This window comes from Rhizobium cerradonense (genome assembly GCF_030182455.1).
GTDB lineage: Bacteria > Pseudomonadota > Alphaproteobacteria > Rhizobiales > Rhizobiaceae > Rhizobium.
In genome coordinates this window covers 392922-449667 of sequence record NZ_JAQJCK010000007.1, presented here as the reverse complement: position 1 = coordinate 449667, position 56746 = coordinate 392922, and the positions used below count along the sequence as shown (strand labels likewise).

The window sequence follows — 56746 nt, the reverse complement described above, 5'->3', positions numbered from 1 at the left end:
AATGGAAGCCGGTGCCGGTCATGTTCACCTGCCTGCTCTTCGGCTTCCTCGATGCTTTCGCCAACTTCATGCAGGGCAAGGCCGTGCCTGGCATCGGTGAAGTGCCGGTGCAGATTTTCCAGGCGCTGCCCTATATTCTGACCTGCATCCTGCTCGCAGGCTTCATCGGCGTCGCCAAACCGCCAAAGGCGGGCGGCGTGCCCTACACCAAGGAGCGCTGATCCATGTCGCATGATCTGTTTGAGGCCGCTCGCGGAGCGATGGCCTTTGCCCATGCCCCCTATTCGAAATTCCCTGTCGGTGCGGCCATCCGTGCCGAGGACGGCAAGGTCTATACCGGCGCCAATATCGAGAACCTCTCCTTCCCGCAGGGCTGGTGCGCCGAGCCGACCGCGATCAGCCATATGATCATGGCCGGTGCCAAGAAGATCGTCGAAATGGCCGTCATTGCCGAAAAGCTGCCGCTCTGCCCGCCCTGCGGCGGCTGCCGGCAGAAGATCGCCGAGTTCGCCAGCAAGGAAACCCGCATCTATCTCTGCGACGAAACCGGCGTGAAGAAGACCATGACCATGGACGAGATGCTGCCCTTCAGCTTCGAAACCGAGATACTCGGATGAGCGCCGCCGTCGACCTCCTGGCCGTAAAGCTCGGTGATCTCCAGCCGCGCTACGGCATCGTCCTTGGCTCCGGCCTTGGTTCCCTGGTCGATCAGGTGAGGGATGCCGTGCGCATTCCCTATGCCGATCTCCCCGATTTCCCCGTCAGTGCCGTCTCCGGTCATGCCGGCACGTTAGTCGCCGGTTATCTCGGTGACGTGCCGGTTATCATGCTGTCCGGCCGGGTGCATTATTATGAAAAGGGCGACGCCAACGCCATGCGCGTGCCGATCGAGACGCTGAAGGCTCTCGGCGTCGAGACGCTGATCCTCACCAATTCGGCCGGATCGCTGCGCGAGGAAATGCCGCCGGGATCGGTGATGCAGATCACCGACCACATCAATTATTCCGGCATGAACCCGTTGATCGGCGAGGAAAGCGACAAGCGCTTCGTCGGCATGACCAGTGCCTATGATACCGACCTTATCATGCGCATGCGCAAGGCGGCGGAAAAGGCCGAGGTCAAGCTGTCGCACGGCGTCTATATGTGGTTCTCGGGCCCGAGCTTCGAAACCCCGGCGGAAATCCGCATGGCGCGCATTCTGGGTGCCGATGCTGTCGGCATGTCGACGGTGCCGGAAGTTATTCTTGCGCGACTTTTCGGCCTGAGGGTTGCAGCCGCCTCCGTCATTACTAATTATGGGGCTGGCATGACCGGCGCCGAGCTTACGCATGAAGAGACGAAGGACATGGCCCCGGTCGGCGGCGCTCGCCTTGCCGCCATCTTGAAGGAAATGATTGCGGACGGAGGAAACGAACAATGACGAGCCATTCCCTTAGAGAAACGGCGGCCGTTGCGCTTTCCCTTCTCGATCTCACCAACCTGAAGGACGACTGCACGCCGGCGCAGATCGAGACGCTCTGCGCGCGCGCCCAGTCACCCTATGGCCACACCGCCGCCATCTGCATCTGGCCGCGTTTCGTCGCCCAGGCACGCGGCATTCTCGGAACCGACCATGCGGTGCGGATCGCGACCGTGGTGAATTTCCCGGCCGGCGATATGGAAGTGGCTGATGTCGCCGCCGAAGCACGCGAGGCGATCGCCGATGGCGCCGACGAGATCGATCTCGTCATCCCCTATCGCGCGCTGCTGGCCGGCAACGAGCAGGCCGTTACCGACATGGTGGCCGCCGTCAGAGCCGAGTGCAAGGGACCGGTGCTCTTAAAGACCATCCTCGAAACCGGCGAACTCAAGGACGTGGCGCTGATCCGACGCGCCTCCGAACTGGCGATCGAGGCGGGTTCCGATTTCATCAAGACCTCGACCGGCAAGGTCGCCGTCAATGCGACGCTCGAGGCTGCCGACATCATGCTGCGGGCGATCCGCCAGAGTGGCCGCAAGGTTGGTTTCAAGCCGGCTGGCGGCATCGGCTCTGTCGCCGATGCGGCGCTCTATCTGAGCCTTGCCGAGACCATTATGGCGCCGGATTGGGCGATGCCCTCGACTTTCCGTTTCGGCGCGTCGAGCCTGCTCGACGATATCCTCAACGTGCTCGGCGGCGGGCAGTCGAGCGCGGCAGCATCCGGATACTGAGCCATGATCCCGCAGGAAATCATCCGGCGGAAGCGGGATGGCGGCACGCTTCACGTCACCGATATCGACGCCTTCATCGCGGCCCTTGCGCGGGATGAGTTGGCCGAAAGCCAGATCGGCGCCTTCGCCATGGCCGTCTGGTACAGCGGCATGACGCGCGAAGAGACCGTGGCGCTGACCTTGGCCATGGCTCGCTCCGGCGATATGCTCTCTTGGTCCGGCATCGACAGGCCGATCGCCGACAAACATTCGACCGGCGGCATCGGCGACAATGTCTCGTTGATGCTGGCACCGATCGCCGCGGCGTGCGGCCTTGCCGTGCCGATGATTTCCGGCCGCGGTCTCGGGCACACCGGCGGCACCCTGGACAAGCTGGAATCGATCCCCGGCTATGGCATCACCCCGCATGCCGCCCATTTCCGCAAGGTGGTGGATGAGGTGGGTTGCGCCATCATCGGCCAGACTGGAGCCTTGGCGCCCGCCGACGGCAAGCTCTATGCCGTGCGCGATGTCACGTCCACGGTCGATTCCGTGCCGCTGATCACCGCTTCGATCCTGTCGAAGAAGCTGGCCGCCGGCCTCGAGACGCTGGTGCTCGACGTCAAGATCGGCAATGGCGCCTTCATGACCTCTCTGGAAGAGGCCGAGACGCTGGCCCGATCGCTGGTAGAGGTGGCGAATGGCGCCGGGGTCAAAACCTCCGCTTTGATCACCGACATGAACCAGCCGCTCGCCGATGCCGCCGGCAATGTCGTCGAACTCCGCAATTGCCTGGATTTCCTGAAGGGTGGCAAGGCGGGCACGCGGCTCGAAACGGTCGTGCTGACCTTCGCCGCCGAGATGTTGACGCAGGCTGGGATCGCGAAGACATTGGTTGAGGCTGAGGCGAAAGCGCGCGAAGCGCTCTCTTCCGGCAAGGCGGCCGAGCTGTTCGCCCGCATGGTCCACGCTCTCGGCGGCCCTGCCGATCTGCTGGATCATCCGGACAAATACCTAGTTGCGGCGTCCGTGCAGAAGCCTGTTCTTGCATCTTCGGACGGTTGGCTTGCAGCCTGCGACGCCCGCGCCATCGGCATGAGCGTCATCGATCTCGGCGGCGGCCGCCGTCATCCGCAGGACAAGATCGACCATCGCGTCGGCTTCAGCGATATCCTGCCGCTCGGAACAAGGGTCAGCAAAGGCGATCGCATCGCAACCGTTCATGCGGCCGACGAGGCGAGCGCCGAAAGGGCCGCAGGCGATCTGGCTGCGAACTACCGGATCGGCGATGCCGCACCCGTTCTGCCGTCGGTGATCGTTACCCGGATTTGACCGGTAATTATTGCGTCAGCCGCAACGAGCCGTTTTCGGCACTATAGGAATTGAGCTTTTTGAGGAAGCTCATGCCGATCAACGTTGTGCTCAATGCGCCGTCTTTCGCGACCACGGCGTCGACATCGCGGACCTTGATCGTGCCGATTTCAAGACGGTCGAGTTTGACGAGAGCCACCTTGGATGGGCCGTTGGCCGTCTGCGTGGTGTAGCGATAATCGAGATCGTTGCCGCTGATGCCGAGGCGGCGTGCGGTGCTCTCATTGATTGCCACATAGGTCGCGCCCGTATCGATCATGCCATGCACCGGCCGGCCGTTGATCTTGAAATCGCCTTCGTAGTGGCCGCCCGCACCCGCCTGCAACAACACGCTTCCAAATGCCGCCGCCGTCGTCGCGACCGGCTGCTGCGCAACGGCAACCTTAACCGCAGGCGTCGATCTTTCGCTGCTTGCCATTTGCGTGCCCAGCAACGCAGGAACCTGGGTAGCAGCGGCGGCGACGATACCGGCAATGACAAGAACGCGAGCGAGCATCGGCGAGATCCTTCCCATGGGCTTTTCCATATCAAGCCCATTGATCCCTACGTTTAATATAGCTTCGCTGACAGGCCGCTAAACAGATCAATAAAAAGCCCGGCAGTTGGGGGGGCTGCCGGGCAAAAAAGCTAATCTAGCTTCAGGATTTACTTCGTGCCGTACATGCGGTCGCCGGCGTCGCCGAGGCCGGGGACGATATAACCCTTTTCATTGAGATGGCTGTCGATTGCCGCGGTAAAGACCGGTACGTCCGGATGCGCCTTGCGGAAATTGGCAATGCCTTCCGGAGCCGCCAGCAGGCAGAGGAAGCGGATATTATGGGCGCCGCGTTCCTTCAGCTTGTCGATTGCCGCGATCGAGGAATTGCCCGTTGCCAGCATCGGGTCGACGACGATGATCAGGCGCTCGGAAATATCTTCCGGCGCCTTGAAGTAATATTCGACCGGCTGCAGCGTTTCGTGATCGCGGTAGACGCCGATATGCGAGACGCGGGCCGAGGGCACGAGGTCGAGCATGCCTTCCAGCAGGCCATTGCCGGCGCGCAGGATCGAGGCGAAGACCAGTTTCTTGCCTTCGAGGATCGGCGCGTCCATCGGTTGCAGCGGCGTCTCGATCGTCTCGATCGTCAGTTCGAGGTCGCGCGTCACTTCATAGCAAAGCAGCGTCGAAATCTCGCGCAGAAGCCGGCGAAAGCTTCCCGTCGACGTCTCTTTCTTGCGCATGATGGTCAATTTATGCTGCACGAGCGGGTGATCGATGACAGTAACGCCGTCCATGATTTCAGCCTTCCAATAATTCCGCGATATCTGATGTTTCTTTCACGGAAATCGTCTGTGGTGCAAGAAAATAGGCCGCATTTTGGAACGTCATCCCCAGTCGGCGACCTAAAACGATGTGGTCATATCCTCGCTAACAGCGTCGCCCGCGTTGCGTCGTCCACGAACGCGGCTTCGACTGCCGTTCGAGTCATGGCATTGATCTCGTCGTCGCTGAAGCCGAAGGCGGCGGACGCCAGCTCGTATTCGCGCTTCAGGGAGGTGTGGAAGAAGGGCGGGTCGTCGGAATTAATCGTCACGCGCACGCCCGCGTCACGAAGCTTGCGCAGCGGGTGCGACGGGAAGTCGGGAAAGACATTCAGCGCGACGTTCGAGCCGGGGCAGACTTCCAGCACCGTGCCGAGATCGGCGAGGCGCTTGACGAGGTCGGCATCTTCGATGGCGCGCACGCCATGGCCGATGCGCGACGGACGGACCAGCTCGACCGCATCGGCGACGCTGAAGGCGCCGCAGACTTCGCCGGCATGGATCGTGAGGCCGAGGCCGGCTTCGCGGGCAATGTCGAAGGCGCGCGCATAATCGGCAACCCGGCCCATGCGCTCTTCGCCGGCCATGTTGAAACCCGTGATCAACGGGTTATCGCTCTTGGCGGCATATTCGGCGGCCTTGATGACGCGCTCCGGTCCGAAGTGACGTTCGCCGGTGACGAGCAGCCGGGCGACGATGCCGCTCTTTTCCTGCGCTGCACGAATGCCGGCCGAAACGCCGGCCATATAGGCATCGGCCCCGAGGCCGATCCGGTCGCCATGGTCGGGCGAGACGATCAGTTCGCTGTAGATCGTGCCGATGCCCGCAAGCTCTTCGAGATAGGTCTCGGTCAACAGCGCATAGTCTTCCTCGGTGCGGTAGACTTCGGAAACCTTGTCGTAGCAGACGAGGAATTCGGTAAAATCCTTCCAAAGATAGATACCGTCATGCATGAAGGCACTGGTGTCGACATTATATTTCCGTGCCTGTGCCAACGTCAGCGCCGGAGGAGCAGCGCCTTCGAGATGGCAATGCAGCTCGACCTTTTTCAAATGCGATGTCACAGAAAACTCCTTCCATGCGGCCCTGCCGCAATTCCCAAATGGCGTGCAACGGTTTCACCAATATCGGCATAGGTCTGGCGGACGCCGATCGAGCGCGAGCGGATGCCAGGCCCGTAGGCGATAACCGGCACACGCTCGCGCGTATGGTCGGTGCCGCGCCAGGTCGGATCGCAGCCGTGATCGGCTGTCAGGATGACGAGATCGCCAGGCTTCAGCTTCTCGTGCACCTCCGGCAGCCTTGCGTCGAAGGCTTCGAGCGCGGCCGCATAGCCGGCCACGTCGCGGCGATGGCCATAGACCATGTCGAAATCGACGAAATTCGTAAAGACGAGGTCGCCATCGCCGGCCTCGTCCATCGTCCTTAGCGTCGCATCCATCAGCTTCATGTTGCCGTTGGCCTTGATGATGCGGGAGACGCCTTGATGGGCAAAGATATCGCCGATCTTGCCGACCGCATGCACGGTGCGTTCGGCCTTGACCAGTCGGTCGAGCAGGGTCGGCTCCGGCGGCAACACGGAGAAGTCGCGACGGTTGCCGGTACGCTCGAATGTCGCCTGCGTCTCGCCGACGAACGGGCGGGCGATAACGCGGCCGATATTATAAGGATCAAGCAGGGTGCGGACGATCTGGCAGAGGGCGGTCAGCCGTTCGAGGCCGAAATGGCGCTCATGCGCGGCAATCTGGAAGACGGAGTCTGACGAGGTGTAGCAGATCGGCTTGCCGCTACGGATATGCTCTTCGCCATATTTGGCGATGATCTCGGTGCCAGATGCATGGCAGTTGCCGAGAATGCCGGGGAGATCGGCGGCCTCGCAGATGGCATCGACCAGCTCCGGCGGAAATGCGTCGCCCTCGGTGGAAAAATAGCCCCAGTCGAACATGACGGGTGTGCCGGCGATTTCCCAATGGCCGGATGGCGTGTCCTTGCCGCGCGACACTTCGTTGGCGCAGCCGTAGAGACCAAAGAGCTTTTCCGGCTGCGGCATGCCGGCCGGATAGCTGCCTGTTGCCGCCTTGGCGATCTCCAGCAAGCCGAGACCCGACATGTTCGGCAGCGACAAGGGGCCGGAACGCAGGCCGTCGCGGTCGGCGGCACCCGCCGCGCAGAACTCGGCGATATGGCCGAGCGTATCGGCGCCCTCGTCGCCATAGGTGGCCGCATCCGGGCTGCCGCCGACACCGAAGGAATCAAGAACGAAGAGAAAGGCGCGCGCCATGGTCCACCCGATAGGATTGCTCAATGCGCGACGTCCAGCGTCAGGCGCATTGGACGTCACCCATATAACGGCGACGTCAACTTGGCAATTTCCTGTTCAGGTGGGAAATATTGCAGGGATTTACAACAATTCTGCTCAGCAATCGCTGCAGGTGACCGTACTGTCGGTCCGTGGACGATAGAAATACTCGCGGCTGATGGTGATCTGGCTGCTGCCGGCGGGCAGGAAATCCGAGCCGAAACTGATGAGCTGATACGGAATGGCAAGCTCGGTGCGCACCAGAAATGTGCTCGCCTGATTGATGTCGCTGGGGACGGTGGCGGTGCTACCGGTCGCGTAGGGCTTGCTGCCATCCTGCGCCCAGGACCAGGCAACGGTGGCATTACTGCTGGCATCGAGCTGAATACCGGTGATTTTCAGGGTCAGGCCGGTCGAGTCGTAGGGTGCGAAAATAGCGTTTGCAACCGAAGGCATGGTGGCGAGCACCGTCTTACTGACGCTGGATTGCTGCGTCACGATATCGGCAATGGATCCGGCCGACCGGCTGGCGCGCTTTTCGACGCTGAGCGCAATGGTAAGTTCGAAGGCGCCGAGATAGAGCATCAGCAGCACCGGAAAGAGAATGGCAAATTCGATCGCGCCGATGCCCCGCTCGTCGCGGGTAAAGCGCCGCAAAAGGGCGCAAAACCTAACCGTTAGCTCCTTTCGTGCCATCGCCACCCTCCTCACGGATAATTCTCGTTTTGGAAGGCGGCCGTTGCGACGATAAGGTAAGTCGTCGGCATCGAACCGTCTGACGGCCGTATCGTGGTGAGATAAGGCCGCAGCAGATCGGTCATTATCTGCCAGCGATAGTAGGCGCGCACCATATTCATAGACTTGGCGCCGCCGGGAGCGAATTTGAAGCCCGTTGTGTCGAGGTCGGAATAGGGATCGGACGACACGCGTGGGATGGTGGTCGGCATGGCTGCAAAGCTCGTGTAGCTTTCCACGTCGAGATAGAGATTGGTCGGCGTCGTCAGTTCGGTTGCCGAGCATGCGATGATCACGGAAATTTCGTTGCAGAAAGCCTGACGGAACGGTTGTGCACCCGTGGCGGCGGTGATCTGCCCGGTCCTGATCTCGCGCGACACGGTATCGACGGCATTGGAAACGACCTGTTCGGCGATGAAGGCGACGAAGGTTTCCAGAATTGCGAAGATGATCAGGAAATAGGGGATCGCGAGAAGGGCGAATTCGATGGCGGCAGCGCCGTCGCGAGAACGCACGAATGCGCGCAGGCGTCCGCCTGCCCGCTTCTGCGCAAAAGTCTTGCCCCCAAGTATATCGTCCTCTGGCATCATACCGGAATCCGCACGATTTAAGTGGGGTTAAGACTAGAGCCGCTTTCTTGATAATCCGTTTCTCATCTCTCTTCATATTGAAGAAATGTTTGGATTATTTAAGAAAGACAAGTCTTATTTAGTATAATTGAATACAGAGAAGGAATGGAGATCCCGCCATTATTGGGTGGCGGCTGCGGCGGTGCTGTTCTGTTGGGCATGCTGCTCGCAGTTGGGCGTGCAGGAAAGCACCGAGCGGTCGGTCTGGCGGTAGACGCGGACTGTGTTGCCCTCGTCGATCGATACGAGGATACGCTCATCGACGATTGCGTTGCCGTCGGAATCGAGCAGGACGATGTTCGTGGTGCCGAAACTGCGGCCGGTAAGCACGATGGTCTTCGGATCGGCAACGGTCGCGTCCGCCACTTGCGAATTGCCGACGATGACCTTGCTGACGGGACGATCGAGCTTCAATACGCGTGCATGATCCATATAGACGCGCAGCATGCCGTTATCCGCGGCGTGGGAAAACTGCGGCATCAGCCCCACTGTTGCGGCGACGCAGGCAAAGAATGCAATTTTGCCGCGGGTTGGCATGGGTCTGGCCTCGTGAAGCTGATGACGGAAACAATTACCAAATAGAATGAGAAAGAATGGTGAATGAACAATTAAGGGGAAGGCTATTCGTTCAGTTCCGATGCAAGTCGTGCTCTTCTGCTTCCATTTTGGGATTTCCCTACGGGAGTTGCAATATATTGGAACAATTCCCATTGATTGCTAATATATCAGCTCCTAATCATTACGAAGAGGCTGAAGATTTTCTCTAAAAATGCTTGGAAAGACATGAATTGACGTTAACTAGTCTATTTGCGTTTTAGTTTTTCCGATCTGTTAACCCACTTCCTTAAAGCGATGGAAACGGCCAGCCGCTACCGTTCAGCTCATCCGATCAACGGCAAACAGTTGGCGGACGTGCTGTCAACAAACTGAGTGGAGTGAACCTATGACCAAGCTTTTTTCCCGTTTCCTGAAAGACGAATCCGGTGCGACCGCAATTGAATACGGCCTGATCGCAGCGCTGATCTCCGTCGCTATCATCGCTGGTGCCACGACCCTGGGCAACACGCTCAACACGGTCTTCTCAAACATCTCGACGAAGATGAACAACGCATCCACGCTGCACTAAGCGTGCCATTTTCATAGTCGCATGTTTTGTTCGGAAACCGCTCAGTACTATGGGCGGTTTTTGACATTTATATTTCGAGTGGGGATATCAAATGCTTGAAGCTACAACATTGCTGATCTTCCCGCTCTGCCTGGCGGTCGCGGCCTTTTCCGACTTGTTTACCATGACGATCCCGAACCGGGTTTCGCTCGTCCTGCTCGGTTCCTTCATCGTGCTTGCGCCCTTGCTCGGTCTGACATGGCCTGACATCGGCATGCATTTTGCCGGCGCGGCCATCGTGTTCAGCGTCTGCTTCGCGCTTTTTGCCCTCAACGTGATGGGCGGTGGCGACGCCAAGCTGCTGGCGGTGTCCGCACTCTGGTTTGGCTACGATCCGTCGCTTCTCGCCTTCCTCGTCTATGTTGCCCTCATCGGCGGCGCGGTGACGCTTTTTATCCTCGTGATCCGCTCGCATTCGAGCGCCATCATGGCCATGGGCTTGCCACTGCCGAACTCGCTGCTGATTGCCAAGAAGATCCCTTATGGCATTGCCATCGCTATCGGCGGCTTCCTGGCTTTTCCCTCGTCGCCTATGGTCGCGGCGGCGACATATCATATTATCTAAATTAGATCTTTCTAAGAATTAATGATGTATTGCGCAACGCTATATTCTGCGTGCCTTTAATAGTTATGCTTAATTGATTGTAAATGTAATATACCATTAACCATAATTACACCAATTGCGGAGCATTCTGCGGGGCGAAGAGTCGTATTCCCCAAGGAATGATCATGAAACCCGCTCGCTTAATGATACTCGCGGTGGCAGTTGTCGCGGCAGGGCTTGCCGGATTGCTGGCGATGCGTCTGGCCGGCACGCGCAACGTCGTGCCGCAGGTCGAAGCGGTGATAGAGAAGGAGGCGACGGCCAATGTGCTCGTCGCCGACGCCAATCTTCCGGTCGGCTCGCGCCTGAATGAGAAGTCGATCCACTGGATGGCCTGGCCGCAAAGCGGCCTGGTCAAGGGTTTCATTACCGAATCCGAGCGCCCCGATGCCCTGAAAGACCTGAACGGCGCAGTCGTGCGTCTGCCGATCTTTGAAGGCGAACCGATCCGCGAAGAGAAGGTCGCCGATTCCAACAGCCACATTCTCTCCTCGCTGCTGCCCTCCGGCAAACGTGCGGTCGCCACCGAGATTTCCGTCGCCACCGGTGCCGGCGGCTTCATTCTCCCCAATGACCGGGTCGACGTGATCATGGTGCGCAAGGGCGATACCCAGAAATTCGTAACCGAGACGGTGCTCAGCAATGTCCGCGTGCTCGCCGTCGATCAGCAGGTCGAGGAAAAGCAGGATGGCAGCAAGTCCGTGGTTGGCACGACCGCAACGCTTGAGCTGACGCCGGATCAGACCAAGGTGCTTGCGGTCGCCCAGCAGATGGCCGACCGGCTGACGCTGGCGCTGCGCTCCGTCGCCGACGCGCAGCAGCCGGATACGATCGCCGCCGATTACCTGCTGAGCGGAGATAACGGCGGTGCCGTCGTCCAAGTTATCAAATCAGGCTCGATCATCGCCAACGGCACAGCCGCAGCCAAGACGCCATGAGAAGGGGCGGGACCATGTTCAAGACCAGCAAACCGATCCACCTCCTCTCGATTGCGGCTCTCTCCTTTTCGGTCGCTTTCTCCGGCCTGCCTTTCGCCGCAGCGCCGGCCTTTCTGCGCATGTCGACGGCCAAGGCCGACGGTTCCGACAGCATCGTTACCATTGCAGGCCTCGGCACCAAGCGCACGCTGAAGCTCGGCCTCAACAAGGCGCTGGTGGTCGATTTGCCGGCAGACGCCCATGATATTCTCGTTTCCGATCCGAAGATGGCCGATGCCGTGACGCGTACCTCGCGCCGCATCTATCTCTTCGGCAAGACGGTCGGCCAGACCAATATCTTCGTCTTCGGTGCCGACGGGAAGGAGATCGTCAGCCTCGACCTCCAGATCGAGCGCGATATTTCCAGCCTTCAGTCCAATATCAAGCGCTTCATTCCGGACTCCGACATTAATGTCGAGATCGTCTCCGACAACATTGTCATGACCGGTACGGTGCGTACGCCGCAGGATTCGACGCGCGCCGAACAGCTTGCCGAGGCTTTCCTCAAGGGCGGCGAGGCGACGACGCGCAATGAAACCGCAAGCGCTAGCGGCGGCGACAATTCCGTCGCCCTCTTTGCCGAAGCACGCCAGACGTCACAGATCGTCAACCTTCTGCAGATCGAGGGCGAGGATCAGGTGACGCTGAAGGTCACCGTCGCCGAGATCAAGCGCAGCGTGCTGAAGCAAATCGGCTTCGACAATCTCGTCAGCAATTCCTCAGGCCTGACTGTCGCTCAACTCGGCAGTATCACCAGTGACACGACCGCGGCCGCGGGCGGTGGCGGTATCGCCGCCCTATTCAAGAGCGCGATCGGCAAATACAATATCAGCACCTATCTCAGTGCCATGGAGCAGGCCGGCGCGGTACGTACATTGGCGGAACCAACATTGACGGCAATCTCCGGTCAGGCCGCGACCTTCAATTCCGGCGGTCAGCAGCTCTACTCCACGACCGATAGCGACGGCAACGTCACGATTACGCCCTTTACCTACGGCGTAAGCTTGGCCTTCACACCTGTGGTTCTCTCTGCAGGGCGCATCAGCTTGCATATCCAGACTGAGGTGTCCAACCCGGTCGGCACATCGGGAACCGCGACGTATAACCAGCGTGCGGCCGATACCTCGGTCGAATTGCCCTCCGGCGGCTCCATTGCGCTGGCGGGCCTCCTCAGTGACAGCGTCCAGCAGACCACCAACGGCACGCCGGGCGCCTCGAAGATCCCGATCCTCGGCGCACTCTTCCGCCAAAAGAGCTTTGAACGCGACGAAAGCGAACTGGTGATCATCGCGACACCCTATCTGGTGCGGCCGGTGGCGCGGGCTCAACTCGCTCGCCCTGACGACAATTTTTCACCGAGCAACGATGTCTCGGCCTTCTTCATGAACCGTGTGAACAAGATCTACGGGCATAAGGACGGGCCGCCGGTTGCGGATGCCGATTTCCACGGCACGGTCGGCTTTATCTACAAGTGAGGGGAGACGGACAATGACGCACCCCTTTTCAACCGGAACAACGAGAGACCAAAAGATGGCCAGCCTCGATCGCAATGCGCCCCGTATCGCCAGGCCGCGATTTTCAGCCCTGGCTCTGATCATGATGGCTGCGGCTGTCAGCGGATGTGCGGGATCGCCGGATCGCATGACGACCAGCGCCCTTTCCGATGACTATCGTCAGCGTCATCCTATCGTGCTGACCGAAAAGGAACATCACGTCGACATCCCCGTCATTGCCGGCGATCGCCGTATTACGACCGGCGCCCGCGACACGGTTCGCGGTTTCGTGCAGGATTATAAGGCTCACGCTTCCGGCACTGTCGAAATCCTGGCGCCCGGCAGTTCGGCCAACTCGCCTGGGGTTTCCGCGCTTCGCCGGCAGATCCGGCAAGAACTTGTCGCAAGCGGCATTCCGTCAGCGCGTATCGTCGACAATTATTATCAATCCGGCGGCCCCGGTGATGCCGCGCCGATCCGCCTTAGTTTCATGGCAACGACGGCGACCACCAATTCCTGCGGCCAATGGCCGGAAGATCTGTCCGATAACGCCTTCGACAATCAGAACTACTACAATTTCGGCTGCGCGACCCAGAACAACCTCGCAGCGCAAGTGGCAAACCCGACCGACCTCGTCGCGCCGCGCGCCATGTCGCCGATCGATACCGACCAACGCAGCAAGGTGATCGACAATTACCGCAGCGGCAACGTCCCGACGAGCACGGCCACGATCAGCGGCTTCGGCTCGTGAGCATGAGGATAATCGGCCGGCGGAACAGGATAGAATCATGAGCGCTATCAATTACGATATCAGAAAGCCCGAGATGGAGGACGATGATGCGCCCCGCACGGGCGATCTCGAGAACATGCGACCGCTGCCGCGCATCTCGGTACACGCCTTCTGCGAAAGCGAGCAGTTGCAGCAGGTGATGGACCGATGCGCCAATGATCGGCGCATGTCCAAGGTCAGCCTCAGGATCACCAGCGGCAGTACCGCAGCGGCGGCGAACATGTTCGCCTCGACGCCGACGCCCAATCTGATCATCCTGGAAACCCGGGCCAATCCGGGCAATCTGCTGGCGGAGCTTGCGCCGCTGGCTGCCGTCTGCGATCCCAGCACCAAGGTGGTGATCGTCGGTCATCACAATGATATCGGCCTCTATCGCGAACTCATACGCAACGGTATTTCCGAATATATGGTTCAGCCGGTTGCCATGGCCGACGTCATGGCGGCGATGACGGCGATCTTCGTCGATCCCGATGCCGAGCCGCTTGGCCGCAGCGTCGCCTTTATCGGCGCCAAGGGTGGGGTAGGGGCATCCACCATCGCGCATAATTGCGCTTTCGGCATCTCCAACCTGTTCTCGACCGAGACCATTCTCGCCGATCTCGATCTGCCCTACGGCACCGCCAATATCGATTTCGATCAGGACCCGGCCCAGGGCATCGCCGAGGCCGTCTATGCGCCGGAGCGTCTTGACGAGGTTTTCCTCGATCGCCTGCTGACCAAATGTTCGCAGCACCTGTCGCTGCTCGCTGCCCCCTCTATGCTCGATCGCGCCTATGATTTCGACGGCCAGGCCTTTCAGCCCGTGCTCGACGTCCTGCAGCGCAGCGCGCCGGTGAGCGTGCTCGACGTGCCGCATCTATGGACGGAATGGACGCGCTCGGTGCTTTCGGCCGTCGACGAAGTCGTCATTTGCGCGGCGCCCGACCTTGCCAATCTGCGCAACGCCAAGAACATGTTGGATGCGCTGCGCAAGCTGCGCCCCAACGACAAGGCGCCACATCTCATCCTCAATCAGGTCGGTATGCCGAAGCGCCCGGAAATCGGTCCTTCGGAATTCTGCGAGCCGTTGGAGACCGACCCGATCGCCATCATTCCCTTCGATATCAACTTGTTTGGCAACGCCGCCAACAGCGGCCGCATGATTTCGGAGACCGACCCGAAATCACCGGTCGCCGAGACCTTCTCGCAGATATCGCACATCGTTACCGGGCGCGTTGCCCTGAAGAAGACAAAGAAGGGCGGCCTGCTCGGCCTTCTGAAGCGGAAGTAATTGTTTGATGTCGCATGATCTTGTTCGAAGGCCGGTTCGTGTTTTTGAGATCATGCTCTAGCGTAGAATTGGATCGACGGCATGTTTGGCAGACGCGGAAATGAAGGTCCTGCAAAGAGCGGTGGCGTGACGCCTCCGCCGTCGCCGCCCCGTGCGCCGTCCGCTACTGCGCCTGCGGCATCGACAGTGCTGGTCGAGCCGGCGCGCGAGGGGTCACAACCGCGCCAGCAGGTGGCGCCGCCGTCGATGCAGACGCCGACACGCCGCCGGCCGGCGCGCACCGAAGAATATTACGACACTAAGTCGCAGGTCTTTTCCGCTCTGATCGATACGATCGACCTGTCGCAACTCTCCAAGCTCGATGCCGAGGCTGCGCGCGAAGAAATTCGCGACATCGTCAACGACATCATCACCATCAAGAATTTCGCGATGTCGATCTCCGAGCAGGAGGAACTGCTCGAGGACATCTGCAATGACGTGCTCGGCTACGGTCCGCTCGAACCGCTGCTTGCCCGCGACGATATCGCCGACATTATGGTCAATGGTGCCGGCCAGACCTTCATCGAAGTCGGCGGCAAGACGGTGGAATCGGAAGTCCGCTTCCGCGACAATGCACAGCTCCTTTCCATCTGCCAGCGTATCGTCAGCCAGGTCGGCCGCCGCGTCGATGAATCGAGTCCGATCTGCGACGCCCGCCTGCCGGACGGATCGCGCGTCAACGTCATCGCACCGCCGCTGTCGATCGACGGCCCCGCGCTCACCATCCGTAAATTCAAGAAGGACAAGCTGACGCTCGACCAGCTCGTCCGCTTCGGCGCTATCACGCCGGAAGGAGCCACGCTGCTGCAGATCATCGGCCGCGTTCGTTGCAATGTCGTCATTTCCGGCGGTACCGGCTCGGGCAAGACGACGCTTTTGAACTGCCTTACCAACTATATCGACCGCGACGAGCGCGTCATCACCTGCGAGGATACGGCCGAACTGCAACTGCAGCAGCCGCACGTCGTCCGCCTCGAAACCCGCCCGCCGAACATCGAAGGCGAAGGCGAGATCACCATGCGCGATCTCGTTAAGAACTGCCTGCGCATGCGTCCTGAACGCATCATCGTCGGCGAAGTGCGCGGACCGGAAGTCTTCGACCTGTTGCAGGCGATGAACACCGGCCACGACGGGTCGATGGGCACGATCCACGCCAACACGCCGCGCGAATGCCTGAGCCGTATGGAATCGATGATCGCGATGGGCGGCTTCAGCCTGCCGGCGAAGACGGTGCGCGAGATCATTTCCACATCCGTGGACGTGGTCATCCAGGCCGCCCGCTTGCGCGACGGTTCGCGCCGCATCACCCAGATCACCGAGGTGATCGGCATGGAAGGCGATGTGATCATCACGCAGGACCTGATGCGCTACGAGATCGAAGGCGAAGATGCGAACGGCCGTATCATCGGGCGGCATATGTCGACCGGCATCGGCAAGCCGAATTTCTGGGACCGCGCCCGCTACTACAACGAGGAAAAGCGCCTGGCTGCTGCCCTCGACGAAATGGAAAACAAGTCGAAATAGGACTTTCCCGATGTTCGGTGTCGATCCGGTAGTGCTTCTGATTGTGGTGCTCGCAGCCGTCTCCGCGGCGGCTGTCTGTTACAGCATCCTCTATTCCCGGATCGAGAGGCAGAAAAAGGCCGACAGCCGCGTCAACCGCATCAAATCGGCCGAGACCGACCGTATGCAGGTCAAGGCGGCGCGCGACCGCGTGCAGGAAATGTCGAAACGGCGCAAATCGGTGCAGGATTCGCTGAAGGATCTCGAAAAGCGCCAGTTGGAGAACACCAAGAAGAAGCAGTCGCTGAAAGTACGCCTCGGGCAAGCCGGCCTGTCGCTAACGCCGGCGCGTTTCTATCTCTTCAGCGTCCTGTTCGGCTTCTTCATCATGCTTGTCGTCTTCCTGCTCGGCGCACCGGTCGCCGTCTTGGTCGGCCTTCCCTTCGCCGCCGCCTTCGGCCTGCCACGTTGGGTCATCGGTTTCCTCATCAAGCGCCGGCAGAACAAGTTCCTCGATGAATTCCCCAACGCGCTCGACCTCATCACCCGCTCGATCCGCTCGGGCCTGCCGCTCAATGACGCCGTGCGGCTGGTGGCGGGCGAGGCGCGCGAGCCGGTGAAAACCGAGTTCCGCCGCGTCGTCGAAGCCCAGCAGGTCGGCCTGAGCATGACCGATGCCTGCGCGCGCATGACCAACCACATGCCGCTGCAGGAGGTGAACTTTTTCACGATCGTCATCGCCATCCAGGCGCAGGCCGGCGGCAACCTCTCCGAAGCGCTGGGCAACCTCGCGCGCGTGCTGCGCGAGCGCAAGAAGATGAAGGCGAAGGTCACCGCGCTGTCGATGGAAGCCAAAGCCTCGGCCGTCATCATTGGCTCGCTGCCCTTCATCGTCGCGACGCTCGTCTATCTGACCTCGCCGCAATACATGTTGATCCTTTTCACAGATCCGCGCGGCCATTTGATCCTGGGCGCCGCCGGCATCTGGATGTCGGTCGGCATCTACATCATGCGCAACATGGTCAATTTCGAGATTTGACCGAAGGAGACGCCGAGCCATGTCCTCCGATTTCGCCAGTAGATTGACCGATCCCAGCACGGTACTCGCCGTTTTCGTGGCGATCGCCGTCTTCGCCACCTTCTACACGATCGCGGTGCCCTTCCTGGAGCGCGGCGATCTCAACAAACGCATGAAAGCCGTTTCCACCGAGCGAGAACAGATCCGCGCCCGGGAACGCGCCCGCTTGACCGCCGATGGCGGCAAGGCGTCGCTACGCAGCCAGAACAACCAGAATGTCCGCCAGATCGTCGAGCGCTTCAATCTCCGCACCGCTTTGGTCGATACCAACACGGTCAATCGGTTGCGAGCGGCCGGTCTGCGTTCGGAAAATGCGCTGAACATGTTCCTGGTGGCGCGTTTTCTGCTGCCCTTCCTGTTCTTGATGGTTGCCGTCATTTTCGTTTTCGTCCTTGGCTACTTCGCCGCCAAGCCCTTCGCGATCCGCCTTCTCGGCGTTATCGGCACCGCCTATCTCGGCTTTTACGCCCCGAACATCTATATTTCCAATCGCATGACCAAACGGCAGAAATCGATCAAGCGCGCCTGGCCGGATGCGCTCGATCTCATGCTGATCTGCGTGGAATCGGGCATTTCCATCGAAGCCGGCATGCGCCGCGTCTCCGAAGAAATGGCGGAGCAATCGCCGCCGCTCGCCGAAGAAATGGTGTTGACCACGGCGGAACTCTCGTTCCTGCAGGATCGCCGTACCGCTTTCGACAATCTCGCCAGCCGCACACAGATCGAAATCGTCAAATCGGTGACGCAGGCTCTGATCCAGGCCGAGCGCTATGGCACGCCCATCTCGCAGGCGCTGCGCGTGCTGGCGCAGGAAGGCCGCGACGAACGCATGAACGAGGCGGAAAAGAAGGCCGCCGCCCTGCCGCCGAAGCTGACGGTGCCGATGATCGTCTTCTTCCTGCCCGTTCTCATGGCCGTTATCCTTGGCCCGGCGGCTATCCAGGTGATGGACAAATTCTGACATACAAAACTTGCCGCCGGTGCCGGACGTGATTAATTTCCAATCCTGCGTCATCGGCAATGTGAGGCGGATGATACCGGCGCGAAGATGGCGCCGTCCGCCCCGAGGCCGATCGTATCGGGAGGATTTTCATGTCATCCATAGCTATCTTTTTCAGCATCATCGCCGCCGTTTTCATCGGGGCGGTCAGCCCTGGTCCGAGTTTCGTTCTCGTTTCCCGCATCGCCGTTTCCCGCTCGCGCAGGGCTGGCCTTGCCGCCGCGCTCGGAATGGGTGCCGGCAGCGTCACCTTCGCGACTTTGACCCTGTTCGGTTTGAACGCGCTGCTGATGCAGGTCGAATGGCTCTATCTTGCCCTGAAGGTCGCCGGTGGCCTGTATCTGATCTACATTGGCATCCGCATTTGGCGGAACGCCGCCCACGACCTTTCTATCGACGCTCCAGCCACGCCGATCGGCGGGAGCGTCGGGCGTAATTTCTGGTTTGCGCTGGGGACGCAGCTCAGCAACCCGAAGACGGCCATTTTCTACGGCAGCATTTTTGCAGCACTTCTTCCGGCCGAACCCGCTCCCGGGCTGATGCTCGCCGTGCCACTGGCGGTCTTCGCCGTCGAGGTGGGTTGGTATACGGTTGTGACACTCGCCTTTTCGTCAAACCGTCCGCGCGCGCTCTATCTCGGCGCCAAGCTTTGGATCGACAGGATCGCGGGTGCCGTCATGGGAGCGCTTGGCGTCCGGCTGGTGGCGGAAGGCCTGCCGCGGCATATCTGGCGCTGAAACCGCTCTAGTTAACCGCTTTCTTGCCGCCATCGCCGGCGGCGAGTTTTTGCCAGGAATTCTGCTGCGCCAGCATGGAGCGCAGATAGGCGACATTGGCGTTCGCCTGCTGTGGCGTCAGTTCCTGGCGGGCGATCTTTTCGGCTTCGGGGAAGCGGCCCTGCAACCCAACCACGAGAGCCAGATTCTGGCGCACGCGGCTGTCGGCTGTCGGCTGAGCGGCGGCGGAGCGAAGATAGGTCTCGGCGGACTTCAGATCGCCGGTCAGCACATAGGACATGCCGAGATTGGAAAGGATTGTCGGCTCATTCGGCTGCAGCACGAGTGCATCGCGATATTTGCCGCGCGCCTCGGTCGAGCGGCCGAGCTGATCGAGGATCGCGCCTTCGGCCGAAACCAGCCGCCAGTCCGGGCGGTCCGGGGTCTGCGCGCGATCGATGGTCGCAAGCGCATCCTGGAGCTGCCCGGCAGCGGCCTGAGCCTTGCCGTAGGCAGCCAGTACGCCGCGATCGTCGGGATGGGCGATCGCCACCTGCTGCATGACCGCCAGCGCCTGATCGTTGCGCCCGCTCATGCGCAGCGCATTGGCGTAGTTGACGCCGGTATCGCGGTCTTTCGGATTGGCCTCATAGGCTTTGCCGAGGGTAAGGGTCGCCTGCGCGAGGTCCGCGCCGTTCATCTCGTCGACCGGCTTTGACATTGTCGGGATCGAGCCGGTCGTCATCTTGTCTTTTCCGGTCGTCGAGCAGCCGGCGAGTACAAGCGCCATAAGTGCCGCTGACGCACCGTGGAGCAGGAAGGTCTTGAATGTCGACGTGGTTGACGAAGTGGCCATGGCGCCTATCCCGAAATGCCTGAGTCCTGCGCCTGGCCTCAAATCGGAACAGGGAAAGGTTTGACGCAATGTTCGCTCCAGCAATAATCTGTTAACCCTAACAGAGAGTTAACCCGCGATTCCCGGAAATCATTGCCAAAGGATAGTTATGGCCCCCTATCAGTACATCGAGCGCGCGAGCCCCTTCAACTCGAAGGGTGGCGCGACGCTGCCGATTTTTGCCGTCACTCCGGCACATATCGAGACTGGCACCATCGATCCCATCGCCCTCGATTGGGCGAGCAAGGCCGGCTACAAGGCCGATAGCGGCTCGCTGCTATTGATTCCGACCGAAGAAGGCCATCTCGGCGGCGCTCTGTTCGGCCTTGGCTCCAACCCCTCGGAACAACCCTTCCTGACGGGCAGGTTGGCGCGTAGCCTGCCGGCGGGTGATTGGCATATCGAGACCGCGCCGCTCACGGCAAACCGGCTTTCGCTCGGCTTCGGCCTCGGCAGCTACCGGTTCGAGCGCTACAAATCGGAAAAAGCCAACCCGCCGACGCTGATGATTCCGCGCGATGCGGACGCCACCGATATCAAGCGCCAGCTCGCCGGCGTCTTCCTCGCCCGCGACCTCATCAACACCCCGACCAACGACATGGGACCGGAACAGCTCGAAGCCGCCTTCCGGGCGCTCGCCGAGCACTACAAGGCGGAGGTGTCCGTCATTATCGGCGACGATCTCCTGAAGCAGAATTTCCCGTTGGTGCACACGGTCGGCCGCGCCAGCGCCGATGCGCCGCGCCTTCTGGAACTGCGCTGGGGCAAGAAGGGTCATCGCCGCATCACGCTGGTCGGCAAGGGTGTCTGCTTCGACACCGGCGGCCTAGACATCAAGCCGGCATCCTCCATGCTGCTGATGAAGAAGGATATGGGCGGTGCCGCCAATGTCATGGGCCTGGCGCTGATGATCATGGACGCCAAGCTGAAGGTCGATCTGCGCGTCATTATTCCGGTCGTCGAAAACTCGATTTCGTCCAATGCCTTCCGTCCCGGCGACATCTACAAGAGCCGCAAGGGCCTGACCGTGCAGATCGACAATACCGATGCCGAGGGACGGCTGATCCTCGCCGATGCGCTCTCCTATGCAGACGAAGAAGCGCCCGATTTGCTGATCGACATGGCGACATTGACGGGCGCTGCCCGTGTCGCACTCGGCCCGGACCTGCCGCCCTTCTTCACCGATGACAACGATCTTGCCAACGATCTCACCGAAGCCAGCCTGGAGACGGACGACCCGTTGTGGCGCATGCCGCTTTACATGGGCTACGACAAGGATATCCGCGCCAAATTCGCCGACATCACCAATGCCCCCTCCGGCGGCATGGCCGGCTCGATCACCGCCGCTTTGTTCCTCAAGCGTTTCGTGACGAAAACGCCGAGCTGGGCGCATTTCGATATCTTCGGCTGGGCACAGAGCGAACGTCCTCACTCGCCGGGTGGCGGCGAGGCGCAGGCCATCCGGGCGCTGTATCACTATATCCGCCAGAGCGTGCGATAGGGCCGAAGTACTGCCTCTCACCCGCCCTCATGGTTCGGGGCTACGGTCCTTTGGACCTTCGCACCTCACCATGAGGTGGCCGCTGGCGGCCCGAATGTGCTGCAACCCTTCTCCCCGCATTGCGGGGAGAAGGGTTGGCGAATTCCCCTTGAAACCGCCATGATCTTGGCCGAGACTGAAACGGTAGCGTAACGATCTTCGAGGTTGCCTTTGCCGCTTGAACTCTCTGCCTCGCAGGCTCTCGGCCTCTGGCAAGGCGTGGCGCTCGAGCAGGTGCGTCGCGAGGGTCATGACTTGACGCTTCGGCAGATGGCGATCCTCCTGCAGATCTACCTCGTGCCGCCACCGCATACGGTGCGAGGGCTCGCCGCAACGCTCGGCGTTACCAAGCCGGTCATCACCCGTGCGCTCGACACCATGGGCGAGATGGGGCTGGTCGACCGCGTCCGCGACGAGCGTGATCGCCGCAACGTCATCATCAAGCGCACTGTCGCAGGCGCGCTCTATCTGGAAAAGCTCGGTGATCTCGTCATCGAGCAAGGCCGCAAACTATCCGTCTAGAGCAGTTCAGCGCTTCACGGAATCGCTGAACTGCTCTATCTCTTTGTTTTCACGCAATTCCGGACGGAAAAACCGCTACGCACTTTTCCTGGAATTGCTCTAGAGGACCATGTTCATGATGCTCGACCGCCGTCTCAATGCCTTTCGGCCCGATCTTGCCGAAGCCTCCCTTCGGGGCAAGGTCGAGGCCGGCCGTTTTGTCGAGGGCACCAGGGCGCAGGTCGTCGCTCCCGTCGTTGCCCTTCGCCCGCAGCCGGATCTGGCGCGCGGCATCGACACCGAGCTCTTGTTCGGCGAGGAGGTCGATGTCTTCGAGCGCAAGGATGGCTGGTGCTGGGTGAAAGCGGTGTCGGACGGCTATGTCGGCTATCTTCCCGAAAAAGCGATCCTGACGGAACAGGCCGCACCCACGCATGTCGTCGTGACGCAGCGGACGTTTCTCTATCCCGAGCCGGAACTGCGCAAACCCCACACGGATATCCTCTCCATGGGCAGCCGCGTGCGCGTCACCGGCACGGCCGAGACGCGGGGGAACCATTATGTCGTCCTCGAAGGTGGCGCGGCCATCTTCGCCAAGCATGTCCAGCCGATCGGTTACAATGATGGCGGCGACTATGTCGATGTCGCCTTGCGCTTCCTGGAAACCCCCTATCTCTGGGGCGGCCGGTCCGGTCTCGGTATCGATTGCTCCGGCCTCGTGCAGCTCGCATTGCTGATGACGGGCCGCGACGCGCCGCGCGATGCGGATATGCAGGCGGCCGGCCTCGGCGAGCCGATCACGCGTGAGGAATTGCGCCGCGGCGATTTCGTCTTCTGGAAGGGCCATGTGGCCATCATGGAAGACGAGAAAACCATCGTGCATGCCAACGGCCATACGATGACCACGGCACGCGAAGATTTTGCCGCCGCCGTCGAGCGCATCGGCTGGCTCTATGAGCAACCGACAGGCTACCGCCGCCTGCAGGGCTGAGAGCCGGTCGGAACCGGTCTGAATCTAAACCGTTATTTCCTCGATTGAACACCTTCTTGTTCGAGAGGAGAAGCATCATGCCGATCACGGCCATGGAACAGGTGATCAGGGATATCCTCCACGACAGCCATCTGAGGCGCAGTCGCAAGATCGATCGGCTGCGTGAGCTGCGGAGCGAAACTCGCGGCATCCAGCGCGCCGGCAGCGCCAGCATGATGAGTATAGATGACGGCCTGCAGGATGACCTGCGTGTCATCGAAAAGGCCTTGCGGCAGCTTGGCGCCGATGTCGAGGAGAAAGGTGCGGCCCGGCTGTAGGCCTTCACCCTTGCCCCAGCGGGGAGAGGTCGCGCGGTACGCGCCGGTCAGGGAGCAGGTGGCTTCGGCCAGTTCGTGACCCCGCCGGTCCAGGTTTCGAACGCCTTCGAGAGTTTCAGCACCAGCATGTCGCCAAAACGCGGACCGACGATTTGCAGTCCGATCGGCATGCCGGAGCGGGAGAAGCCGCAATTGATCGATGAGGCCGGCTGCTCCGACATGTTCCAGGGAACGGTAAAGACGATGTGCTCGAAGGGCAGGGCCGGATCGTTGGTGGGGGAGGCCCAATCGGCCGGATAGGAGACAATCGGGTTGGTGGGCGATAGCAGCGCATCGACCTCGGTAAACAGCTTGCCGCAACTTCTGCGCATCTCGATCGTCTGGTTGAAACCGCGCACCGCTTCGACACCGCTGATATCGGCACCGCCCTTCGCCCATGTGTAGATATAGGGCAGGATCAGGTCGCGGCGCTCCTCGCTCAATCCCATGATATCGCTCCAGAAACGCGCTCGCCAGAAGACATCTAGCCCATCCAGCATCTGCTTTGTCAGCACCGGCGCGACGTGGATGATCGTAGCCCCCGCTTCTTCGAAGCGCTTGGCGGCGGCAAGGACCGCATCGCGCACCTCGGCATCGGCGGGCAGGCCACAGCCGGCATCGAGCATCAGGCCGATCTTCAGCCCCCGCACATCGATATCGAGATCCATCCAGTCGATATCGTTCGGCGGCAGGCTGGTGCCATCGCGCCAATCGGGCCGCGAGAGCGTGGCCATGGAAAAGGCGGCGTCCTCGACCGTGCGGGCCATTGGCCCGGCGCAGCGGCCGACATAATAGGGATCGACCGGAATGCGGCCATGGCTTGGCTTGAAGCCGAAAATGCCGGTCCAGCCTGCCGGCAGGCGCACCGAGCCGCCGATATCCGTTCCGATATGCAGCGGCCCGTAGCCGGCAGCCGCCGCAGCCGAGGCGCCGGCACTGGACCCACCAGGATTCTGGGTCGGATCCCAGGGATTGCGGCTGAGTTTGTGGAAGCTGGAAAGACCGGAGGACAGCATGCCGTAGTCCGGGCAGGTGGTCTTGGCGAAGATCACCGCGCCATCCTCGCGCAGGCGGGCCGCGACCGGTGCATCCTCCGCGGCGGGAATGAGTTCGACGGCGGCCGTGCCGAGCGGCACCGGCTGGCCCTTGGTGGCGATCAGCTCCTTGAGGGTCACCGGAATGCCGTCCAGTGCTCCGAGCGGCGCACCTTTTGCCCAGCGTTCGGTGGAGGCGGCGGCCTGTCGGCGCGCTGCTTCCGGGTCATAGGCGTAGAGCGCAGCGATCGTCGGCTCCCACGCCTCGATATGTTTCTCCAGCGCCAGCCAATATTCGCTCGGCGAAAGGCTCTTTTCGGAAAATTTCCGAAGGAGTTGGCGGATGGAAAGATCGGTCGCTTCGGTCATGGTCCATTCTCTTCGTATGTCGAAGTTAGAGCGGTTCAGCGTTTAACGGAATCGCTTTCCCGCTCTATCCTTTTGTTTTTACGCATTCCGGACGGAAAACCGCTTCGCACTTTTCCTGGAATTGCTTTAGCGGCGTACCGCGCGTGGATCGAGAAGATCACGCAGGCCGTCGCCAAGCAGGTTGAAGCCGAGGACGCAGAGTGCAATCGCCAGGCCCGGCAGGATGGCGAGCCAGGGCGCTTGTCCAAGATAGGTCTGCGCTTCCGCCAGCATCCGCCCCCAGGTCGGCGCCGGCGGCGGCACGCCGAGGCCGAGGAAGCTCAAGCCGGCTTCGGTCAGTATCGCCAGGCCGAGCTGGATGCTCGCCTGGACGATGATGATGCCCATAATGTTCGGCAGCACATGCCGCATGGTGATCGATAGGCGCGTATTGCCGAGGGCGCGCGCCGCCAGCACATAATCCCTGCTCCAGGCCTGCAGCGCCGAACTAAGCGCCACGCGGGCAAAGACCGGAACCATGAAGACGGCAATGGCGATGATGGCGGTAAAGCGTCCGGCACCAAGAAACGCGCCGAGGATCATGGCCGAGAGAATTGGCGGCAATGCGAAGATCACGTCGCAGGCGCGCATCACGAGCGCTTCGAACAATCCGCGCTGAGCGGCAGCGGCGATGCCGATCACCGTCCCGATCGTGCCGCCGATCGCGACCGCTGACACCGAGATCGACAGCGAATTCCAGCAACCGACCATCAGCATCGACAGCACGTCGCGGCCGAGCTGGTCGGTGCCGAGAAGGCCGAAGCCGAAAGGAGGCTGCAGTTTATGGATGATTTGCAGCTTCGCCGGCGGCACCGGCGTCCAGAAGAGGGACAGGATCGCGACGCCGACGAGCGAAAGAATGATGATGGCGCCGACGATCAGATTGGCGCGGCGCAGGGCGCGGAACCGGGAGCGGCGGGGAGGAGCGGGGGCGACGGTTTCGACCGTAATCATCGCGCGCCTCCGCTGCGAAGTCTGGGGTCGATGACCAGAAACGAGAGATCGACCAGGAAATTCATGATGATGACGAGGGAAGCAAAGAACAGCACGACATCCTGCATGACGACGATGTCGCGCTGGTTGAGCGCTTGCAAGGCGAGCCGTCCGAGACCCGGCAGGTTGAAGACGTTCTCGATCAGCACGGCACCAGCGACAAGGAAGGTGAATTGCAGGCCGAGGATGGTCAGTATCGGCACCAGGGCGTTCGGCACGATATGGCCCCAGAGAACGGCACCGCTTGACAGGCCCTTGGCGACCGCCGTGCGGGCGAAATCCTCATGCAGCGTGTCGAGCACGGCCGAACGAGTGACCCGTGTCAGCACACCTGCCTGCGGCAGAGCCAATGCCACCGCCGGCAGGATCAGCGCCCGGAGTGCCGGTCCCAGGCCATCGCTCCAACCGGGAAATCCTCCCGCCGGCATTAAGCCGAGCGAGGTGGAAAACAGCAGGATCAACAGCAGGCCCACCCAAAAGCCGGGCACGGCGATGCTCATCTGCGAAAACAGCGTGGCGATAATATCGAATATGCCGCCGCGCCGGGCGGCGGCCGCCACGCCGAGCGGCACGGCGATGAGGATGGAAAGAATAATGGCGAGGATGGCAAGCGGCAATGTGACAGCCAGCCGCTCGACGATGAGGCCGGCGACCGGCACACCATAAGTATAGGACTTGCCGAGCTCGCCAGTCAGCGCGCCGCCAAGCCATTCGCTGTAGCGGACGATCAATGGTTGGTCGAGGCCCATGTCGTGTCGCAGCGCGGCAAGCGTCTCCGGCGAGGCCGAGGTGCCGAGCGTGATGGCGGCGGGATCGCCCGGCAGCAGGGCCATCACCGCAAAGATCAGCAACGAAACGGCGATCAGGGTCAGGATAAGACCTGTGATCCGGCGGGTAAGAAGTACGATCATTGCATGCCCATCGCCGGATCGGCTCCGGCATCGAAACATTCGACAGCGGGCGAGGTGATCCGCCCTGCTGTCTGTGCGGAACCGAAGAGATCAGTCTTCCCAGGAGACGTTGGTCAAGACATTCGAGGGGATCGGCTCGTTCTCCCAAAGCCCCTTCAGCTTCTTGTCCCAGACCCCGAGCTTCGGCATGACGAAGAGGAAGAGCGCGGGGGCATCCTCGGCCAGGATCGTCTGCGCCTCACCGTAGAGCTTGTTCTGCGCCGCCGGATCGGCGGTTAGCTGGATCTTCTTCATCAGCTCGTTGAAGACCGGGTTCTTATAGTTGAAATAATAGGGGTCGCGCGAATAGATGTCGATGTCCAGCGGCTCGGCGTGGGCGACGATGGTCATATCGTAGTCGCGGCTGGTGAAGACGTCCTGCACCCATTTCGCCGGGAATTCCGTCGGCTCGATATTCATGGTGACGCCGATATCGGCAAACATCGCCTGCATCACCTGGGCGCTACGCGGCGCATAGGCCATCTGCGGCGTCTTGATGGTGAAGGTGAAGCCATTCGGATAGCCGGCCTCGGCCAGCAGCGCCTTGGCCTTTGCGGGGTCATAAGGCAGCGTCCCCGTCAGGTCCTGATATCCCGGGTCGTTCGGCGTGTAGTGGCTGCCGATCGCCGTGCCGAAACCGGACCAGGCGCCGTCGATGATCGTCTTGCGGTCAAGTGCCATCATCAGGGCCTGGCGCACCCGCTTATCGTCGAAGGGCTTGCGCGTATTGTTCATGCCGGCGACGACCTTGAGTTCGGTATTGCCGACCTTGGTCATCAGCCGCGCGTCGCCGTCGAAAGAGCTCATCAGCTCCGGTGCCGCGAATTCCGGAAAGGCGTCGAGATCGCCGGCCTTCAGGGCTGCCGCTTCCGCCTGCGGATCGGAAATGAAGCGGAAGGTCACCTTGTCGAGCTTCACGTCGACGGATTTGTTCCAGTAACCCGGGTTCTTCACGAGCTCCACATGGTCGCCCTTGGCCCAGGCGGAGAATTTGAACGGGCCGGTACCGACAGGCGTCGTCTTGTCGTTGGCGGCAGAATTCGGGCCGACCATGACGGAAGAGGGCCAGGCGAGCCAGTAGAGCAGGCTGCCCGTCGGCGAAGAGAGATGCAGCACCAGCGTTTCGGAGTCCGGCGTGTCGATCGAGGCGATGGTTGCAAAGAAGCGTTTCTGCGGATTGACGGATTTGCCGTCGCGGGCGCGATCGAGCGCGAATTTCGCCGCCGTCGAATCGAAAGCCTCGCCGTCATGGAATTTGACGCCGGTCTGCAGCTTGAATGTGTAGGTCAGCCCGTCGGGGGAGATTTCCCAGCTTTTCGCAAGCTGCGGCACGATCTTGCCGCTCTCGTCGATGGCGACGAGCCCTTCGAAGATGTTCTGCCAAGTCACCTGACCGATGGCGACGGGCGCGGCGATCGTCGGATCGAGGCCGGTGGGTTCAACGCTCATGCCGATGTTCAGCGTCGTCTTGGCCGCTTCCGCCGGCGTCAGGCCCAGTATCAGAAGCCCGGCCGACAGCGTGGCGCCGCAGGCAAGACGGCGCGCATAATCGCCCAGGTCTGAACTCGAAAACTTGGTCATCTCAATTCCCTTGCTCCGGCTCCCGATGCCGGTTTTCCCTCCGGCAAGGCCATTTTTTTGAAATAGTGTCATCTCGCAAGCGCACACACAATTGCGAAAATTTGTGCTGCGCATGCCCGGCGGGGTCCCGAAATGGCTAGATTATCCGGTCCGGAAAGCGGTCCCGCCAGGCCGGCAGCGCGCCTGCGACGGCCAGCGCCGTTGCTTCGTAGACGCCGCGGGCAATGGCGCGCGCCATAACGAGGGTGGCGAGATGGCAGAGTTCCATGAAGCTCAGCAGGTCGTCTCTCTGATGTTTGCCGGTCGAAGCGGCAAACACCGTGTCGCCGTCGAGCGGCAGATGCGTGGGCAACAGCGCGCGGGCAAAACCGTCATGGCCGCAGATCGACAGCCGGTGCGCTTCCGCCTTGGTCAACGCAGCATCGGTGACGATGGCCCCGATCGTTGTTGCCGTAACATTCGCGCCCTTCAGCCTGAGGCGCGTGTCTATGGTTTCGGGCATGCCGAGGCCGCCGAATTCCCCGCCGATCTCGAAGGGAGCGGCCCAGAAATGCGGTCCTTCGCCGATGGTGGCCGAACCCAGCGCATTGACGGCGACGATGGCCGCGATCCTATGTCCTTGGCTGCTGACGGCGCTGGCCGAGCCGAGGCCACCCTTGACTGTCGCCGTCGTCGCGCCCGTGCCGGCACCGACCGTGCCAAGCGGGAAGGCGCCCTTGCCCGCAGCCTTGAAGGCGGCGTAACCCATATCGCGATAGGGCGAATGCAGGCCCCAATCCTTGTCGCCGCCATTGATGAGATCGAAGAGGATCGCCTGAGGCACCAGCGGCACGCGGGCGCTGCCGACCTGCAGGCCGCGTCCGATGTCGCGCAGGCCCGCCTGCACGCCGCCCGCCGCATCGAGACCGAAGGCTGAGCCGCCCGACAGCACCAGCCCGTCGACTACGCCCACCGTCATCGCCGGATCGAGCAATGCCGTGTCGCGTCCGCCCGGCGCACCGCCGAGCACGGAACAGGAGGCGACTGCCGGTTCATCGAAGATGATGGCTGTGACACCGGAGCCCAGCGCAGGATCGGTGCAATGACCGACGCCGACGCCTTCGATATCGGTTAGGAGATTGAGGAGATCAGCCAATGAAAAATCCTTCGCCTTCAAAGCGCGAGGTCGTCATGGCGATAGGATCGCAAAGAGGGGGAAAAGACAAGATGGGTTTGTCGAAGGGGAGTGCTGTGGAGGCCGACCCTCGTGGTTCGAGGCTCCGGCTTTCAGCCTGCGCGCCTCACCATGAGGGCGGAAAGACCGTGGCGATCGGACAAAGAGGCTTGCGATGGGCCGGTACAAAAGATCAGCCCCCACTCAGGGAGCGAACGACGCTCGAAGAGCAAGGGCTGATGATGTGGTGTGGTGATGTTGGAAACAGCCAAGCCGATCCATCAAACGTGGATCGGCTTAGCCTGTTGGCGGACGAGGAGATCGCGGATGGCGAGTTTGACCTCATCCGCGCTTCTGAAACGCTGCTCGTCCAGATCATGGACATGATATTTCACGGCTATGAACTTCAGCCGGTCTTCATCCGGAACAACGATGCCGACGGGAACGCCAGCATATTCGATGACTTGCTTTTTCATTAAAAATACTCCCTCCGCGCCCTAGCGGCGCAGATATGGCGAATTGACTGTTTGAATCCGATAAGAGGACGAACGTCACATTCGACAGCGCGGGCGGGAGAGTGCGCCCGAGCGGTCATGGCCAAGCACGGACCGCCCAAGGATCGAAGCGATGACTTTAAAGTTCAGCATGTCACTTCCTTAGTTGGTGTTGTACTTGTAAGGCCCCAACGGGAGAGGCCTGCGATCTGGTGTTCTATTGTCTACAATCTTGGTAGATAATAGCAATTCCATCTTCAGAAACATATTCCGAAAGATGTCAAAATATCGACGATCGGGAAAATAAAATTCCGTATCCGACTAACTACGAGAAAGCCTGTATCAACCTCCGCGCAGCCTCCCGTATCGGAAGGGTATTGCCGATCACCGTCCCACAAATAGGAATTGGAACGAGATTCGACAATGGCCGAGAAGATTAAAAATCGGTTTGCCGCCAAATCTCCTCAATGGTTAATGGCGGGGATGGCAGGCCCTAAACGCCGTCCTCCAGCGCCTTTTCCAGGGCTTTCACGAAGAAATCGGTGCTTTCCGCCGAGAGGCAAAGCGGTGGTTTTATCTTCAACACATTCAGGTGATCGCCGGTCGGCTGCATGATGACGCCAAGCTCGAGTAGCCACTCGCAGAGAGCGGCCGTCTCTTCCGTGGCGGGTGTCAGCGTCTCGTGATCGCGGACGAATTCGACGCCGAGGTAGAGGCCCATGCCGTGCACGGCGCCGATCAGCGGAAAATGCTCCATCAGCGCGATCAGCCCAGCCTTCAGGTGGTCGCCGATGATGCGAGCATTCTCCTGAAGGCCTTCGTCCTTCATGATGTCCAGCACGGTAAGGCCGACAACCGAGCTCACCGGACTGCCGCCGGCCGAGGAGAAGAAATAGCCCTCTTTCTCCAGTGATTCGGCGATCTCCCGCCGGGTGATGACGGCGCCGAGCGGATGGCCGTTGCCCATGCCCTTGGCGATGGTGATGATATCGGGCACGACGTCCTGGGTCTCGAAGCCCCAGAAATGGTGGCCGAGCCGGCCGTAACCCACCTGCACCTCGTCGGCGATGCAGAGGCCGCCCCGTTGCCGGACGGCGGCGTAGACATCGGCGAGATAGCCGCGCGGCAGGGCAATGCCGCCGGCATTGCCGTAGACCGCTTCCGCGATGAAGCCGGCGAGACCCTCGGCCTTCTCGTCGATGGTCTCCAGCAAGGTCGTAACGCCGGCCACGTAGTCCGCAGCCGAATCCGGACCGCGGAACGGGCCGCGATAGGTATTGGGCGAAACGAGCGGATGCACCCAGTCCGGTCGCGTCGTCAACGCCTGCGGATTGTCGGCAATGGAAGTGGAGACAGCATCGCTTGCCAGCGTCCAGCCGTGATAGGCCTCCAGCAGGCACAGCATGTTTTTCTTGCCCGTATGCGCCCAGGCAAGCCGGATGGCGAGATCGTTGGCCTCGGAACCGCTGTTGACGAGAAAGACGCTATCGAGACCATCGGGCGCCAATGCTGCCAAACGCTCAGAAAATTCGGCAACGGCGGCATAGTGGAAGCGGGAATTGGTGTTGAGCCGTGACCATTGCCGCTCGATGGCCGCCGTCAGCCGCGGATGCGCATGGCCGAGCATGGTCACGTTGTTGACCATGTCGAGATAGGTGCGGCCTTGTGTGTCGAACACGAATTCATGCCAGCCGCGCTCGATCTGCGGCGGGACGTCGTAATAATGCTTTTGCGGGCTGGCAAAATGCGCTTCGCGCTGCGTGAGAAGTGCGGCGCTCTCCAGCCGCGGCGCCTCGCAGGCCTCGTTCAGGAGAATGGCGGGCGAGGGGCAGACGGCCGACCAGCCATCGGCCTGGTGGGCTGTGGCAAAGAGCGGTGGCACCATCCCCGGGACGCGGCAGAGCTGCACGCGCAGTCCCCCGATGGCCGAGCCCTCGCTGCCGATCGTGCCGACGATCGCCCCTTGTTCCACCTCGGCGCCCTCTTCCAGCGTGCACTCGACGCCGTCGAGATGCAGGCTGACGGTTTCGCCAATCAGAACGAGATGCTGGCCATGCCATTGGATGCGGCCGGCAAAGGGCGCGGTGACGGTCGTGCCGGCCGGCAGGCAGATATCGCTATGCAGCGCGAAATTCTGCGGCGGCGTCATGCTGAGAAGATCGGCATGCGACAGACGGAATTCCCCGTAGCGCGTCGCAGCCGAGCCGGAAGCGATGGCCGCCTTGGCGAGCAACCGCCAGTCCATGTCCGGCTTTAGCCAGTTACCGTCGACGAAATGCGGGCTGGTCACGGAAAGATCGACGGCGGCGATGTGATCCGATGCAATGTCCGGCAGCAATACGGACCAGCCGTCGGTGGCGAGCGGAGCGAGATCCATGCCCGCGGCCCGGAGGATCGCCGCTTCCATCACGTCCGGCTGCGCGCCGGTGGCAACGTCGAAAATCTCGCGCTCGAGTTTGAGATTGCCGCGCACGTAATCATTGTCGGGGTCGATGGCGAGCTGTTGCTCGCCGCTGGCGGCGAGAATCACCGCGCGGGCGACGATCAGCGGCCAGAGCGCCTTCAATTCGGCTTCCCCGAGCGGATAGATCGCGTGATAGGCCTTGATGGCAGGGAGGATGTAGAAGGGATCGCCTTCGGCGTGGTGAAGCAGCGAGGCGCAGGTGACGGCGAGGTCGCCCACCACCCAGCCCTGGATGATGTCGCCGAAATCGATCACCCCATCCGGGATAGGCTGCCCATGCGCATCCGGATGACTGACGACATTGTCGCCGGTGACGTCGTGATGGACGGGCTGCACGCGAAGCCCGCTCGCAAGCGGCTGGATGCGCTTTACGGCCGCGACCATTGCCTTGGCGATGCGGTCGCGCGCCTCGTGATCCGATATCGCCGACAGGAGCTGCACGGCGACCGGCCCGGCGCGGCGCAGGTCCCATTGCAGGCTGCGGTGGAGGCCGGGATGTTCGAAATCGGCAAGGTCACGGGCGAGCCGGCCGGAAAGGGCACCCAGCGCCGAAACGGCGGCGACGGGCAGATGCTTGCGCCGAGTCAGCGATTGACCGGGGAGATAGCTGAGCAGCCGGACAAGATAATCCTGCTCGCGAATGGTGACGACGAGAATATCCCGGCCGCTCAGCGAGGGCACGATGTTGGGCACGCGCGGCGCATCGGGTTTCGCATGTAGATGGCGGATGGCGGCGTTCTGCGCCTCCAGCTCGACCGTGTCGTATTCCGTTCGGCAGATCTTCAGAACGTAGCTGTTGTCACCCGCGTCGATACGGTAGTTGCGGTCCTGCTGACTGCCGAGTTCGGTAACCGTCCCGGTCAGGCCGTAATGCGTCTGCAAGATCTCCGCCGCCGCTTCCGGCGTGGTATCCGGTCTTGGCAGTTGCATGCGATTGACGAGCGCGGCGTCGGTCATGGCTCCCCCGGATGGTTCATCTGCGTCGACACTAAACCATTCCGTCCAAAAGAAAATCACCGAAAACGAATAGGGTGATCTAACGTTAAGACGAAAGATAGGCTCCCGATTACGCCTGCCTAGAGCGTCATGCGTTCATTTGCATGAAAGCGGGATGCTCAAGAGCGCTGTGCGTTCATTTGAATACACAAAAGTCGGTCTTGTTCAGACCCTACTCAACCTCGATTGAATAGCTGCAGCCGGCGAGCGTCTTGCCGGGATGGTAGATGTCAGTCGAGACGTCGAGGGCGATGCGCGAATGCAGGACCGTGTCGGAATTCTCCAACTGCTCCTTCTTGGAGAATATCTCCCTTTCGGCCAGGTATTTGTCGAACCGGTCGACCGCGGCGGTGACGCCCAGCTCCTTGGCAAGCGGATGCGGATCGGCCTCGTTGATCAGTGCAAGCGGACCGGAGGAAGCAAACGCGATCCTGTCGGTCTGTCGCCCGAAAACGGTGATCGGCTTTGCCAGCTTGAATTCCCGCAGCAGAAGGCTGGTCGACGGCTGCTCGGTAATGCCGAACCGTCTCATCGCCTCATCGCTTTCCGGTCCGGTCAGCCACATGGCAAAGCCATTATAGCTTGGCACGTCGTAGGTCGTGCATTCGATCAGCTTGGCGAGATCGATCTTCGAAGGGTCTTCTTCCGAGGTCATTGCGGCCGTCGACACCTGTGTGCTCACAAGGATGGCAAGGGCCGAGAGCGGCAGGATTCTCTCCAGATATGATCGCATTTTCCTCCTCCGCAACCTCCAAGCGATTCGATATCGGCCGCATTAAATCGCAATTTAGCGGGAAAAGGAAATAGGGACATGGAGGCGCAGATCGCGGGTTTGCGAATGCAGCGCCACCTTGCCATCGCCGCGTGTTTTATCCCATCCGCTCCGAGGCATAGCTTCCGGGGCTTGCCGGGAAGACGATGGTGCGGTTGCCGTTGAGGAAGGTGCGGTAGTGGATATGGGCATGGATGGCCCGCGCCAGCACCTGGCTTTCGACATCGCGGCCGATCGAGACATAGTCTTCCGCCGACTGCGCATGCGTGATGCGGGCTGTGTCCTGCTCGATGATCGGACCTTCGTCGAGATCGCCGGTGACGTAATGTGCGGTCGCCCCGATCAGCTTGACGCCGCGCTCATAGGCCTGCTTGTACGGGTTGGCGCCCTTGAAGCTCGGCAGGAAGGAATGGTGGATGTTGATGATCTTGCCCGACATCTTCTTGCACATGGCGTCCGACAGCACCTGCATGTAGCGGGCGAGCACGATGAGTTCGGTGCCGGTCTGCTCGACGAGGTCCAGCAGTTGCGCTTCGGCCTGCGGCTTGTTGTCCTTCGTCACCTTGATGTGGTGGAAGGGGATGTCGTGGTTGACGACCACCTTCTGGTAATCGAAATGGTTGGAGACGACGCCGACGATGTCGATCGGCAGCGCGCCGATCTTCCAGCGGTACAGCAGGTCGTTGAGGCAATGGCCGAAGCGCGACACCATCAAGAGCACCTTCATGCGCTTCTGGGTATCGTAGATCTCGGCATCCATCTCGAATTTCTCGGCGACCGGCTTGAAACCTTCGACCAATGCCTCCTGCTTGACCCCTTCCTCGGAGATGAAGGAGACCCGCATGAAGAACTTGCCGGTATCGAGATCGTCGAACTGGCTGGAGTCGACGATATTGCAGCCCTGGTCGGCCAGATAATTCGCTATCGCCGCAACGATCCCGCGCGTCGATTTGCAGGATACCCGTAGAACATAGCTCTTCATGTTTCTTCCCTCGTAAGGCGGCTCGTCGTTTCGCCGCTCGCTTATAGCAATCGAAAGGCACGGGAAAGCTCCCCGCCCATTCCTCGCAACAGAGCTTAAGATAGGCGGCGGAAAATTCCGTTCCCATTGCGCCTTTCAGCCGCGTATCCCCGTCGTTCTGAGGGAAAGCCGCTGCAGATCGATGAGAAACGGCTCAGGCGATGGCGGCCTGCTTCTTTTTCCACTTGCTCCAGCGGCTGGGTGTCGTCAGCTCGTGGACGATCGCGCCGCCGATCGCCGAGCCGACCATGCAGCAACTGACGAAGATTGGGCCATGCGCCATGATATCGATCTTCAGCACGCCGCAGACGACGCGCAGAAATGCCAGCGTGAAGGCATGGGTGATGTAGATGCTGTAGGACGCGTCGCCGAGATAGCTCAACCAGCCGATGACGGGAAGCTTGGAAAAATCGATCGAGACGGCCGAGTAGAGAATAATGACAGCCGGAATGCCCCACATATAGGAGCGCATGCTGGCATCGCAGAGCGTCTCGTTGATCAGCAGGAAGGCGAATCCGACCACCAGCGCCGGCCAGGCTACCGTCTGCGGCAGCAGCACTTTTTCGAGATAAAGCTTGGCGAGAACGACGCCCGCCAGGAATTCGTAGATGATCGGGTCGCCATAGACCGTGGTGGCGGTCGTTTCTACCGGAAACAGGTGGCAGGCGAGGATGATCGCCGTCATCGTGCCGAAGAGGGCATGGAGCCGCCATTTTTCGCGCACCAGCAGCAACAGGCCGAAGACGAAATAGAAGAACATTTCATAGTTCAGCGTCCAGCCGGGCACGACGACGGGTGCGATGAGGCTGGGATCGGCAGCATTGTGCCAGGGCAGGAATAGAAGCGAAGCGACGAGGTGGGGAACGTCGAACACCGTCGATTTCAGGATCGATGGCGCGACGAGAGCGACGGCGGCGGAAAACAGTGTCGCCAGCCAATAAAGCGGCACGATGCGCTGGATGCGGCGGCGATAGAAGTCGAGCGGGCGCACTTCACGTCCTGCCGTGGTCAGCCACATGACGAAACCGCTGAGGACGAAGAAAATGTCGACGCCAGTCTCGCCGAAGAGATGGAATTGCCAGTCGAAGCCGGAATTGACCTTCGGTACCTGCAGCACTGAATGAAAATAGACGACCATCAGCGCAGCAATGGCGCGCAGATACTGCAACTGTACAAGCATCCCGATCCTCATGCGGCCTCAGCCGACATGAAGCAAGTCAGCCCGGCACTCTGCTGCCATCCACATTTGCCGGCTGTGTCCGGGCAGTGCGCGGCTTTTCAGAAACGCGCATGTAACCGATCAGCAGCCAGAGCAGGCCGGCGATTTTGATGGAAAAGATCGCCGTACCGCCGATCATCATATTCAGAAAAATGAAAAGAGAGAGTGAATGACCGCACCGTCTTTGCGCCGGGGTTGCACCGGCGGGAAAAAGGCAGACGAACAGCCAGAACATGATCAGGCCAAAAATCGTCGAACCGTAGATGAGGTAGACATAACCGCTGTCGGCGAATTCCCCGATACGCGCAATATCCAGACCGAGGATCGCCTGGAAATCGAGATCCAGCATCTTCTTGACCGTGACGCCGATACGGCCGGTGAAATTGTCGCCCATTTCATCCGGCTTCATGAAATGCACGAAGAAGCCGATCAGGATGATCAGCGGCATCAGGATGAGATCGAAGGCCTTCGGGATCTTCGGGAAGACGAAGTAGCCGATGATGCTGATGCAGGAGAAGATCAGCATCGTGCGCGTATCGTTGGTGAGCAGGATCAGCAGCACCGTCGAAACGAATAGCGCCTTGTCGATCCTGCCGAGCTTCGGCCAGAAGGAGAGCAGATAGATGACGATCACGCCGCAGAAATTGGCGAGCGACACCTGCTCCAGGAAGATCGACGACGACCGGTGGTCGATGAGGCCGAAGGAGAAGCGGCCCTGGAAACCGAGTGCGTTAGCGAACAGGCCGGTACTATTGAAGCTTGCCTGCTTGATGCCGCGGGTATTCTCGAAATATTCGCCGGGATGGAACAGGCTGACATAGAAGGGCGTGCTGACGATCTCGCAGACTAGAAACAGCAGCACGAAGAAACAGCCGATGCGGAAAGCCATTTTCACCGTCCGCTCGCTCGCCCAACTGCCGATGCCGGCGAAGGAGACGATGATCAGCACGTTGCGGAACTGGTCGATGAAAGGCACATGGTTCAGCACGGTGATGTAGATCGTGATGATCAGCGTGAATGTCAGAAAGAGGAAGATCGGCAGATCCTCCTCATAGATGCCCTTCTTCAAAATGAACGCGACGCTGGAAAGCATCATCATGCCTTCGCAGAGCACGACATGCGAGACGGCAAGCGGCGTGATGTTGTGGTTGATATAGGCGAGAATGCAGTTGTAGAGGACCGAAAACAGTGTGATCGCCAGGATCGGGTAATCGATGCGCTGCTTGTCCGTGAGGCTTTTCATGAAATGTCCAGGGCTGCCGCGTCCATCGGCCGGGGCAACCATAGCAGCGCCGTGATTCGCGACAAAGCGCTATCCGCCCGTTCGTCTCCGTCGATCAGCCCGCCGGCTTGACGCTGGCGCAGGCCGGCGCAATCGCCGTTTTCTTACCGACGGCAGCAACGATCACCTTCATCTGCGGCCGGTCCTTTCCGCCGCGCGGCTGCACGTTCAACGGTTCCTGCGACGGCCACCAGTCGCCGGCGGCCCAATAGGTCCAGCCGAGCCAAACATCGTTGTTGTCGGCCATGACATCGAAAACCTGCTTCAGCCCGTCAAGACAGGGCTGGTTTCCCGCCACGCCGAATTCGCCGAGAAAGCCGCGCTTGCCGTTCTTGCGCAGCCAGGCGGTGACGTCGGTCAGCCCTTGTCTGGCCTGGTCGCTGCCATCACAGACAGGATGCGTACCGGAACTGTCGGCATCGAGATACTGATGAAACTCGAATGCATAGAAATCGAGAGGGTCCTTGACGCCAAGCATGACAGTATCGTTCGCGCCGCCGCCGATCCTGTCCGTAGCCCAGGTGAACGCGCCGCTCCAGTTCGTGCCCGGCACGAGGATGAGGTTGCGCGCGCCGACCGTACGAATGCCCTGGATAGCGGTATTGGCGGCTTCCAGCCAATCGGGCGCCTTGATATCGTGCGGCTCGTTCATCAGGCCGAAGAACACGCCCTTCTGATTGGCAAACTCGACGGCGAGACGCGCCCAGAAATCGCCGAAGGCGAGATCGGTCGCAGGCGCCTGTGTGAGTTGATCCTTGTCGTAATAGCCGAAATTGTGCGGATCCAGGACGACGGCCATGCCGTGCTCTTGGATGAGATCGACGGCATCCCTGAGCCGTTGCAGTTCGTCGCTGTCCAACGGCTGGCCAAGCACCGGCTGCAGCCGCTCCCAGCGGAACGGCAGGCGGACGACATTCATGCCCTTGCTGGCGAAATAGCGCACCGTTTCTTCCGACGGATAGGTATAGTTGGTGCCGACCACGCCGGTGCGGTCGCCATATTCGGCCCCGGAAAGATTGATGCCCCGATAGCAGAGCTGCGATGGGTCAAAGCTTGCATCGGTCTCTGCGGCCGAAGCGAGCAGAACCGCTGCGGCGAGCGCTTGGCGCAGCAGTCTCCTCACGAGTCCGGTCATTGCAAGCTCCTGTTCTTCCTCGTCGCCAGTGAGCCCGTTTCATATGAACCTCCCGGTTGAATATTGATGAAGAGATGGGCTTGGCGGGCTCTCTGCCTGCCTCCACCAAGGGACTTCCTGGGAATGTCCTTAATGTTCCGTTAGCCAAACATTTCTAAACTCCAGGCATCTGCGGCGCAGAGACTGCGCGCGGACCCCGTGAAAGTCTGACATGAACTCATTGGAACGAAGCAAGCGATCGAGCCAACTCTCGGATTGGCGCAGCACCGAGCCGTACGAAGGACGGCGCGAAGGCTTGCGTTCACGCAGCCCTGTGCTGCGGCCGAGAGACTTTGTTCATGAGGTTCAACCCGTTGCCCCCGAAAAGCCAGTCGATCCGGCGGAGCGGATAATCGCCGCCCGCGATGACGTACGTCGCGAATTCGAGCGCAAAGCGGAAGCCGCGCCGCCGCCGGTCGCGGAGCCGGTCGTTGTCGCGCCCCCCTCGGTCACCGAGCCGGTGGTTGTCGTCACGCCGGAAGCGGTTTCGCCTGCGCGGATGCCCGCGGCCGACACGCCGCTTCTCGACTTGCGCTCGGCTGTGCGGTCGATCTGGGCGAAAAAGCTGCTGGTTCTTGCGCTTGCAGGCGTCGGGGCCGTGCTCGGCGCCAGCATCATCCCGCTGCTGCCGCAGAAATTCACGGCCGAAACCAGCCTCTATTTCGATCCTCGCCAAGTGGGGGGCTCCGATGGCCCGCAGGCCGCGCCCACTGCGCCGGAACTGATCCTGACGATGATCGACAGCCAGACCCAGATCCTTTCCTCCGGCAAGGTGCTGGGCCGGGTCGTTGATGCGCTGAAGCTCGATCAGGACCCCCAATTCAACGGCGGCGCGACCGGCGACGCGGCAAAATACGTGGCGACCGCAACGCTGGCGAAGGCAGTGCTGATCGCCCGCGAGGCCAGTACCTATGTCGTGTCGCTGAAGGTCACGACGCGCGATCCGCAAAAGTCGGCCAAGATCGCCAACCAGCTTGTTACCTCCTTCATGGAGGAAGAGAGCAAGGCGGCGGCGAACAGCTATCACACCAGCAGCACCGCGCTGGATGGTCGGCTTGAAGATCTGCGCCAGCAGGTGCTTGACGCCGAAAAGGCCGTCGAGCTCTACCGGGCCGATAATGATATGGTCGCCGTCGAAGGCAATCTGATCTCCGACAAGCGCCTGACTGCGCTGAACGATATGCTGGTGACCGCACAGCAAAAGACGATCGAGGCGAAGGCACGGGCCGAAGCTGCCAATAAACTGAGTTTCGAGGACGTCGTTGCCAATGGCTCCCAGGCCAACATGACGGCAACGTCCACATCGCTCAGCAGTCTGCGCCAGCAATATGCGACGCTCGCCGCCAATGTCGGCAGCCTGCAAAGCCAGCTCGGTGCCCGCCATCCGCGCCTGCTTGCCGCCAAATCCTCGCTCGACAGCCTCGCAGCGGAAATTCGCCGCGAGCTGCAGCGACAGACGACGTCGGCCCGCGCCGATTACGAGCAGGCGCAGAAGGCCGAGCAGGATATCGCCAAGGAATTGGCGGTGCAGAAGGCGTCGCAGGTCAATACATCGGGCAAGCTGGTCGGACTGAACGAGTTGCAGCGCAAGGCGGCTGCTGCGCGCGAGGTTTACGAGGCGCTGCTGAAGCGTTCCGGCCAGACGAGCGACGCGCAGGACCTGTCGCAGAACAATATCCGTGTCATCTCCGAGGCCGAGCCGCCGCTGACGGCGAATGGACCGAGCCGAAAGGTGATGATGGTGGCCGGATTGATCGCCGGCGCCCTGTTCGGCATGAGCCTCGGGGCAGCCTTTGCCATCCTCGCCGGCTTGTTCCGGCATCCGGTCGTTCGTGGCTATCTTGGGAAGTGATCTTCGTCGCCACCTCTGCTGTAAGTGGCTCTTTCAAGATCGGGGATGCAATTGCGCGTCCGCTGTTCTAAAAGTGAATTGATGCAGAGAGTGATTGCATTTTGCTAATGAAGGCATAAAGACAATCTTGCTGTGCCGTGCAATACATGGTGGGACAATTTATGCGAGAGAAGCGGTGTGCTGTTCCGTTGACCGGCGCCAGGGGAAACTGACCCATGGTACCCGCGGATAAGCTCGTCCTGCCGTTCCTGGCGCTGCCGCGCTCGACCAAACGCGCCCTGGCGCTGATTGTCGATGCCAGCCTCTGCGTTCTGACCGTCTGGTTCGCCTATTGTCTCCGCTTGGATGACTGGGTCATTCTCGAAGGCGTGGAGTGGCTGCCCGCGATCGTTTCGCTCCTCGTTGCCATCCCGATCTTCATCGTCCTTGGCCTCTATCGCGCCATCTTCCGCTATGCCGGCATGTCGGCCTTCATGACCGTCGTCAAGGCGGTGGCGATCTATGCGCTCGCCTTCATGACCATTTTTACCGCGATCAGTGTGCCCGGCGTACCCCGCACGGTCGGCATCCTGCAGCCACTGCTGCTTCTGATCGCCATCGGCTTGTCGCGCATGTGGACGCGCTATTGGCTCGGGAACGCCTATCAGCGGCTGTTGAACCGCAATCAACTGGCCAAGGTGCTGATCTACGGCGCCGGCTCTTCCGGCCGGCAGCTCGCCGGTGCACTCGCCAACAGCGCCGAACTGAATGTCGTCGGCTATCTCGACGACGACAAGCATCTGCATGGCAGCATCATGGGCGGCCTGCCCATTTATGATCCGGCCGACCTGTCTGCCTTGAGCGTCTCGAGCGAGATCAGCGACGTGCTGCTGGCGCTGCCGAACGCGACGCGCCAGCGCCGCAACGAAATTCTCGAAAGCATGCGCAAGGCGCGCGTCACCGTGCGCACCATGCCTGATCTGACGGCTCTCGCCCAAGGACGCGTCGCGGTCTCAGACCTGCGCGAACTTGATATCGAAGACCTGCTCGGCCGCAACGTGATCGCGCCCGATCGCACGCTGATCGAGAAAAATATCCGCAGCAAAGTGGTGATGGTCACCGGCGCCGGGGGCTCGATCGGCAGCGAACTCTGCCGTCAGATCCTGAAGAACCGCCCCTCCTGCCTGCTGCTGGTGGAGCAGAATGAATTCGGGCTCTACGCCATTCACGGCGAGCTGGAGAAATCAGCGGCGACGGCTGGCTATGATGATATCCGCATCATTCCATTCCTGGCGTCCATCCGCGATGGCCGACGGCTCAGACAGATCATGGAGGCTTGGCGGCCGAAAACCGTCTATCACGCCGCCGCCTACAAGCATGTGCCGCTCGTCGAATACAATCCCGTCGAAGGCATACGCAACAACGTGCTGGGAACGCTGACGACAGCCGAAGTGGCGCGCGACTGCGGCGTCGAGGATTTCGTCCTGATCAGCACCGACAAGGCCGTGCGTCCGACCAACATCATGGGCGCCAGCAAGCGGTTGGCGGAGATGGTGCTGCAGGCCATGGACGCGGACCGCAAGCCCGGCGTGGGGGGCACGAATTTCGCCATGGTCCGTTTCGGCAACGTGCTGGGTTCATCGGGTTCGGTCGTGCCGCTCTTCCGCCAGCAGATCCGCGATGGCGGTCCGATCACGCTGACGCATCCGGATATCACCCGCTATTTCATGACGATCCCCGAGGCATCGCAGCTCGTCATCCAGGCCGGCGCCATGTCCGGCGGCGGCGACGTCTTCCTGCTCGACATGGGCGAACCGGTGCGCATTGCCGATCTTGCCCGCCGCATGGTGGAATTGTCCGGCCTGACCGTCAGGGACCAGGATGAGCCGGAGGGCGACATCGAGCTGGAGATCACCGGCCTGAGGCCGGGCGAGAAACTCTATGAAGAGCTGCTGATCGGCGACAATCCGCAGGCGACGACCCATCCGCGCATCATGCGGGCCAAGGAAGATTTCCTGCCTTGGTCGGAGCTGTCAAAGAGGCTTGCGGCCCTTGAGGCAGCGCTGGATGAAAACGACATCCCGCAGGCAAGAACCCTGCTGCAGAAGCTGGTCTCCGGCTACGCGCCGAGTGGCGAAGTGGTGGACCTCGTTTTCCGCGAGCGCGAGATGGATCTGACCATCGGTCAGCCGGATTTCGGCAGCGTCGCGGGGCTGTAATTTTGAGGCATTCCGGCAAAAGCCGAGCCGCCTTACCGTTCGCCGCCGCCCCCGACAATCGATTGAGGCTTGGCCTTCACGGTATAGGCCCAACGGCGGATCTGGTCGCAGAAGCGGAACCAATGCGCTGTTGCGCGCAATAGAAAATGCCGCTTCACCGCGCGGTAGTGGACGCGCTTGCCGATCGTCGTTTCGGCGCGGAATGGACTGAAATCCGCGACGTTTTCAAGGGTGGCGAAAGTTTCGACCCCTGTCGACCAGCCACGCTCGAGCGCGACATCGTAAGGCAGAAGCATCGGCTTCAGCGCGACCAGCAGCTTCTTCGCGGCTTGCCGGTTGACGATGTAGCATGCCGCCGATCCCTGCGGTCCGTGCATGCAGCGGCCGACAATGTCGCACTCGGCGGTTTCGGATATCGGCTTGAAGCCGACCAGACGATGATTGACGAGCTTCACCAGGCGTGCGCCGCAAACGCTGTCCATGGCGGCGAGCGCACGGGGTATCAATCTATGGTTGAGCTCAACATCATCCTCCATGATGATCGCCATCTTCTCGCCGCTTGCGACAAATTGCTGCAGGGCAAGCAGATGGCTGCGGTAGCAACCATATTCGCCGGCCAGCAATTTACGCCCGTTGTGATAGATGAATTGCCGCGGCTGGAAATCGACGCGGTCGCGTTCCGGAATCGTCTTACCGTCGATAGCGGGAATTCGAGTGACATTTAGCCCGTATTGGGCGGCCTGTCCGCGCAATCTTTCCCAGCGTTCGGGCGAACGGTCGAGGTTGATGACGTAAATGCGAACTTGCGAGGCCGGATTATCGGCGCTGGGTACTTCCGCACATGCGATGATCCGATTGGTCCGCTCCAGAATCACCTTTACTCCCAAAAATAGAAATCCCGACCAAGATAAACTAAAGCGACAGCCCCATTTATATATAACAGGCTTCTCACTTTTCGCAAATTCAGATTGCACGCTTATAGTGTATGCTCAAGTAAAAGCGTTTTCGCTGACGTAATTTGCTGTGAACGAATGTGCGGTTGCAGACATGCCGGTTTCCGAGGTCATTTTCATGCGTCATCTGTTGGCGCTGCATGGGCATCATTATATCTGAGACAGACGGCGTATTGTCATGCGCCTGCATGCCGGAAGGATCCTGAAATCCATGTGGAGCAGACCGAAAATCGTCATTGCCGCGTTACTTCTCGCCGGCCTCGTGCCCGTGCCTGCCTTTGCCGACAATCCGCTGCTCCCCAAGCCCTATGTCCGCCCGATCTATCCCTATAAGGACCTTCCGGGAGTGACGGAACCGAAGATGGCTGCTGACGAAAAATTCGAGTGCCGCACGACCACGGTGCGCATACGCGGATTCCACGAGGGCGTCTTCTATCACAACATGCCGCGTCTCGGTTATATCTGCGAACAAAACGGCGTCATCTCCGAAGGCACCGGCAAGCCGAACTATCAGTATTGGCAATATAACGGCCCCAACAGATAGGCTCGGCCATCCCGCAAAAGTAATCGGCAAGAGATCGATATCCGATGCGCTCCGCTCCAAAGCGGTAGCGGGTTGCTGAACGCTGATCTGAAAATGAATTTCATCATTTCGAGTATTTTCCCGAAGCGCGTTGACGAATGGGAAAATTTCGCTCAAGCTGACGAAAATAAATTACGCAGCGGGAACGTTACCAGTATGCGAGTGGGGATCATTGGACTCGGATTCCGTCTGGGATATCTGGGGTATGTTTTCAAAGCGATCGATGACAGCTTCGAGATCGCGGGCTATGTGGATCCCGAGCCGGCGGGCCTTCAGGGCCTGACCGAAAACGGCATTTCGGCCGGCAAGGCCTATGCCTCCCCGCAGGAGCTGATCGCCAGTGAAAAGCTCGACCTGCTGATGATTGGTTCGCCGAACCACATGCATCTCGATCATATTCGCCTCGGGCTTGAGGCAGGTCTCAAGATTTTCTGCGAAAAGCCGATCGTCACGAGCATTAGGGACAGTATCGAGCTTGCCCGCCTGATGGCAAAATTCGGCCATGAGCGGCTAATGGTCGGCCTCGTCCTGCGCTATTCGCCGATGTATCGCGATCTGCTCGTCGCGCAGGCCGAAGGAAAGCTCGGTCGCATCGTTTCCATCGAGGCGGCCGAGCATATCGAACCCTACCACGGCGCCTTCTTCATGCGCGACTGGCGCCGCTACGAACATTATTCCGGCAGCTTCATGCTGGAGAAATGCTGCCATGACCTCGATCTCTATAATGGCGTTGTCGGCGCGCGACCGGAGCGGGTCGCAAGCTTTGGCGGGCGCAAGAGCTTCATTCCGGAAAACGACCCGGCAAGGGAGGGCATCAACGATCTCGAGCTTTTCCATCGCAAGCCGAGCGGCTGGATGGGATCGGACAAGGTTTTCGACAGCGATGGCGACATCATCGATTACCAGGTGGCGATCGTCGAATATGCCAACGGCGTCGGCATGAACTTCCACACCAATCTGAACGTGCCGGACCAGTTCCGTCGCTTCGCCATCATGGGCTCGCGCGGCATGGCGGAAGGCGATTTCATTCGCGGCTATTTCAACGTCCACGAGATGCTCACCGGCAACAAGGTGATCGAGAAGACCTATGCGACGCGCACGGTGCTTTCGCAGCACTACGGCGCTGACGAGCAGATGGCGGCCGATATCATCTCGCATGTCAGATCGGGGCAGCATCTGCCGGTCTCGACATTGAATGCGCTCGAAGCGGGCATTCTTGCCTTGTCGATGGACGAGGCTCGCAGGAAGAGAGCCGTCGTCGATCTCCGCCCGATCTGGGACGAGTTCGACGAAGCGCTGCACTCGCGGGCCGCATAGAGGGAGGCGCAAGATGGGTGTTCAACGCAGCACAGTCATCTTCGCCTGGCTCCTGCTTCTTCCGGCCGTTCTCTACGTCGTCGTCATCGTCGCCTATCCGCTGGTCGACACCGTCATCCTGTCCTTCACCGACGCCTCGCTGAAGAAGCTGACAAACTGGGTCGGCTTCGAAAATTATGCGAAGATTTTCAACGAAACATTTGCCTCGGTGATTGTCCGCACCTTCATCTGGACGTTCTTTTCCGTGTCGATCAAGATGATCATCGGCACCTTCGGGGCGATGATGCTGAATTCGGCGGTTCCAGGCCGCTCGCTTTTTCGGGTACTGACCATGCCTCCCTGGATCGTGCCGATGGCGATCGGCATCTTCATGTGGGGCTGGATGTATAATGGCCAGTTCGGCATGATTTCCGGCCTGCTGCAGCGCTTTGGTCTCGTCGATGGCCCGGTTGCCTTTTTGGCCTTTGGCAGCACGGCCTTCTGGGCGACGATTATAACGGACGTCTGGATCGGCGTGCCGATGGTGACGCTTTATATGCTGGCTGCCATGCAGTCGATTCCGCAGGATCTCTACGAGGCCGCCTGGACGGATGGTGCCGGGCGGTCCTACCGCTTTCGCCGCATCACGCTGCCGCTCCTGGTGCCCTCGCTGGTCACGATGTCGATGCTGTCGCTGATTTCGACGTTCAACTCCTTCGACATCATCTGGATCTTGACCCGCGGCGGTCCGAATGGCGAGACGACGACGATGATCATCGATACCTATCGTACGGCGATCGGCTCCTACAAATATGGTGAGGGGGCGGCCCGTGCGGTGCTGATCTGCATCTTCCTGTCGCTCTTCTGCCTCGCTTACTTCCGCCTGACCAGCCGCTTTGCCACGGGGGACAAGCGATGAACCACCCTTCGATGATCAATCGCTACAGATGGTATGAACTTATCGGCATCTATGCCGGTATTCTGCTGTTCCTTACCTTTGTACTAGCGCCCTTCATCGAAGGGTTTCTGGTTTCGCTGAAGCCGCTCAGCCAGCTTTTCTCGTCACCCTACCGTTTCATTCCCGAAAACGGTTCGTTCGCCGCCTATCGGACCATGTGGACCAGTGTGCCGGGCTTCGGCTGGTACATCTTCAACTCGTTCCTGATTTCCGGCACGATTACCATCATCGTGCTGATCCTGGTGGTGCCGGCTGCCTATGCCTTCGCGCGTTTCGAGTTCAGGGGCTCCGGACTGCTGCTCGGCGCCTTTCTCGCCGTCAAGATGTTCTCCGGTGCGGTCCTGCTGATTCCGCTGTTCCGGCTCATGCGTTCCTTCGGCGTGCTCAACACCTATTTCGCCATGATCGTGCCGGGCGTCGCCTTCATCATCCCAACCGGGATCTGGCTGCTGCACACCTATATGAAGCGCATCCCCCGGGAGCTTGACGAGGCCGCTTATGTCGATGGCGCAAGCCAACTCTACACGCTGCGCCGCGTCATCCTGCCGATCGCGATGCCGGGCATCGTCGTGGTGGCGATTTCCTCCTTCATCGAAGCCTATGCGCAGCAGTTCATCTATGCGCTCACATTCAATTCAAAGACCGAATACATGCCGTTGCCGGTTGGGCTGTTCGCTTATTTCGGCCGGCAAGAGGTTGTCTGGAATGAACTCATGGCTGCAAGCTTCGTCGGCATCGCGCCGGCGCTGGTCGTGATCTTCTTCCTGCAGCGCTATCTCGTCAGCGGTCTGACCGCCGGCGCGGTGAAGCAATAAATCGTCCAAAATCACTAGAGAAGGGGAGCTTAAACGTGACATTCCATTTCAAAACAGGGCTGTTGGCCCTTGCTTTGCTCGGCTCCACTGCGCTTGGGGCCGTGAATGCTCAAGCCGCCGACAAGGAAATTAGCTGGATCTATTGCGGCGACAGCATCGATCCGATCCATGTGAAATATATCAAGCAGTGGGAAGACAAGAATCCCGGCTGGGCGGTCAAGCCGGAAGTCGTCGGCTGGGAGCAGTGCCAGGATAAGGCGACGACGCTCGCCGCAGCCGGTACCCCGGTCGCCATGGCTTATGTCGGCTCGCGCACCCTCAAACAGTTCGCGGAGAACGATCTGATCGTTCCGATCCCGATGACGGACGAGGAGAAGAAGAGCTACTATCCGAATATCGTTGATACCGTCACCTCCGACGGTCAGCAGTGGGGTGTTCCGATCGCCTTCTCGACCAAGGCGCTCTATTGGAACAAGGACCTCTTCAAGCAAGCGGGTCTCGATCCGGAAAAGCCGCCGACCACCTGGGCCGAGGAAATTGCCGATGCCAAGGCGATCAAGGAGAAGACCGGTATCCCCGGCTATGGATTGTCGGCCAAGACGTTCGACAACACCATGCACCAGTTCCTGCACTGGGTTTACACCAACAACGGCAAGGTGATCGACGGCGACAAGATCGTCCTCGACAGCCCGGAAGTGCTGGCCGCCCTTCAAGCCTATAAGGATATCACGCCTTATTCCGTCGAAGGACCGACCGCTTACGAACAGAACGAAGTGCGCGCCATCTTCCTGGACGGCAAAGTCGGCATGATCCAGGCGGGCTCGGGTGCTGCCTATCGCCTGAAGGAGACGAAGATCAACTGGGGCGTCGCACCGCTGCCGCTCGGTCCTTCAGCCAAGGGCCAAGGCACGCTGCTCATCACCGACAGCCTTGCGGTCTTCAAGGGCACCGGCGTCGAGGACAAGGCAATCGAATTCGCCAAGTTCATCACCTCTCCCGGTCCGCAGGGCGAATACGAACTGCAAGGCGGCGCCGGTCTGACGCCTCTGCGTCCTTCGCCCATGGTCGATGAGTTCGAAAAGAAGGATCCTTTCTGGAAGCCGTTCATCGACGGCATCGGCTATGGTGGTCCGGAACCGCTGTTCAAGGACTATAAGGGCTTTCAGAACGTCATGATCGAGATGGTCCAGTCCGTTGTGACCGGCAAGGCCCAGCCGGCGGATGCCTTGAAGAAGGCAGCCGGGGATCTCGAGCAATATAAATAGGCTTGCAAATCGCCGGGCCGCGCGCATCGCGCGCGGCCTTTTGAGCCCCGCCCGCCTGATGGCGGCGCCGCGCGGAGACAGAGTTTGGGAAAGCTTCACCTTAACCAGGTCAGGAAATTCTACGGCCACTTCGAAGTCATCAAAGGCGTCGAGCTTGACGTTATGGATGGCGAGTTCGTCGTTTTCGTCGGCCCCTCCGGTTGCGGCAAGTCGACCCTGCTTCGGATGATCGCCGGCCTCGACGGTGTCACGAGCGGCGACATCGTCATCGATGGCGCGCGCGTCAACGACCTGCCTCCGGTCAAGCGCGGCATCGCCATGGTCTTTCAGTCCTACGCCCTTTATCCGCATATGACGGTGTTCGAGAATATCGCCTTTCCCTTGCGCGTCGAGAAGATGGCGGAAGACAAGCTCAAGGCCAGGGTAGAGCACGCCGCCCGCATATTGCATCTCGATCAACGCCTGCAGCAAAAGCCGGGCATGCTGTCGGGCGGCCAGCGCCAGCGCGTCGCCATCGGCCGGGCGATCGTCCGTGAGCCGAAAATCTTCCTGTTCGACGAGCCGCTGTCGAACCTCGACGCGGCCCTGCGCGCCGATATGCGCATCGAACTTGCCAAGCTGCACCGTCAGTTGCAGGCAACGATGATCTATGTGACCCACGACCAGGTCGAAGCCATGACCATGGCCGACCGGATCGTCGTCCTGAACGCCGGCGAGATCGCGCAGACCGGCGAGCCGCTGGAGCTTTATCATAAGCCGGCAAATAAATTCGTCGCGAGTTTCATCGGTAACCCCAAGATGAATTTCCTGCCCGTGACCTGCAAGAGCGTCACCGAGGCAGGCGTCGAGGTGGAGTACAAAGGCCAGACGGCGCTGCTGCCGGTCGCCCCGCGAGACGGCGTCGTCGGTAAGGAGCTCACGCTTGGCATCAGGCCGGAGCATGTGCAGCTTGGCGGCGGCGATATATCCCTGACAGTCATGCCGACAGTGATCGAGCGGCTGGGGGCACAGACGGTCGCCTATGCGGCGCTGGAGCGTTACAGCGGCGAGAATTTTTGCGCCACGCTGCCGGGAAGCGTCGCCATCCGCACGGATGTGCCGCTGGTCACGGGCATCCGCCTGGCCGACTGCCATCTTTTCGATGAGAACGGCCTGGCTTTCGAGCGCAAGGTGGAGCTGACGGATATCGATATGGAGCTGTTGGGCACACCTTCTTCGTGAAAGCCCTTGGGGCCGCCTCGCACTTCGAGGCCCTGCCAAGTCCGCAAGCGCTCCCGTGTCAGTGCTCCCAGGATGAGGCCGAGCGGTCACCACGCATCAACGCAAAGACGATATATGCAGCCGCGAGGCGCGGAAGGTGAGCCCTCATGGTGAGGTGGCGCGCAGCGCCCTCGAACCACGAGAGCGGGTGGTTGGCACAATCAGCGGCGCCCTACCAGACCAGCCCGCGCGCCGCGACATCCTCGATGCGGGTCACGATGCCGTCGCGGTGAAACACCATGCGGTCGTAAAGGTTGGAGACGACGCAGGTGTGGTTGGGGATGATGCGGATCTTCTCGCCGATCGCCGGCTGAGGCCCGGTGCATTTCGAAAGATCGATCACCCCATGCTCTTCCGAAAGGTTTGTGATGACCGCTTCGGGGTAGCCGACCACGGTGCCGTAGTCCGAAAAGCCGAGGAGATCGGAGGTCAGCGCTTTGGAACCGGCGTCGATGACGGCGCGGTCTGGCGTTGGGCGCGAGACGACGGTCGCGAGGATATGCATGGCGCAATCGTCCTCGCTGCAATGGCCCGCCCGCACCATGGACCGATCGTTGTAGATATAGGTGCCCGCACGGTGCTCAGTGGCCGCCGTCACCAGATGCGCCTCGTAGAGGCTCGGCGAGCCGCCGCTGCTGACGATGGGGCATGCGATGCCATCACGCTTCAGGAGCGAGATGGCCTCGGCCAGAAAAGCCTGTATGGCGGCAGCGCTATTTGGCTTCGGATATGTCATCAGGCCGCCGAAGGTCAGGCCCGGCCTGCCGGCAATATGCCTTGCCAATGCCGCGGCCTCTTCCGGCGACTGCACGCCGCAGCGCCCGCCGCCGGTATCGCACTCCACCAGCACGGTGAGCGGTTTGCGCGTCGCGAAATGGGCTGACAGGCCGTCGACCGTAACCGTGCTGTCGGCGACGACTTTCAGCCCGGAAATGCGATCGTTGAGGTCAGAGAGGCGAGCGCGCTTTTCCGGACCGAGGATGTTGAAGGTGATGAGGATATCTTCGAAGCCGGCATGGGCGAACACCTCGGCCTCGGTGATCTTCTGGCAGTTGATCCCGTTGGCGCCTGCCGCCACCTGGGCGCTCGCCAGCGCGGGGATCTTGTGCGTCTTGATATGCGGCCGGAAGTTCAGCCCATGCGCATCCATATAGGATTGCACGCGGGCGATATTCGCCATCATGCGGTCTTCGTCGATGATCGGGCGTGGCGTCGAAAGATCGTCAATGCGGTCGCCTGGCCTGGGGCTGATGTCCGAGACGATATCCTGCGCCATATCAGGCAGCTCCCTCTTGTAACCCATGCGGGTCGGCAACCATCGGCCATATATCCTTGGGCGCGCGGCGATAGGGCGTGCGCGCCGGATTGTTCGGATAGGGCGTTCCGGCCGAACAGTAAAGGATTTCCGACGCGATCTTGGAGAAGGATGCGAAGAAGTGGTTGGTCGACTTGATCACCAGGATCTTCTTCTGCGTGGGATCGATGCCCATCACCGAGAAAAGGCTCGGATCGAAGCTTTGGGCGCGCGTCGAATTGAGGATGATGTCGATGCCTTCGAATTCAATATGCGCCGCATCGCCGAAGGGCGCCAGGCTTTCGCCGAAGCGCATTTCGGCATTGGCGACCAGACGCACGACCTTGACGACGCCGTCGATCGGATTGCCGGTGCCGGGCGCAGATTTCGCTCCGAAGCGCAGCGGAATTTCCGCACCTTCGCCGGCCGCCATGCAAATCTGCACCGCCATCGGGTCCCAGATCGTGCCGATCGCCGTGTCACAGGCGCCGCGGGTCAGCAATTCTTCGAGGATGACGGTCGCATCGCCCGCCGTGCCGCCGCCGGGATTGTCCCAGACATCGGCGATGACGACCGGACCCGAGCGTGCGGCCCCCGAACTGGCAGCCATGGCCTCGGTCACGGCCTGCTTTTCGTCGATCTGCGGCATCATGAAGGTGCCGCGCTTGGAAAAGAGCTCCAAGCCGAGGTCGCGGGCGAGGGCGGAGCCCTTATCCGGCTTATTATCTGTGACGACCAGCAGTTTCGTACCCATTTCCGGGACGTCGCCGGCCATAAAGCCGTGAATCACGGAGATGGACAGAATATCAGCATCGCTTTTCTCGAGCGCCATGATCTTGTCGACGAAGGAGCGCATCGGCTCGCGCGAGGTCGGAAAGACGTCGATCATACGGCAATCGAAGGCCGACATGACCGGCTGTACGCGGCCCCCCAGCGTATCGACGGCGATGCGCCAGAGGTCTTCGGCGCGATCGACGAAGTCCGTATGCGGGAATTCCTTGAAGTAGACGAAGAAATTTGCCGCTGCGAGACGCTTTTTCGTCAGATGGCTGTGTGGATCAAGTTCGGCGCAGACGAGAATGTCCGGCCCGACGATCTGACGGACCCGCGACAGGAAATCGCCCTCGGGATCCTCGTAGCCGGCGGCAACCATCGCGCCATGCAGGCCGAGCACGACGGCATTGACCGGCATGGCGGCGCGAAGCTGGTCGAGGATTTCGTCACGCAGGCCCTCGTAGGCCGTGCGATTCACAAGGCCGGCCGGGTCGGCCCAGGCGGCCGTGCCCTCGATCAGCTCCCAGCCCCTTTCCGCGGCCACTCGCCGGCCGACTGTGATCGGCGCCGAACAAAGCGTCGGCGTCTCCGGATGCTCGCCCGGCGGCGCATAGAGGGAAGCCTCGAAGGCGCGCCGATCGACGCAGATCGGAGAAAAAGTGTTCGTCTCGGTCGCGAGCACCGCGGTGAAAATGCGCAACGCCGTCGCCTCTATTCCATTGGATTCGGCAGGTAACCGGTAAAGCCGGAAATCTTCCAGCGGCCATTATGCAGACGGCAATAATAAAGCGTCTGCCATTTCAGCACATCGACGTCGCCATCGGCTTTCTTCAGGCTGCCATCGAATTTCTTGCGCACCAGCGCCATATCGCCTTCGATCTCGATGTCTTCCAGCGTAGTCGTCGTAAAGATGGCGGTGCGCGGGTCTTCCGCAAAGGATTGGCCGGCAAAATCGCGCGCTTGCCGCAACCATTCGTCGCGGTAGGCCGCAAGCGTCGGGAAGGTGAGGCGCCATTTGTCGGGACTGACTTCGCGGCGGCCGTCGATGCCGATGAAGCCGTCTTCGACGAAATCGTCCGCCACCTGCGACCAGTCGGCTGCGAGAAAGGCGTCGATATCGCGCGGCACCAGCATCTCCCAGATTGCGTGCCGGGCAGCGTCGTCGGCAGGGAAGGGATTTTTAAAGGGATCGCGCATTGTACCCGCCAATATTGAAATTCTTTTCATAAATTGCGATTTTCACTGGTCAAATTCTGCTTTCTATGGTCATTTGTCAACGTGTCACGAAAATAATTTGCAGGATTGAAAATGACCATCAAGCGTTATGGCGCTGTCCAGACGGGTGCGGGCGGCAAGCCGCTGCCTTTCGCGCGCGCTGTCGAAGCCAATGGCTGGCTCCATGTCTCCGGCCAGGTCGCCATGGAAGATGGTGAGATCATCGATGGCGGCATCGTCGCCCAGACCCATAAGGCGATCGGCAACCTCATCGCCATTCTCCATGAAGCCGGCTATGACCTCGAGCATGTCGTCCGCGTCGGCGTGTGGCTCGATGATCCCCGTGATTTCTGGAGCTTCAACAAGATCTACCAGGACTACTTCGGCGCGCATCCGCCGGCGCGCGCCTGCGTGCAGTCGTCGATGATGGTGGATTGCAAGGTGGAGATCGACTGCATCGCCTACAAGGCGCCGGAAGCGTGAGGTAGGAAGACTGTCAGGGGCTGCATGATCTTGGAAGGGCGCATAGCGGCTTTTGGATAGGATTGTGCATTAAAATGGGGGACGTCTGTGGATATTTTCACGACCATGCAGGAGGAAAGAGGGCGGTTGTCGCAGTCGGAAAACCGCATTGCCGACATCGTCCTCAACGATTTCGAATTTGCGGTCAACGCCTCCATTATCGAGCTTGCCGGCAAGGCGGATGTTTCGCCGCCGACCGTGACGCGCTTCTGCCGTCGGCTCGGCTGCGAGAGCTTTTCCGATTTCAAGGTGCAGCTTGCCCGCACCGCCTATGTCGGCATGCGCTACATCAAGCCGGAGCCGAAGAGCATCGCGCCGGCGGATGTCGCGCAGGACATCATCACCAAGGCGCAGAATGCGCTGTTCCTGCTGCATCGCGGGCTGGATATCCCCGCCATCGAGCAGGCCTCCAACAGGCTTGCCGGCGCCGAGATGATCTACGCCTTCGGCTCCGGCGGCAATTCCTCGATGATCGCCAGCGAGCTGCAGAACAGGCTGTTCCGCCTCGGCCTGCGCGTCACCGCCAGTTCCGATCACAGCATGCAGTTGATGATGGCCGCCGCCGCCAAGCCGACGGACGTGCTGATCGGTTCGTCGCTGTCGGGCCGCAATGCCGAGCTGGTGCGGGCCTTTATGCTCGCCCGCGAAGCCAAGGTGCCGACGATTGCGTTGACGCAGAGCCACAGTCCGGTGGCGCTTGCCGCTGACATCACCGTGCCGGTCGATTTGCCCGAGGGCAACAATATCTATCGCCCGACATCGACGCGCATCGCCTATCTCGCGGTCGTGGATATCCTCGCCAGCCTTGTCGCTTACCGCATCCAGCCGCAAGCGACGGTAACGCTGCGTCGCATCAAGCAACAGCTCGTCACTCATCGCGACGGCGACGACCGCCAGCTTCTCGGGGACTAAAGCGATTCTAATGCATGTCGCGCAAAAGTGTGCGGCGGTTTTGCGAAAACGACATGCAAAAACAAGGAGCTAAAGCGTGGGAGCGAATCTGAAAGATCGCGACGAGCTTTAGGAAAAGTGCGTGAGCCGCTTTCCGTCCGGAATTGCGAAAGAACAGAAACGCAGCAGGGGAGAGATGCATGACCCGATCCGTCGCCATCGTTACCGGAGCTGCCGGCGATATCGGCCGCGCCATTGCCCGGCGTCTCGCGGATGATCACGATATCGTCCTGCTGGTCGATATCGATGCCGCTGCCGTTCGAAAGGCTGCGGAAGAGCTGGGACCGGCGGAACGCTTCATCGCCCTGAAAACCGATGTCACCAGCGAGGCCGACCTTGCCGAAATGGCAAAGGCCGCCGCGGGACTGGGTATGGTCAAGACCCTGGTCAACAATGCGGGAGCGGCCCGCGCCGTCAGCCTGCATGATACGACGCCGGATATCTGGCGCGCCGACAATGCCCTTAATCTCGAAGCCGCCTTCCTCTGTTTCCGCGCCGTCGAGGATATGCTGAAGGCGTCAAAGGGATCGCTGGTCAACATCGCCTCGGTCAACGGCATGGCCGTCTTCGGCCATCCCGCCTATAGCGCCGCCAAGGCTGGTTTGTTGCATTTCACTCGGCTGGTCGCGGTCGAATACGGCAAGTTCGGCATCCGCGCCAATGCGGTCGCGCCGGGCACGGTGCGCACGCAGGCCTGGGAGGCGCGTGCGGCCGCCAATCCCAATGTCTTCGAAGAGGCCCGCCGCTGGTATCCGCTGCAGCGCGTCATCGATCCGGCCGATGTCGCCAATGCCGTTGCCTTTCTCGCCGGCCCGCTTGCCAGCGCCATCACCGGCGTCTGCCTGCCGGTCGATTGCGGCCTGACGGCGGGGCAGGCCGAGCTGGCGCATACATTTTCACAGTCCGATCATTATTGAACGCTTGTCGTTAAGGAGAGAATAGATATGCAGCCGGCTTCCTATCATCTCGAAAACACCTGGTCCCCCGATGGCGGACCGAACGGCCGCCTGACCTTTACGCTGATCAATCTCTCGGATGCGCCGCTCACCGGTTTCCGCCTCGTCTATACCTCGCTGACGCGCGTCATCGATCCCAAGGCTTGCGACAATGCCGTCTTCCTGCGCCGCAACGCCAATTTCCATGAATTCGCCCCGCCTGCCGGCCTCTCCCTGGCATCGGGCGAAAGCTGGACCTTCAGCGTCAGCGGCCTGAACCGGACAGCGAAACATTGCACCGATGGCGCCAAATCCGCCTATCTGACACTGTCCGACGGCAGCCATGTGCCGGTGTCCGTCACCGATCTCCTGCTTGAAGGTCGCGTCAGCGAGCCGCCGCCGGTGCTGCTGCCGGAAGGCAAGCTCGATCTTCCCTTCGCCATCCAGCCTTGGCCAGCGGCGATCGATGCCAAGCCGGGCGAAAGCTTTCCGGTCGTGCTCTATCCCGTCAAGGGAACCGATGCTGCCAGCCTGAAGGCAGTTGCGACGTCGCTGGCGCTCTTCCAGCGCCTGTTTCCGGCCAATCACGCGCCATTCAGCCTCATAGCCGCGCCGCAGGGCAGGCCCTTGCGCTTCGTCGAGCGGCCGGCTCTCGCCAAGGAAGCTTATCAGCTCACTTTCTCGGCCGAAGAGATCACGCTTGCCTATGGCACTGAGGCCGGGCGTCTCTATGGTTTGACGACCTTGGCGCAGCTTCTGGACGGCGCGCGGCGCGAACCCGGCAAATTCCGCTTTCCGGCCGCCGGCACGATCTCCGACCAGCCGCGTTACGGCTGGCGCGGCTGCCATCTCGATGTCTCCCGGCAATTCCACCCGAAGGAGAATGTGAAGCGGCTGATCGATATCCTCGC

General features: G+C 60.7%; 55 protein-coding genes (2 of these 55 only partly in view). 31 read left to right on the top strand and 24 right to left on the bottom strand.

Going from position 1 to position 56746, the window contains the following annotated elements; all coding sequences use genetic code 11:
- The 5 genes in view from PH547_RS18955 to deoA are tightly spaced (at most 3 nt apart) and all read left to right on the top strand, a layout consistent with a single transcriptional unit that may run on beyond the window.
- A protein-coding gene (locus PH547_RS18955) for an ABC transporter permease (protein ID WP_104821629.1) crosses the window boundary here: on the top strand, positions 1-221 show its end. 751 nt of this gene lie to the left of the window's left edge; only the last 221 of its 972 coding nucleotides appear in the window; the start codon falls outside the window, past its left edge; its stop codon occupies positions 219-221.
- Positions 222-224: 3 nt separating this feature from the next.
- Positions 225-617, top strand: coding sequence for a cytidine deaminase (locus tag PH547_RS18950; RefSeq protein WP_104821630.1), 393 nt, complete (start codon positions 225-227; stop codon positions 615-617).
- Entirely contained in the window at positions 614-1420 is an 807-nt protein-coding gene (locus PH547_RS18945) for a purine-nucleoside phosphorylase (protein ID WP_104821631.1), read from the top strand. Before PH547_RS18950 ends, PH547_RS18945 begins: the two co-directional genes overlap by 4 nt.
- Entirely contained in the window at positions 1417-2190 is a 774-nt protein-coding gene (gene deoC / locus PH547_RS18940) for a deoxyribose-phosphate aldolase (protein WP_104821632.1), read from the top strand. The genes PH547_RS18945 and deoC overlap by 4 nt, the downstream gene beginning before the upstream one ends.
- 3 nt (positions 2191-2193) lie before the next feature.
- A complete protein-coding gene (deoA, locus tag PH547_RS18935; protein WP_104821633.1) occupies positions 2194-3501 on the top strand; it encodes a thymidine phosphorylase in 1308 nt (435 codons plus the stop codon).
- Between the two features lie 7 nt (positions 3502-3508).
- Here deoA and PH547_RS18930 read toward each other — a convergent pair whose 3' ends face one another.
- The 7 genes from PH547_RS18930 to PH547_RS18900 all read right to left on the bottom strand — a co-directional run bounded on the left by PH547_RS18930 (position 3509) and on the right by PH547_RS18900 (position 9042).
- The gene (locus PH547_RS18930) at positions 3509-4036 is read right to left on the bottom strand and encodes a TIGR02281 family clan AA aspartic protease (protein ID WP_104824946.1); all 528 of its coding nucleotides are present in this window, start codon (positions 4034-4036) and stop codon (positions 3509-3511) included.
- A gap of 149 nt (positions 4037-4185) precedes the next feature.
- Positions 4186-4815: a uracil phosphoribosyltransferase gene (gene upp, locus PH547_RS18925; RefSeq protein WP_104821634.1), complete on the bottom strand. Its 630-nt coding sequence runs from the start codon at positions 4813-4815 to the stop codon at positions 4186-4188.
- A 122-nt stretch (positions 4816-4937) separates the two neighbouring features.
- Positions 4938-5906, bottom strand: coding sequence for an adenosine deaminase (locus tag PH547_RS18920; protein WP_104821635.1), 969 nt, complete (start codon positions 5904-5906; stop codon positions 4938-4940).
- On the bottom strand, positions 5903-7123 hold the full coding sequence (locus PH547_RS18915; RefSeq protein WP_104821636.1) for a phosphopentomutase: 1221 nt from the start codon (positions 7121-7123) through the stop codon (positions 5903-5905). Before PH547_RS18915 ends, PH547_RS18920 begins: the two co-directional genes overlap by 4 nt.
- Positions 7124-7258: 135 nt before the next feature.
- Complete coding sequence (locus PH547_RS18910; RefSeq protein WP_285169062.1) at positions 7259-7837, bottom strand: TadE/TadG family type IV pilus assembly protein; 579 nt, start codon at positions 7835-7837, stop codon at positions 7259-7261.
- Between the two features lie 11 nt (positions 7838-7848).
- Positions 7849-8466, bottom strand: coding sequence for a TadE/TadG family type IV pilus assembly protein (locus PH547_RS18905; RefSeq protein ID WP_104821638.1), 618 nt, complete (start codon positions 8464-8466; stop codon positions 7849-7851).
- A 159-nt stretch (positions 8467-8625) separates the two neighbouring features.
- Complete coding sequence (locus tag PH547_RS18900) at positions 8626-9042, bottom strand: pilus assembly protein N-terminal domain-containing protein (RefSeq protein WP_104821639.1); 417 nt, start codon at positions 9040-9042, stop codon at positions 8626-8628.
- 406 nt (positions 9043-9448) lie between these two features.
- Here PH547_RS18900 and PH547_RS18895 point away from each other — a divergent pair, with 406 nt between their 5' ends.
- The 10 genes from PH547_RS18895 to PH547_RS18850 all read left to right on the top strand — a co-directional run bounded on the left by PH547_RS18895 (position 9449) and on the right by PH547_RS18850 (position 19161).
- Positions 9449-9631, top strand: a complete 183-nt coding sequence (locus tag PH547_RS18895; protein WP_285169061.1) for a Flp family type IVb pilin — start codon at positions 9449-9451, stop codon at positions 9629-9631.
- A 91-nt stretch (positions 9632-9722) separates the two neighbouring features.
- Positions 9723-10235: an A24 family peptidase gene (locus tag PH547_RS18890; RefSeq protein ID WP_285169060.1), complete on the top strand. Its 513-nt coding sequence runs from the start codon at positions 9723-9725 to the stop codon at positions 10233-10235.
- A 164-nt stretch (positions 10236-10399) separates the two neighbouring features.
- Positions 10400-11212: a Flp pilus assembly protein CpaB gene (cpaB, locus tag PH547_RS18885; protein WP_104821643.1), complete on the top strand. Its 813-nt coding sequence runs from the start codon at positions 10400-10402 to the stop codon at positions 11210-11212.
- 14 nt (positions 11213-11226) lie between these two features.
- A complete protein-coding gene (locus PH547_RS18880) occupies positions 11227-12726 on the top strand; it encodes a type II and III secretion system protein family protein (RefSeq protein ID WP_260303270.1) in 1500 nt (499 codons plus the stop codon).
- Between the two features lie 55 nt (positions 12727-12781).
- Positions 12782-13495, top strand: coding sequence for a CpaD family pilus assembly protein (locus PH547_RS18875; protein WP_104821645.1), 714 nt, complete (start codon positions 12782-12784; stop codon positions 13493-13495).
- Positions 13496-13532: 37 nt separating this feature from the next.
- Positions 13533-14804: a CpaE/TadZ family protein gene (locus PH547_RS18870; RefSeq protein WP_285169059.1), complete on the top strand. Its 1272-nt coding sequence runs from the start codon at positions 13533-13535 to the stop codon at positions 14802-14804.
- 81 nt (positions 14805-14885) lie between these two features.
- The gene (locus PH547_RS18865) at positions 14886-16367 is read left to right on the top strand and encodes a TadA family conjugal transfer-associated ATPase (RefSeq protein ID WP_104821647.1); all 1482 of its coding nucleotides are present in this window, start codon (positions 14886-14888) and stop codon (positions 16365-16367) included.
- A 10-nt stretch (positions 16368-16377) separates the two neighbouring features.
- Positions 16378-17385, top strand: a complete 1008-nt coding sequence (locus PH547_RS18860) for a type II secretion system F family protein (protein ID WP_104821648.1) — start codon at positions 16378-16380, stop codon at positions 17383-17385.
- Positions 17386-17404: 19 nt separating this feature from the next.
- Positions 17405-18385: a type II secretion system F family protein gene (locus PH547_RS18855; RefSeq protein ID WP_104821649.1), complete on the top strand. Its 981-nt coding sequence runs from the start codon at positions 17405-17407 to the stop codon at positions 18383-18385.
- Positions 18386-18516: 131 nt separating this feature from the next.
- Positions 18517-19161, top strand: a complete 645-nt coding sequence (locus PH547_RS18850; RefSeq protein ID WP_104821650.1) for a LysE family translocator — start codon at positions 18517-18519, stop codon at positions 19159-19161.
- A 7-nt stretch (positions 19162-19168) separates the two neighbouring features.
- Here the strand turns inward: PH547_RS18850 and PH547_RS18845 are convergent, their stop codons facing one another.
- A complete protein-coding gene (locus tag PH547_RS18845; protein ID WP_104821651.1) occupies positions 19169-19996 on the bottom strand; it encodes a tetratricopeptide repeat protein in 828 nt (275 codons plus the stop codon).
- A 148-nt stretch (positions 19997-20144) separates the two neighbouring features.
- Between PH547_RS18845 and PH547_RS18840 the strand changes: the two genes are divergently transcribed.
- The 4 genes from PH547_RS18840 (at position 20145) to PH547_RS18825 (ending at position 23384) form a co-directional block, all read left to right on the top strand.
- On the top strand, positions 20145-21536 hold the full coding sequence (locus PH547_RS18840) for a leucyl aminopeptidase family protein (protein ID WP_260303272.1): 1392 nt from the start codon (positions 20145-20147) through the stop codon (positions 21534-21536).
- Positions 21537-21746: 210 nt separating this feature from the next.
- Positions 21747-22097, top strand: a complete 351-nt coding sequence (locus PH547_RS18835) for a MarR family transcriptional regulator (protein WP_104821653.1) — start codon at positions 21747-21749, stop codon at positions 22095-22097.
- 115 nt (positions 22098-22212) lie between these two features.
- Positions 22213-23067 (top strand): C40 family peptidase, encoded by an 855-nt coding sequence (locus PH547_RS18830; protein ID WP_283048570.1) that lies wholly within the window; start codon positions 22213-22215, stop codon positions 23065-23067.
- 77 nt (positions 23068-23144) lie between these two features.
- A complete protein-coding gene (locus PH547_RS18825) occupies positions 23145-23384 on the top strand; it encodes a hypothetical protein (RefSeq protein WP_283048571.1) in 240 nt (79 codons plus the stop codon).
- Positions 23385-23431: 47 nt separating this feature from the next.
- Here PH547_RS18825 and PH547_RS18820 read toward each other — a convergent pair whose 3' ends face one another.
- The 12 genes from PH547_RS18820 to PH547_RS18765 form a co-directional block, all read right to left on the bottom strand.
- Entirely contained in the window at positions 23432-24826 is a 1395-nt protein-coding gene (locus tag PH547_RS18820; RefSeq protein WP_285169057.1) for an amidase, read from the bottom strand.
- Between the two features lie 126 nt (positions 24827-24952).
- Complete coding sequence (locus PH547_RS18815) at positions 24953-25819, bottom strand: ABC transporter permease (RefSeq protein WP_285169056.1); 867 nt, start codon at positions 25817-25819, stop codon at positions 24953-24955.
- Entirely contained in the window at positions 25816-26769 is a 954-nt protein-coding gene (locus PH547_RS18810; RefSeq protein WP_285169055.1) for an ABC transporter permease, read from the bottom strand. The genes PH547_RS18815 and PH547_RS18810 overlap by 4 nt, the downstream gene beginning before the upstream one ends.
- A gap of 90 nt (positions 26770-26859) precedes the next feature.
- On the bottom strand, positions 26860-28389 hold the full coding sequence (locus PH547_RS18805; protein ID WP_285169054.1) for an ABC transporter substrate-binding protein: 1530 nt from the start codon (positions 28387-28389) through the stop codon (positions 26860-26862).
- A gap of 136 nt (positions 28390-28525) precedes the next feature.
- Entirely contained in the window at positions 28526-29524 is a 999-nt protein-coding gene (locus tag PH547_RS18800; protein WP_285169053.1) for a P1 family peptidase, read from the bottom strand.
- Positions 29525-29823: 299 nt separating this feature from the next.
- Positions 29824-30018 (bottom strand): hypothetical protein, encoded by a 195-nt coding sequence (locus PH547_RS18795; protein WP_104821660.1) that lies wholly within the window; start codon positions 30016-30018, stop codon positions 29824-29826.
- 511 nt (positions 30019-30529) lie between these two features.
- The gene (locus tag PH547_RS18790; protein ID WP_285169052.1) at positions 30530-33457 is read right to left on the bottom strand and encodes an aminotransferase; all 2928 of its coding nucleotides are present in this window, start codon (positions 33455-33457) and stop codon (positions 30530-30532) included.
- A gap of 211 nt (positions 33458-33668) precedes the next feature.
- A complete protein-coding gene (locus PH547_RS18785) occupies positions 33669-34229 on the bottom strand; it encodes a hypothetical protein (RefSeq protein WP_104821662.1) in 561 nt (186 codons plus the stop codon).
- Between the two features lie 136 nt (positions 34230-34365).
- Positions 34366-35250 carry a formyltetrahydrofolate deformylase gene (gene purU, locus PH547_RS18780; RefSeq protein WP_283048586.1) on the bottom strand — a complete coding sequence of 295 codons (885 nt, stop codon included), beginning with the start codon at positions 35248-35250 and terminating at the stop codon, positions 34366-34368.
- 193 nt (positions 35251-35443) lie between these two features.
- Entirely contained in the window at positions 35444-36469 is a 1026-nt protein-coding gene (locus PH547_RS18775; protein WP_285169051.1) for an acyltransferase family protein, read from the bottom strand.
- A gap of 37 nt (positions 36470-36506) precedes the next feature.
- Positions 36507-37751, bottom strand: a complete 1245-nt coding sequence (locus PH547_RS18770) for a hypothetical protein (RefSeq protein WP_283048590.1) — start codon at positions 37749-37751, stop codon at positions 36507-36509.
- Positions 37752-37845: 94 nt separating this feature from the next.
- Positions 37846-38925 (bottom strand): glycoside hydrolase family 5 protein, encoded by a 1080-nt coding sequence (locus PH547_RS18765; RefSeq protein WP_285169050.1) that lies wholly within the window; start codon positions 38923-38925, stop codon positions 37846-37848.
- Positions 38926-39136: 211 nt separating this feature from the next.
- Here PH547_RS18765 and PH547_RS18760 point away from each other — a divergent pair, with 211 nt between their 5' ends.
- Together PH547_RS18760 and PH547_RS18755 are read left to right on the top strand one after the other, a co-directional pair.
- Positions 39137-40816: a GumC family protein gene (locus PH547_RS18760; protein ID WP_285169049.1), complete on the top strand. Its 1680-nt coding sequence runs from the start codon at positions 39137-39139 to the stop codon at positions 40814-40816.
- A 215-nt stretch (positions 40817-41031) separates the two neighbouring features.
- Positions 41032-43014: a polysaccharide biosynthesis protein gene (locus PH547_RS18755; protein WP_285169048.1), complete on the top strand. Its 1983-nt coding sequence runs from the start codon at positions 41032-41034 to the stop codon at positions 43012-43014.
- A gap of 32 nt (positions 43015-43046) precedes the next feature.
- On the opposite strand, the gene PH547_RS18750 is transcribed toward PH547_RS18755, so the two are convergent.
- Positions 43047-43889: a glycosyltransferase family 25 protein gene (locus PH547_RS18750; protein WP_104821668.1), complete on the bottom strand. Its 843-nt coding sequence runs from the start codon at positions 43887-43889 to the stop codon at positions 43047-43049.
- A 289-nt stretch (positions 43890-44178) separates the two neighbouring features.
- Between PH547_RS18750 and PH547_RS18745 the strand changes: the two genes are divergently transcribed.
- The 6 genes from PH547_RS18745 (at position 44179) to PH547_RS18720 (ending at position 50105) form a co-directional block, all read left to right on the top strand.
- Entirely contained in the window at positions 44179-44511 is a 333-nt protein-coding gene (locus PH547_RS18745; protein ID WP_285169047.1) for a hypothetical protein, read from the top strand.
- 195 nt (positions 44512-44706) lie between these two features.
- Entirely contained in the window at positions 44707-45867 is a 1161-nt protein-coding gene (locus tag PH547_RS18740; protein ID WP_104824949.1) for a Gfo/Idh/MocA family protein, read from the top strand.
- A 13-nt stretch (positions 45868-45880) separates the two neighbouring features.
- Complete coding sequence (locus PH547_RS18735; RefSeq protein ID WP_104821669.1) at positions 45881-46765, top strand: carbohydrate ABC transporter permease; 885 nt, start codon at positions 45881-45883, stop codon at positions 46763-46765.
- Entirely contained in the window at positions 46762-47619 is an 858-nt protein-coding gene (locus PH547_RS18730; protein WP_104821670.1) for a carbohydrate ABC transporter permease, read from the top strand. Before PH547_RS18735 ends, PH547_RS18730 begins: the two co-directional genes overlap by 4 nt.
- A gap of 35 nt (positions 47620-47654) precedes the next feature.
- Positions 47655-48884: an ABC transporter substrate-binding protein gene (locus tag PH547_RS18725; RefSeq protein WP_104821671.1), complete on the top strand. Its 1230-nt coding sequence runs from the start codon at positions 47655-47657 to the stop codon at positions 48882-48884.
- An 84-nt stretch (positions 48885-48968) separates the two neighbouring features.
- The gene (locus PH547_RS18720; protein WP_104821672.1) at positions 48969-50105 is read left to right on the top strand and encodes an ABC transporter ATP-binding protein; all 1137 of its coding nucleotides are present in this window, start codon (positions 48969-48971) and stop codon (positions 50103-50105) included.
- Between the two features lie 211 nt (positions 50106-50316).
- Here PH547_RS18720 and PH547_RS18715 read toward each other — a convergent pair whose 3' ends face one another.
- From PH547_RS18715 to PH547_RS18705, 3 genes are read right to left on the bottom strand one after another with little or no spacing between them, the layout of a single operon-like run.
- The gene (locus PH547_RS18715; RefSeq protein ID WP_104821673.1) at positions 50317-51420 is read right to left on the bottom strand and encodes a D-TA family PLP-dependent enzyme; all 1104 of its coding nucleotides are present in this window, start codon (positions 51418-51420) and stop codon (positions 50317-50319) included.
- A 1-nt stretch (position 51421) separates the two neighbouring features.
- Entirely contained in the window at positions 51422-52912 is a 1491-nt protein-coding gene (locus tag PH547_RS18710; RefSeq protein WP_104821674.1) for a M81 family metallopeptidase, read from the bottom strand.
- Between the two features lie 11 nt (positions 52913-52923).
- Positions 52924-53409, bottom strand: a complete 486-nt coding sequence (locus tag PH547_RS18705) for a hypothetical protein (protein ID WP_104821675.1) — start codon at positions 53407-53409, stop codon at positions 52924-52926.
- A gap of 111 nt (positions 53410-53520) precedes the next feature.
- On the opposite strand from PH547_RS18705, the gene PH547_RS18700 reads away from it, so the two are divergent.
- The 4 genes from PH547_RS18700 to PH547_RS18685 all read left to right on the top strand — a co-directional run.
- A complete protein-coding gene (locus tag PH547_RS18700; RefSeq protein WP_104821676.1) occupies positions 53521-53910 on the top strand; it encodes a RidA family protein in 390 nt (129 codons plus the stop codon).
- An 87-nt stretch (positions 53911-53997) separates the two neighbouring features.
- The gene (locus tag PH547_RS18695; protein WP_104821677.1) at positions 53998-54861 is read left to right on the top strand and encodes a MurR/RpiR family transcriptional regulator; all 864 of its coding nucleotides are present in this window, start codon (positions 53998-54000) and stop codon (positions 54859-54861) included.
- Between the two features lie 179 nt (positions 54862-55040).
- Positions 55041-55817, top strand: a complete 777-nt coding sequence (locus PH547_RS18690) for an SDR family oxidoreductase (RefSeq protein WP_285169046.1) — start codon at positions 55041-55043, stop codon at positions 55815-55817.
- 27 nt (positions 55818-55844) lie between these two features.
- Positions 55845-56746, top strand: partial view of a beta-N-acetylhexosaminidase gene (locus PH547_RS18685; protein ID WP_104821679.1) — the 5' end (the start) only. Its footprint extends 1018 nt past the window's final position; only the first 902 of its 1920 coding nucleotides appear in the window; the start codon lies at positions 55845-55847; its stop codon lies off the right edge, out of view.

What these genes read in the sequence shown, in the direction of transcription:
- PH547_RS18705 (WP_104821675.1), bottom strand. Translation starts at nt 53,409, where the DNA reads ATGCGCGATCCCTTTAAAAATCCCTTCCCTGCCGACGACGCTGCCCGG.
- PH547_RS18740 (WP_104824949.1), top strand. Translation starts at nt 44,707, where the DNA reads ATGCGAGTGGGGATCATTGGACTCGGATTCCGTCTGGGATATCTGGGG.
- PH547_RS18875 (WP_104821645.1), top strand. Translation starts at nt 12,782, where the DNA reads ATGGCCAGCCTCGATCGCAATGCGCCCCGTATCGCCAGGCCGCGATTT.
- PH547_RS18890 (WP_285169060.1), top strand. Translation starts at nt 9,723, where the DNA reads ATGCTTGAAGCTACAACATTGCTGATCTTCCCGCTCTGCCTGGCGGTC.
- PH547_RS18805 (WP_285169054.1), bottom strand. Translation starts at nt 28,389, where the DNA reads ATGACCAAGTTTTCGAGTTCAGACCTGGGCGATTATGCGCGCCGTCTT.
- PH547_RS18865 (WP_104821647.1), top strand. Translation starts at nt 14,886, where the DNA reads ATGTTTGGCAGACGCGGAAATGAAGGTCCTGCAAAGAGCGGTGGCGTG.
- cpaB (WP_104821643.1), top strand. Translation starts at nt 10,400, where the DNA reads ATGAAACCCGCTCGCTTAATGATACTCGCGGTGGCAGTTGTCGCGGCA.
- PH547_RS18880 (WP_260303270.1), top strand. Translation starts at nt 11,227, where the DNA reads ATGTTCAAGACCAGCAAACCGATCCACCTCCTCTCGATTGCGGCTCTC.
- PH547_RS18870 (WP_285169059.1), top strand. Translation starts at nt 13,533, where the DNA reads ATGAGCGCTATCAATTACGATATCAGAAAGCCCGAGATGGAGGACGAT.
- purU (WP_283048586.1), bottom strand. Translation starts at nt 35,250, where the DNA reads ATGAAGAGCTATGTTCTACGGGTATCCTGCAAATCGACGCGCGGGATC.
- PH547_RS18850 (WP_104821650.1), top strand. Translation starts at nt 18,517, where the DNA reads ATGTCATCCATAGCTATCTTTTTCAGCATCATCGCCGCCGTTTTCATC.
- PH547_RS18775 (WP_285169051.1), bottom strand. Translation starts at nt 36,469, where the DNA reads ATGCTTGTACAGTTGCAGTATCTGCGCGCCATTGCTGCGCTGATGGTC.
- PH547_RS18840 (WP_260303272.1), top strand. Translation starts at nt 20,145, where the DNA reads ATGGCCCCCTATCAGTACATCGAGCGCGCGAGCCCCTTCAACTCGAAG.
- PH547_RS18945 (WP_104821631.1), top strand. Translation starts at nt 614, where the DNA reads ATGAGCGCCGCCGTCGACCTCCTGGCCGTAAAGCTCGGTGATCTCCAG.
- PH547_RS18820 (WP_285169057.1), bottom strand. Translation starts at nt 24,826, where the DNA reads ATGACCGAAGCGACCGATCTTTCCATCCGCCAACTCCTTCGGAAATTT.
- PH547_RS18815 (WP_285169056.1), bottom strand. Translation starts at nt 25,819, where the DNA reads ATGATTACGGTCGAAACCGTCGCCCCCGCTCCTCCCCGCCGCTCCCGG.
- PH547_RS18930 (WP_104824946.1), bottom strand. Translation starts at nt 4,036, where the DNA reads ATGCTCGCTCGCGTTCTTGTCATTGCCGGTATCGTCGCCGCCGCTGCT.
- PH547_RS18825 (WP_283048571.1), top strand. Translation starts at nt 23,145, where the DNA reads ATGCCGATCACGGCCATGGAACAGGTGATCAGGGATATCCTCCACGAC.
- PH547_RS18900 (WP_104821639.1), bottom strand. Translation starts at nt 9,042, where the DNA reads ATGCCAACCCGCGGCAAAATTGCATTCTTTGCCTGCGTCGCCGCAACA.
- PH547_RS18760 (WP_285169049.1), top strand. Translation starts at nt 39,137, where the DNA reads ATGAACTCATTGGAACGAAGCAAGCGATCGAGCCAACTCTCGGATTGG.
- PH547_RS18745 (WP_285169047.1), top strand. Translation starts at nt 44,179, where the DNA reads ATGTGGAGCAGACCGAAAATCGTCATTGCCGCGTTACTTCTCGCCGGC.
- PH547_RS18895 (WP_285169061.1), top strand. Translation starts at nt 9,449, where the DNA reads ATGACCAAGCTTTTTTCCCGTTTCCTGAAAGACGAATCCGGTGCGACC.
- PH547_RS18915 (WP_104821636.1), bottom strand. Translation starts at nt 7,123, where the DNA reads ATGGCGCGCGCCTTTCTCTTCGTTCTTGATTCCTTCGGTGTCGGCGGC.
- PH547_RS18700 (WP_104821676.1), top strand. Translation starts at nt 53,521, where the DNA reads ATGACCATCAAGCGTTATGGCGCTGTCCAGACGGGTGCGGGCGGCAAG.
- PH547_RS18765 (WP_285169050.1), bottom strand. Translation starts at nt 38,925, where the DNA reads ATGACCGGACTCGTGAGGAGACTGCTGCGCCAAGCGCTCGCCGCAGCG.
- PH547_RS18715 (WP_104821673.1), bottom strand. Translation starts at nt 51,420, where the DNA reads ATGGCGCAGGATATCGTCTCGGACATCAGCCCCAGGCCAGGCGACCGC.
- PH547_RS18855 (WP_104821649.1), top strand. Translation starts at nt 17,405, where the DNA reads ATGTCCTCCGATTTCGCCAGTAGATTGACCGATCCCAGCACGGTACTC.
- upp (WP_104821634.1), bottom strand. Translation starts at nt 4,815, where the DNA reads ATGGACGGCGTTACTGTCATCGATCACCCGCTCGTGCAGCATAAATTG.
- deoA (WP_104821633.1), top strand. Translation starts at nt 2,194, where the DNA reads ATGATCCCGCAGGAAATCATCCGGCGGAAGCGGGATGGCGGCACGCTT.
- PH547_RS18770 (WP_283048590.1), bottom strand. Translation starts at nt 37,751, where the DNA reads ATGAAAAGCCTCACGGACAAGCAGCGCATCGATTACCCGATCCTGGCG.
- PH547_RS18730 (WP_104821670.1), top strand. Translation starts at nt 46,762, where the DNA reads ATGAACCACCCTTCGATGATCAATCGCTACAGATGGTATGAACTTATC.
- PH547_RS18735 (WP_104821669.1), top strand. Translation starts at nt 45,881, where the DNA reads ATGGGTGTTCAACGCAGCACAGTCATCTTCGCCTGGCTCCTGCTTCTT.
- PH547_RS18910 (WP_285169062.1), bottom strand. Translation starts at nt 7,837, where the DNA reads ATGGCACGAAAGGAGCTAACGGTTAGGTTTTGCGCCCTTTTGCGGCGC.
- PH547_RS18755 (WP_285169048.1), top strand. Translation starts at nt 41,032, where the DNA reads ATGGTACCCGCGGATAAGCTCGTCCTGCCGTTCCTGGCGCTGCCGCGC.
- PH547_RS18785 (WP_104821662.1), bottom strand. Translation starts at nt 34,229, where the DNA reads ATGCGATCATATCTGGAGAGAATCCTGCCGCTCTCGGCCCTTGCCATC.
- PH547_RS18795 (WP_104821660.1), bottom strand. Translation starts at nt 30,018, where the DNA reads ATGAAAAAGCAAGTCATCGAATATGCTGGCGTTCCCGTCGGCATCGTT.
- PH547_RS18860 (WP_104821648.1), top strand. Translation starts at nt 16,378, where the DNA reads ATGTTCGGTGTCGATCCGGTAGTGCTTCTGATTGTGGTGCTCGCAGCC.
- PH547_RS18790 (WP_285169052.1), bottom strand. Translation starts at nt 33,457, where the DNA reads ATGACCGACGCCGCGCTCGTCAATCGCATGCAACTGCCAAGACCGGAT.
- PH547_RS18830 (WP_283048570.1), top strand. Translation starts at nt 22,213, where the DNA reads ATGATGCTCGACCGCCGTCTCAATGCCTTTCGGCCCGATCTTGCCGAA.
- PH547_RS18690 (WP_285169046.1), top strand. Translation starts at nt 55,041, where the DNA reads ATGACCCGATCCGTCGCCATCGTTACCGGAGCTGCCGGCGATATCGGC.
- PH547_RS18905 (WP_104821638.1), bottom strand. Translation starts at nt 8,466, where the DNA reads ATGATGCCAGAGGACGATATACTTGGGGGCAAGACTTTTGCGCAGAAG.
- PH547_RS18845 (WP_104821651.1), bottom strand. Translation starts at nt 19,996, where the DNA reads ATGGCCACTTCGTCAACCACGTCGACATTCAAGACCTTCCTGCTCCAC.
- deoC (WP_104821632.1), top strand. Translation starts at nt 1,417, where the DNA reads ATGACGAGCCATTCCCTTAGAGAAACGGCGGCCGTTGCGCTTTCCCTT.
- PH547_RS18950 (WP_104821630.1), top strand. Translation starts at nt 225, where the DNA reads ATGTCGCATGATCTGTTTGAGGCCGCTCGCGGAGCGATGGCCTTTGCC.
- PH547_RS18810 (WP_285169055.1), bottom strand. Translation starts at nt 26,769, where the DNA reads ATGATCGTACTTCTTACCCGCCGGATCACAGGTCTTATCCTGACCCTG.